Source organism: Streptomyces sp. NBC_01451, from assembly GCF_036227485.1.
Lineage (GTDB): Bacteria > Actinomycetota > Actinomycetes > Streptomycetales > Streptomycetaceae > Streptomyces.
Genome location: NZ_CP109479.1, coordinates 6,587,658 through 6,645,328, shown reverse-complemented (window position 1 = coordinate 6,645,328; position 57,671 = coordinate 6,587,658). Strand labels below are relative to the sequence as shown.

General features: G+C 70.0%; 44 protein-coding genes and 1 pseudogene (2 of these 45 cut by a window edge). 15 read left to right on the top strand and 30 right to left on the bottom strand.

The window, feature by feature from the left end; translation table 11 throughout:
• The 5 genes in view from OG595_RS29185 to OG595_RS29165 are tightly spaced (at most 53 nt apart) and all read left to right on the top strand, a layout consistent with a single transcriptional unit that may run on beyond the window.
• Positions 1-122: the end of an ABC transporter substrate-binding protein gene (locus OG595_RS29185; protein ID WP_329277091.1), read on the top strand. 1,525 nt of this gene lie to the left of the window's left edge; only the last 122 of its 1,647 coding nucleotides appear in the window; the start codon falls outside the window, past its left edge; the stop codon is at positions 120-122.
• A 53-nt stretch (positions 123-175) separates the two neighbouring features.
• Positions 176-1,135: an ABC transporter permease gene (locus OG595_RS29180; RefSeq protein ID WP_329277089.1), complete on the top strand. Its 960-nt coding sequence runs from the start codon at positions 176-178 to the stop codon at positions 1,133-1,135.
• 46 nt (positions 1,136-1,181) lie between these two features.
• Positions 1,182-3,164, top strand: a complete 1,983-nt coding sequence (locus tag OG595_RS29175; RefSeq protein WP_443073367.1) for a dipeptide/oligopeptide/nickel ABC transporter permease/ATP-binding protein — start codon at positions 1,182-1,184, stop codon at positions 3,162-3,164.
• Complete coding sequence (locus tag OG595_RS29170) at positions 3,161-4,297, top strand: ABC transporter ATP-binding protein (protein ID WP_329277087.1); 1,137 nt, start codon at positions 3,161-3,163, stop codon at positions 4,295-4,297. Before OG595_RS29175 ends, OG595_RS29170 begins: the two co-directional genes overlap by 4 nt.
• Entirely contained in the window at positions 4,297-5,232 is a 936-nt protein-coding gene (locus OG595_RS29165) for a dihydrodipicolinate synthase family protein (protein ID WP_329277085.1), read from the top strand. Before OG595_RS29170 ends, OG595_RS29165 begins: the two co-directional genes overlap by 1 nt.
• Positions 5,233-5,614: 382 nt before the next feature.
• Here OG595_RS29165 and OG595_RS29160 read toward each other — a convergent pair whose 3' ends face one another.
• The 8 genes from OG595_RS29160 to leuA all read right to left on the bottom strand — a co-directional run bounded on the left by OG595_RS29160 (position 5,615) and on the right by leuA (position 16,098).
• Positions 5,615-6,406 (bottom strand): Crp/Fnr family transcriptional regulator, encoded by a 792-nt coding sequence (locus OG595_RS29160; RefSeq protein WP_329277083.1) that lies wholly within the window; start codon positions 6,404-6,406, stop codon positions 5,615-5,617.
• Positions 6,407-6,480: 74 nt separating this feature from the next.
• Positions 6,481-6,738, bottom strand: coding sequence for a hypothetical protein (locus OG595_RS29155; RefSeq protein ID WP_329277082.1), 258 nt, complete (start codon positions 6,736-6,738; stop codon positions 6,481-6,483).
• Between the two features lie 866 nt (positions 6,739-7,604).
• Positions 7,605-8,828, bottom strand: a complete 1,224-nt coding sequence (locus tag OG595_RS29150) for a sialidase family protein (protein WP_329277080.1) — start codon at positions 8,826-8,828, stop codon at positions 7,605-7,607.
• Positions 8,829-9,134: 306 nt separating this feature from the next.
• Complete coding sequence (locus OG595_RS29145) at positions 9,135-9,803, bottom strand: response regulator transcription factor (protein ID WP_329277078.1); 669 nt, start codon at positions 9,801-9,803, stop codon at positions 9,135-9,137.
• A complete protein-coding gene (locus OG595_RS29140; RefSeq protein WP_329277076.1) occupies positions 9,800-11,032 on the bottom strand; it encodes a sensor histidine kinase in 1,233 nt (410 codons plus the stop codon). Before OG595_RS29140 ends, OG595_RS29145 begins: the two co-directional genes overlap by 4 nt.
• 119 nt (positions 11,033-11,151) lie before the next feature.
• On the bottom strand, positions 11,152-13,257 hold the full coding sequence (locus tag OG595_RS29135; RefSeq protein ID WP_329277073.1) for an MMPL family transporter: 2,106 nt from the start codon (positions 13,255-13,257) through the stop codon (positions 11,152-11,154).
• Positions 13,258-13,432: 175 nt separating this feature from the next.
• Positions 13,433-14,146 (bottom strand): tellurite resistance TerB family protein, encoded by a 714-nt coding sequence (locus tag OG595_RS29130; RefSeq protein WP_329277071.1) that lies wholly within the window; start codon positions 14,144-14,146, stop codon positions 13,433-13,435.
• A gap of 221 nt (positions 14,147-14,367) precedes the next feature.
• On the bottom strand, positions 14,368-16,098 hold the full coding sequence (gene leuA / locus OG595_RS29125; RefSeq protein WP_329277069.1) for a 2-isopropylmalate synthase: 1,731 nt from the start codon (positions 16,096-16,098) through the stop codon (positions 14,368-14,370).
• 381 nt (positions 16,099-16,479) lie between these two features.
• Here leuA and OG595_RS29120 point away from each other — a divergent pair, with 381 nt between their 5' ends.
• The 4 genes from OG595_RS29120 (at position 16,480) to OG595_RS29105 (ending at position 20,564) form a co-directional block, all read left to right on the top strand.
• Positions 16,480-17,562 (top strand): M4 family metallopeptidase, encoded by a 1,083-nt coding sequence (locus OG595_RS29120; RefSeq protein ID WP_329277067.1) that lies wholly within the window; start codon positions 16,480-16,482, stop codon positions 17,560-17,562.
• A 68-nt stretch (positions 17,563-17,630) separates the two neighbouring features.
• Positions 17,631-17,897 carry a protealysin inhibitor emfourin gene (locus tag OG595_RS29115; protein WP_329277065.1) on the top strand — a complete coding sequence of 89 codons (267 nt, stop codon included), beginning with the start codon at positions 17,631-17,633 and terminating at the stop codon, positions 17,895-17,897.
• 79 nt (positions 17,898-17,976) lie between these two features.
• The gene (locus OG595_RS29110) at positions 17,977-19,311 is read left to right on the top strand and encodes a GH1 family beta-glucosidase (protein ID WP_443073168.1); all 1,335 of its coding nucleotides are present in this window, start codon (positions 17,977-17,979) and stop codon (positions 19,309-19,311) included.
• On the top strand, positions 19,308-20,564 hold the full coding sequence (locus OG595_RS29105) for an MFS transporter (RefSeq protein WP_329277061.1): 1,257 nt from the start codon (positions 19,308-19,310) through the stop codon (positions 20,562-20,564). Before OG595_RS29110 ends, OG595_RS29105 begins: the two co-directional genes overlap by 4 nt.
• An 85-nt stretch (positions 20,565-20,649) precedes the next feature.
• Here the strand turns inward: OG595_RS29105 and OG595_RS29100 are convergent, their stop codons facing one another.
• Entirely contained in the window at positions 20,650-21,504 is an 855-nt protein-coding gene (locus tag OG595_RS29100) for an NAD-dependent epimerase/dehydratase family protein (protein ID WP_329277059.1), read from the bottom strand.
• A 122-nt stretch (positions 21,505-21,626) separates the two neighbouring features.
• On the opposite strand from OG595_RS29100, the gene OG595_RS29095 reads away from it, so the two are divergent.
• The gene (locus OG595_RS29095; RefSeq protein WP_329277057.1) at positions 21,627-22,475 is read left to right on the top strand and encodes a helix-turn-helix transcriptional regulator; all 849 of its coding nucleotides are present in this window, start codon (positions 21,627-21,629) and stop codon (positions 22,473-22,475) included.
• 214 nt (positions 22,476-22,689) lie between these two features.
• On the opposite strand, the gene era is transcribed toward OG595_RS29095, so the two are convergent.
• The gene (era, locus tag OG595_RS29090; RefSeq protein ID WP_329277055.1) at positions 22,690-23,673 is read right to left on the bottom strand and encodes a GTPase Era; all 984 of its coding nucleotides are present in this window, start codon (positions 23,671-23,673) and stop codon (positions 22,690-22,692) included.
• A 272-nt stretch (positions 23,674-23,945) separates the two neighbouring features.
• Between era and OG595_RS29085 the strand changes: the two genes are divergently transcribed.
• Positions 23,946-25,265 (top strand): ammonium transporter, encoded by a 1,320-nt coding sequence (locus OG595_RS29085; RefSeq protein ID WP_329283292.1) that lies wholly within the window; start codon positions 23,946-23,948, stop codon positions 25,263-25,265.
• Positions 25,262-25,600: a P-II family nitrogen regulator gene (locus OG595_RS29080; protein ID WP_327694816.1), complete on the top strand. Its 339-nt coding sequence runs from the start codon at positions 25,262-25,264 to the stop codon at positions 25,598-25,600. The genes OG595_RS29085 and OG595_RS29080 overlap by 4 nt, the downstream gene beginning before the upstream one ends.
• Here OG595_RS29080 and OG595_RS29075 read toward each other — a convergent pair.
• The 12 genes from OG595_RS29075 to OG595_RS29020 form a co-directional block, all read right to left on the bottom strand.
• Positions 25,494-26,552, bottom strand: coding sequence for a WxL protein peptidoglycan domain-containing protein (locus tag OG595_RS29075; protein ID WP_443073167.1), 1,059 nt, complete (start codon positions 26,550-26,552; stop codon positions 25,494-25,496). The two genes, OG595_RS29080 and OG595_RS29075, sit on opposite strands and share 107 nt — an antisense overlap.
• Before the next feature lie 149 nt (positions 26,553-26,701).
• Positions 26,702-28,033, bottom strand: a complete 1,332-nt coding sequence (locus OG595_RS29070) for a beta-xylosidase (RefSeq protein ID WP_329283288.1) — start codon at positions 28,031-28,033, stop codon at positions 26,702-26,704.
• A gap of 248 nt (positions 28,034-28,281) precedes the next feature.
• Positions 28,282-28,776, bottom strand: a complete 495-nt coding sequence (locus tag OG595_RS29065; RefSeq protein WP_329277053.1) for a hypothetical protein — start codon at positions 28,774-28,776, stop codon at positions 28,282-28,284.
• 250 nt (positions 28,777-29,026) lie between these two features.
• A complete protein-coding gene (locus OG595_RS29060; RefSeq protein WP_329277051.1) occupies positions 29,027-29,386 on the bottom strand; it encodes a cytidine deaminase in 360 nt (119 codons plus the stop codon).
• A 267-nt stretch (positions 29,387-29,653) separates the two neighbouring features.
• The gene (locus tag OG595_RS29055; protein ID WP_329277049.1) at positions 29,654-30,013 is read right to left on the bottom strand and encodes an MmcQ/YjbR family DNA-binding protein; all 360 of its coding nucleotides are present in this window, start codon (positions 30,011-30,013) and stop codon (positions 29,654-29,656) included.
• Positions 30,010-31,323, bottom strand: a complete 1,314-nt coding sequence (locus tag OG595_RS29050) for a hemolysin family protein (RefSeq protein WP_329277047.1) — start codon at positions 31,321-31,323, stop codon at positions 30,010-30,012. Before OG595_RS29050 ends, OG595_RS29055 begins: the two co-directional genes overlap by 4 nt.
• Entirely contained in the window at positions 31,320-31,820 is a 501-nt protein-coding gene (gene ybeY / locus OG595_RS29045) for an rRNA maturation RNase YbeY (RefSeq protein ID WP_164320078.1), read from the bottom strand. The genes OG595_RS29050 and ybeY overlap by 4 nt, the downstream gene beginning before the upstream one ends.
• A gap of 13 nt (positions 31,821-31,833) precedes the next feature.
• Positions 31,834-32,901, bottom strand: coding sequence for a PhoH family protein (locus OG595_RS29040; RefSeq protein ID WP_329277043.1), 1,068 nt, complete (start codon positions 32,899-32,901; stop codon positions 31,834-31,836).
• 151 nt (positions 32,902-33,052) lie between these two features.
• Positions 33,053-34,180, bottom strand: a complete 1,128-nt coding sequence (locus OG595_RS29035) for a carbohydrate kinase family protein (RefSeq protein ID WP_329283284.1) — start codon at positions 34,178-34,180, stop codon at positions 33,053-33,055.
• A 140-nt stretch (positions 34,181-34,320) separates the two neighbouring features.
• Complete coding sequence (locus OG595_RS29030; RefSeq protein WP_329283281.1) at positions 34,321-35,316, bottom strand: adenosine deaminase; 996 nt, start codon at positions 35,314-35,316, stop codon at positions 34,321-34,323.
• Positions 35,317-35,369: 53 nt separating this feature from the next.
• Positions 35,370-36,278 carry a ribonuclease Z gene (locus tag OG595_RS29025; protein ID WP_329277041.1) on the bottom strand — a complete coding sequence of 303 codons (909 nt, stop codon included), beginning with the start codon at positions 36,276-36,278 and terminating at the stop codon, positions 35,370-35,372.
• 41 nt (positions 36,279-36,319) lie between these two features.
• Complete coding sequence (locus OG595_RS29020) at positions 36,320-36,664, bottom strand: histidine triad nucleotide-binding protein (RefSeq protein ID WP_329277039.1); 345 nt, start codon at positions 36,662-36,664, stop codon at positions 36,320-36,322.
• 245 nt (positions 36,665-36,909) lie between these two features.
• On the opposite strand from OG595_RS29020, the gene OG595_RS29015 reads away from it, so the two are divergent.
• Positions 36,910-40,539, top strand: coding sequence for a LamG-like jellyroll fold domain-containing protein (locus OG595_RS29015; RefSeq protein WP_329277037.1), 3,630 nt, complete (start codon positions 36,910-36,912; stop codon positions 40,537-40,539).
• Between the two features lie 90 nt (positions 40,540-40,629).
• Positions 40,630-47,463, top strand: coding sequence for a polymorphic toxin-type HINT domain-containing protein (locus OG595_RS29010; RefSeq protein ID WP_329277035.1), 6,834 nt, complete (start codon positions 40,630-40,632; stop codon positions 47,461-47,463).
• Positions 47,464-48,020: 557 nt separating this feature from the next.
• Here OG595_RS29010 and OG595_RS29005 read toward each other — a convergent pair.
• From OG595_RS29005 to hrcA, 8 genes and pseudogenes are all read right to left on the bottom strand, one after another.
• Complete coding sequence (locus tag OG595_RS29005; protein ID WP_329277032.1) at positions 48,021-48,236, bottom strand: hypothetical protein; 216 nt, start codon at positions 48,234-48,236, stop codon at positions 48,021-48,023.
• Positions 48,237-48,311: 75 nt separating this feature from the next.
• Positions 48,312-48,917: pseudogene (locus tag OG595_RS29000) on the bottom strand (transcriptional regulator); the annotation flags it as partial.
• Positions 48,918-49,084: 167 nt separating this feature from the next.
• A complete protein-coding gene (locus tag OG595_RS28995) occupies positions 49,085-52,318 on the bottom strand; it encodes a S41 family peptidase (RefSeq protein WP_329277031.1) in 3,234 nt (1,077 codons plus the stop codon).
• A 92-nt stretch (positions 52,319-52,410) separates the two neighbouring features.
• Positions 52,411-52,995, bottom strand: a complete 585-nt coding sequence (locus tag OG595_RS28990) for a hypothetical protein (protein WP_443073166.1) — start codon at positions 52,993-52,995, stop codon at positions 52,411-52,413.
• Between the two features lie 153 nt (positions 52,996-53,148).
• On the bottom strand, positions 53,149-53,910 hold the full coding sequence (locus OG595_RS28985; RefSeq protein ID WP_329277027.1) for a 16S rRNA (uracil(1498)-N(3))-methyltransferase: 762 nt from the start codon (positions 53,908-53,910) through the stop codon (positions 53,149-53,151).
• Entirely contained in the window at positions 53,907-55,031 is a 1,125-nt protein-coding gene (locus OG595_RS28980) for a nitronate monooxygenase (protein WP_329277025.1), read from the bottom strand. The genes OG595_RS28985 and OG595_RS28980 overlap by 4 nt, the downstream gene beginning before the upstream one ends.
• 99 nt (positions 55,032-55,130) lie before the next feature.
• The gene (gene dnaJ, locus OG595_RS28975) at positions 55,131-56,264 is read right to left on the bottom strand and encodes a molecular chaperone DnaJ (RefSeq protein ID WP_327694837.1); all 1,134 of its coding nucleotides are present in this window, start codon (positions 56,262-56,264) and stop codon (positions 55,131-55,133) included.
• Positions 56,265-57,281 (bottom strand): heat-inducible transcriptional repressor HrcA, encoded by a 1,017-nt coding sequence (hrcA, locus tag OG595_RS28970; RefSeq protein WP_329277023.1) that lies wholly within the window; start codon positions 57,279-57,281, stop codon positions 56,265-56,267.
• Between the two features lie 242 nt (positions 57,282-57,523).
• On the opposite strand from hrcA, the gene OG595_RS28965 reads away from it, so the two are divergent.
• A protein-coding gene (locus tag OG595_RS28965) for an MBL fold metallo-hydrolase (protein ID WP_329277021.1) crosses the window boundary here: on the top strand, positions 57,524-57,671 show its 5' portion. 614 nt of this gene lie beyond the right edge of the window; 148 of the gene's 762 nt are visible here — the first part of the coding sequence; it begins with the start codon at positions 57,524-57,526; the stop codon falls past the right edge of the window.

Sequence of the window (57,671 nt, the reverse complement as noted above, 5' to 3'; positions counted from 1 at the left end):
AGGCCGTGCTCTATCCGGTCGTCCACAACGAGCTGATGACCGCCTGGGACCCGAAGAAGCTCACCGGCATAAGGGCACAGCCGTACCCGGGCATCAACCTCCTCCAGGCCAAGTGGGTGTGACCACCGCGGCTCTGACCACCGCCAGATACCGCTAGCTGTACGGGAGTTCGTACGTGGTCGCCATCGCCCGAATCCTGGCCCGCAGGATCGTCCTGCTCATCCCGCTGATGCTCGGCATCGTGCTGTTCGTGTTCCTCGTCATGCGGTTCTCGGACGTCGACCCGGCCTCCGCGTTCTTCCAGGGCGCCAACCCGACCCCGCAGCAACTGCACGACTTCCGCGAACAGAACGGCCTGCTCGATCCGTTCATCGTCCGCTACTTCCACTTCATCGGCGACCTGCTCCACGGTGACATGGGCATCAGCGCGCTCACCCGCGCGCCGGTGCTCGACCAGGTCACCACGGCTCTGCCGCTGACCCTCCAACTGACCTTCCTGGGCCTGGCCATCGCGGTGGTCCTGTCCCTGCTGGGCGGCGTCACGGCCGCCATCTACCGGGACCGTCTCCCCGACCAGATCATCCGGGTCGTGTCGCTCACGGGAGTCGCGGCCCCGGGCTTCTGGCTGGCGCTGCTGATGATCCAGTACCTGGCCGTCGACCTGGGCTGGTTCCCGACCGGCGGCTACATCAACCCGGCCGACTCCTTCACCGGCTGGCTGAAGACGATGACACTCCCGGCCTTCGCCCTCTCCCTCCCGGTCGCCGCGCAGCTCACGCGCATCGTCCGTACGGCGGTGGTCGAGGAGTTGGACAAGGACTACGTCCGTACGGCGATCGGCAGCGGCCTGCCGCCGAGAGTGGTGGTGGGCCGCAACGTGCTGCGCAACGCGCTCATCAACCCGCTCACGGTCCTTGGCCTGCGCGTCGGTTACCTGCTCGGCGGCGCGGTCGTCATCGAGACGATCTTCTCGCTGCCCGGCATGGGCAAGCTGATGATCGACGCCGTGAAGAACGGCGACCCGGCGGTCGTCCAGGGAGTGGTCCTGACGACGGCGACCGGCTTCGTGGTCGTGAACCTGGTCATCGACATCCTCTATCTCCTGGTCAACCCACGCTTGAGGGACGCGGCCTGATGTTCAAGCTGTTCACGCGAACGAAGGGTGCGGCCTGATGTTCATGATGTTCGAACGGGGGCGCCTGGCCGCCCTCCTCTCCCGCCCGGGCATCCGCCTGCGCGGGTGGCGCCGGCTCCCCGTCATCTCCCGGGTCGCGGTCTGCTTCCTGGCGGTGGTGGTGTTCGTGGCCGTCTTCGCCCCTCTCGTGTCCCCCGACGACCCCCTGGACCAACAGCCCCTGACCGGCGGCACGGGAGCCCCCTCCGCCGAGCACTGGATGGGCCAGGACAGCCTGGGCCGCGACATCATGAGCCGGCTGATCCACGGCGCCCGCTGGTCCCTCGCCATCGGCCTCGGCGCCACCGCGCTCGCCCTGACGGTGGGCGCGCTGATCGGCGCCGTCGCGGCGACCTCGCGCAAGGCGGTCGACGAGACGCTGATGCGCTGCCTGGACGTGGTGATGGCGTTCCCGGGCATCGCGCTGGCCGCCGTGCTCGTCGCGGTCTTCGGCGGCGGCATCACGGTCCTGATCTGCGCGATCGCCTTCCTGTTCACCCCGCCGGTGGCACGGGTGGTGCGGGCGAACGTCCTGGACCAGTACGGCGAGGACTACGTGACGGCGGAACGAGTGATCGGCGCCCGCACGCCGCACATTGTCCTGAAGCACGTGGCGATCAACTGCGCGGCACCCGTGCTGGTGTTCTGCACGGTCCAGGTGGCCGAGGCGATCGTCTTCGAGGCGTCGCTGTCGTTCATCGGCGCGGGCGTACGTCCGCCGGACCCGTCCTGGGGAAGCGTCATCGCGGACGGCAAGAACATGGTCCTGACCGGCGGTTGGTGGGCGACGGTGTTCCCCGGCCTGCTGATGCTGATCACCGTGCTGTCGCTGAACGTCCTCTCGGAGGGCGTCTCGGACGCCTGGGCGGCCCCGGCGGCCCGGGACGTGAAGGTGCGGGAGCAGGAGGACCCCCTGGAGGCCCCCGAGCCGGGAACGGGCAAGGTCCTGGCCCTCCCGGGCCTGACGGAGGCGGCGGCACGCCTGCGCGCGAGGGCACGCCCGGTCCCCACGGGCCAACCGGTGCTGGCGGTCGAGAACCTGACGATCGGTTTCGCCGCGCGCCACTCGGGCGTGGACATCGTCGACGGCATCAGCTTCGAGGTGCACCCGGGCGAAGTCCTGGGCCTGGTGGGCGAGTCGGGCTGCGGCAAGTCGCTGACGGCACTGACGGTGATGGGCCTGGAGCCGAAGGGTGCCCGGGTCACCGGCCAGGTCCGCTTCAACCAGCGGAACCTGCTCACGGAGCCGATGCGCGTGCGCCGCAAGCTGCTGGGCCACGAGATGGCGATGATCTACCAGGACGCCCTGTCGTCCCTGAACCCGGCGATGACGATCCGCTCGCAGCTCAAGCAGGTCGTACGCCGAGGAGGCCACCGCACCCCCGAGGAACTGCTGGGCCTGGTCGGCCTCGACCCCGACCGCACCCTCCGCAGCTATCCGCACGAGCTGTCGGGCGGCCAGCGCCAACGGGTCCTGATCGCGATGGCCCTGTCCCGGGACCCGAAACTGATCGTCGCGGACGAGCCGACGACCGCGCTGGACGTCACGGTCCAGGCCCAGATCATCGAACTGCTCCTGCGCCTGCGCGCGGAACTGGACTTCGCCCTGATCCTGGTCTCGCACGACCTGGCCCTGGTGGCGGACGTGACGGACCGGGTGGTCGTGATGTACGGCGGCCAGATCGTCGAGACGGGAGTCACGGCGGACCTGGTGGGGTCCCCGTCCCACCACTACACCCGGGGCCTGCTGGGCAGCGTGCTGTCCCTGGAGTCGGCGGCGGTCCGCATGACCCAGATCAAGGGGACGGTCCCCTCCCCCGCCGACTTCCCCAAGGGCTGCCGCTTCGCGGACCGTTGCCCGATGTCGACGGAGGTGTGCCGTACGACGGCCCCCGATCTCCTGGGCGTAGCGACCCACTTGGCGGCCTGCCACCATCCGGCGATCGACCTGACGACGCCGGAGCCGACGGGAAGCGAGAGCGTGAAGTGAGCACCAGTACGGCTACGGCCACGGCCACTCCTGTGTCGACCCCGCTGGTGGAACTGTCGGACACGCACGTGGTCCACAAGGCCCGCAGCGGCGGCCTGTTCACCCGCGACCGCGTGTACGCCCTGACAGGCGCCGACTTCACGGTCGCGCCCGGCGAAACGGTGGGCGTGGTGGGCGAGTCGGGCTGCGGCAAGTCGACGCTGGCGAAGGTGCTGGTGGGCGTACAGCCACCGACGTCGGGACACGTGTCGTTCCGCGGCGACGACCTGTGGACGATGAAGGCGGCGGACCGCCGGTCGGCCATCGGCACGGGCACCGGCATGATCTTCCAGGACCCGTCGACGGCCCTGAACCGCCGCCTCACGGTCCGCCAGATCCTCCGCGACCCGCTGGACGTGCACAGACGGGGCACGACGAAGGAACGGGAGGAGAGGGTAAGGGAGTTGATGGGCCTGGTGGGCCTGCCTCGGGCCCTGGCGGACGGCCTCCCGGGCCAGTTGTCGGGCGGCCAACGCCAACGGGTCGCCATCGCGAGGGCGTTGGCGCTGGACCCGGACCTGGTGGTGGCGGACGAGCCGACGAGCGCGCTGGACGTGTCGGTCCGCGCCCAGATCCTGAACCTCCTCCTGGACCTGAAGGAGCGGCTGGGCCTGGCCCTGGTCTTCGTCTCGCACGACATCCAGACGGTACGGCGGATGAGCGACCGGGTGATCACGATGTACCTGGGCCGGATCGTGGAGGAGTCCCCCGCGGACGAGGTGACGGACGGAGCCCGCCACCCCTACACACGGGCACTGTTCTCGGCGACGCCGGGCCTGCTGGACCCGATCGACCCGATCCCGCTGGTCGGCCCGGTCCCCTCAGCAACCCATCCTCCGTCCGGCTGCCCGTTCCGCACGCGCTGCTGGAAGGCGACGGAGGTGTGCGCGGAACGGATGCCGGAGTTCACGGCCGCGTCAATCCCGGGACACCGGTTCCGATGCCACCACCCTGTGGAGGAGGGCCGGACGACGCGTGACCTGGTCGCCCAGGCGGTCGCCGCCGTGCCCGACGTGCAGAAGAGCCCTGTAGCCGACGTCCCCGACCCCACCTCCGTACCGCCGCACGGCCCGAAAGACCCCAGGGAGCCCTGATGACCTTCCCCACCCCGCTGACCGGTGTCGTCCCTCCCGTCTGCACTCCGCTGACACCGGACCGCGAGGTGGACGTACGCTCGCTCGTCAGGCTGGTCGACCACCTGGTGGAGGCGGGCGTGGACGGCCTGTTCGTGCTCGGGTCGTCGTCGGAGGCGGCGTATCTGACGGACGATCAGCGCCGGCTGGTGGTGGAGACGGTGGTCGGCCATGTCGCCGGCGCGCTGCCGGTCCTGGCGGGCGCGATCGACATGACGACCCCCCGGGTACTGGACCACGTACGGTCGGTCTCGGCGGCGGGCGCGGACGCGGTCGTGGTCACGGCCCCCTTCTACACCCGCACCCACCCCTCGGAGATCGCCCGCCACTTCCGCCTCGTGGCAGCGGGCAGCCCGGTCCCTGTCGTCGCGTACGACCTCCCGGCCTCCGTGCACAGCAAGCTGCCCGCGGGCCTGGTCCTGGAACTGGCGGCGGACGGTGTCCTGGCGGGCCTGAAGGATTCGAGCGGCGACCTGGCATCGTTCCGCGCGGTGGTGACGGGGGCGCGGGAACACCCCGGGATCGGCGGGTTCAGCGTCCTCACCGGGAGCGAGCTGCTCGTCGACTCGGCACTGGCGCTGGGGGCGGACGGGGCGGTACCGGGGCTCGCGAACGTCGACCCGGACGGCTACGTACGCCTGAACCGGTTCTGCCGGGCGGGCGACTGGGGACGGGCGCGAGCAGAGCAGGAACGGCTGTGTGTGCTGTTCGGGATGGTGGCGGCGGGAGATCCCGTGCGAATGGGGGGCAGCTCGGCGGGGCTGGGGGCGTTCAAGGCGGCGCTCTATCTGCGGGGCGTGATCGACTGCCCGGTCACCGCCGATCCGCAGATCCCGTTGTCGGAGGACGAGGTGGAGCGGGTGGGGAAGTTCTTGGCGGGGGCGGGGTTGTTGTGACGGGGTGCGGAGGGGCGAAGCCGTCTCGCCCGTTCACCTTTCCCGTTGGACGGTGGCGGGTGAGCTTACTTGCCACCCCGCCGTGGTGCGCCCCAGGCCGTCCGGGACGACGAGTTCGATCTACTCAGAGATAGGCCCTGACGCGTATGCAGGGGTGGGGTGACGAAAGTCACCCCACCCCAAACGAACGCAAAGCAGTCGACAAGTCCCCAAAAGGAAAATAAGCCTCATATTTACCGCACATAAACACGCTTACACCGGCACTTATCTCGATGTCGAGGTAAGTGCTAATCGAATTGACCAGAACGGGAAGACCTCGAACTTGAAAGGGCCCGTTCCCGGAGACGACTTTCCGGAAACGGGCCCTCGACTGGTTTATTGATTATTGAACTTCCGCAGCTCCTGTGACGGTCTGCGAGGGCGTCCTGACCCTTCCGAAAACGGCGAGCCGCCGCTCGTCCGGGAACCTGTACTGACGGTAGCCGGTCGAAACGAGGCCGTTCGCCCGCAGGACCTTGAGCGCGTTCTCGATCGTGGCCCTGCTGACCGAGAGCGCGGCGGCCAGGTCGGTCTGGGAAGGGCCATCCACCATCCGTCCGTACTCCGAGCACGGGACGGCACACCTGTCGAGCAGGTACACGAAGAGGCCGGCGAGCCTGCTCTCCGGTGAGAGCGCGTGACGGTTGTAGACCCGCTCACCGGTGACCAGTTGCTCGGCGAGCACCCTCCCGAGTGCGGTGGCCAGCGAGCCGTTGCCCTCAGCGAGGGCTCGCATCCGTGAGAGCGGAAGCGCCAGGGTAAGGGTGTTGTTGAGGCAGCGCGTGGTGGGCGCCAGGAGGTCCTCGTCGAAGACTTCGGCAACCCCGAGGACGGCCCCGGTGCCATGGATGCGCACCGTCGTGTTCTCGCCGAACGTCGACTCCTCGTACACACAGCCGGAGAGCACTATGTGCACCGCCATGCCGTTCGAGCCGCGCAGTTGCGCGCCACGGATGTTGGAGCGGGTCGACATCAGGGTGACGAAGTCGTGCCTCATGCTGGGGCCGAGAGCTGCGAGGAAGGGATTCAGGTTGATCAGGGCGCTCACCGCGCGGGAGCCGGAGAGTCCATGGCCGACGAGTCCGGTCCCCTCGTCGAAGGTGTAGATGGAGTTGCCGAGCACCATCGACTGCATCCCGCCTTCCATGTGGTTGGCACGGGGACGCGATGGCGTGAGCCGGCTATAGGTCTCGCCCAGACGAGGAGGCATCAGATGCCGCCCGCAGGAGAAGAAGCGGGCGACGGGAGCGGGGAGTTGAGCGGTTCCGCGATCGACCCGGCAGCCTCCGTCCGCGTAGGGGCAACCGTGACCGTCGTGGTGGGCGTCGGCGAGGGCGCGGTGACGGGGTCGGACATCGGGGCGATGATGCGCGGGATGACGCCGAACAGGATCGCCACCGCGCCCAGGACGGCGGCGATGCGCGCCGGGGCGGAGGAGAGGTACTTCACGATGAGAACGACGGTCACGCCAAAAATGGCAACGATCATGACCGTGGCGGTAGGGGAGTCCATACCCAGCCTTCTGACTTTGCGTTCTGTTATTTGGCCGGTCCAGCGATGTAAAGCGGGAGTAAGAGAGTGCCGAAGACCGACTGGTGTGATCGATCAAGTGGACTGGTGGGGTCAACAAAAGACGGCACCGCTCTTGATCGAGCAGGATATAGCACCGCTCGGGCATCACGGAAATGTCACCCTTGAGGTAAGGGCACACAGGAGCTGCGCGGGAGCGGAATCGCCGGCGTCTCATTCCCTAAACTTTTGGCCTTACCGGCGGGTAGGAATCAACACTCCCGAACTTTATGGAATGGATCTACAGGCTGCACCGTTACATTCACTGAAGCTGACGTTGCGCCTTGGTCGGTCCAGCGACGGCTTGTCGGTGCTTCCCCTGGGGTGGTGCCCAGGGGAAGCACCGGCCCAAAAAGCGCCTCTGAACTGCGAGGACGCATAAGAGGACGAAGATCCTCCACCTCTGAGGGGCGGCACCTCGGGTGCCGCCACAGCTCGTTTGAGGGCCTCCTGTATCGCGGCCGGAACCGCTCGACCAGCAGAGGCGCGCCAGGTTACAGGCTGGGGCTGACATTCCAGGTTGGGTGAGCGAGGCCACACGCTTCGGGGCGAACCAGATGGAGCCGGACGGGCACTCCCCGTAATCGACCTGGGCCCTCCGCCATCGTCGAGCCGGAGGTTCGTCGACTCCACCCGGCTGGCGCGGGCGTCACGTACGTACTGCCGGAGTGCGTCCATCAGGTCCACAGCCAGTCGACACGTTGGGTGGTCCCGGCCGGAAGCGCCGGCTGATGCCGGGGGCGTCTCTCGGGCCCACCCGCTTCTCAGCCCACCCCACCCACCAACACCCGCCGGAACTCGATCGACTCGTACGTCCCCTCGGCCCCCGTCTCGTAGAGCACGCCCACCATCCGTCGGTCCACCCGTACCAGGTCGGAGTAGGCCGCCCTCCGGTCCGACAGTGTCAGCGCCTTCGTGAACGTCTCTCCTCCGTCCTCGCTCCGCCAGATGGCCATCGACCGGCGGGCCGTGGGGTCGGAAGGGCCCGAGAACAGCAACGCGTGCGAGCCGCCCTGCAGTTGGAGCACGCTGCCCTGGACGATCGGGACGTCGTTCAGAGTGGGCTGGACGGTGTACGGGCGGTCCAGGGACTCCCCGCCGTCGCTCGAATAGGTGTCCAACCGGTTCCCCGGCATCAGGCCGTTCTGGTCCCTGGACGAGAAGTACAGCCTGCCGTCGGGGAGTTGGGCGGCGCTCGTCTCGTTGGCGTTCTCGATGCCGTCGTACGAGTCGTCGACGAAGCCCAGGTGCCAGGTGCGGCCGGCGTCGTCGCTGTAGATCGCGTGGCCGCCGTAGTACCTGGACTCCTGGCCGGTGTCCGGGGAGCCCGCGGGAGGGGCCGCCGAGTGGTTGGACGGGATCACGATCCGGCCCGTGTGCGGGCCCTGCGACAGGTACACCGCGTGGCCCGGACCCGTCGCGTACCAACGCCAGTTCGGGAGCTTCACCTGGGCCGTGATGTCGCGCGGCGGGGTGAAGCGGCGGCCGTCGTTCGTACCGGTGCTGGTCTGGACGAAGACGCGGCGGCTCTGCTGGGGTGTCGCCTCGCCCCGCATGATCTGGGCCTCGGTCACGGCGCCGGAGTTGTACGACGTCACCAGCACGATGTCGCCCGTCTTCCCGTCCACCACCGGCGCCGGATTGCCCCGTGTGTCACCGCGCCCGGCCGCGACCACCGACAGCGGGCCCCAGGTGCAGCCGCCGTCCATGGAGCGGCGCAGGACCACGTCGATGTTGCCGCTGTCTCCCGCGCTGTTGTGTCTTCCCTCGGCGAAGGCCAGGAGGGTGCCCTTGCGGGTCGTGACGGTCGCGGGGATGCGGTAGGTGTCGTAGCCGCCCTTGCCCGCGATGTACGGGACGGACGAGGTGCAGTACGAGCGGGTGACCGCCTGGGCCTTCGCCGCGGTGAGGCCGGTGCCGATGCCGGTGCCGGTGATCAGGGCAGCGCCGGTGGTCGCGGCGAGCAGGGTACGGCTCAGGGGCGTCATCGCTCTCCCTTGCGGAGTGGAGGAGTGGAGGAGTGGAGTCGGGAAGTGGGGGGGGCGGAGCGCCGGTACGGCGGCGGCCGGGGAGGGTGGCAGTAAGCGGCAGGAGGTGTCAGGAAATGGCAGGAGGCGACAGTAACTCCACTGATGGGTCGTCACCGCACTGGGCGCGTACGGAACATACGTACCCGCACCCCCACCCCTCCGCTTTGCGCCACTCGCCCTCCGCCCTGGACTCACCCTCCGCTTTGCGCCACTCGCCCTCGGCCCCGGACTCACCCTCCCCTTTGCGCCACTCGCCCTCCGCCCTCATCCCGCCCTCGGTGTCACCAACCCCGACTCGTACGCCACGATCACCAGTTGCGCCCGGTCCCGCGCGCCCAGCTTCCCCATGATGCGGCTGACGTGGGTCTTCGCGGTCAGCGGGCTCAGGCCCAGGGTCTCCGCGATCTCCGTGTTGTTGAGGCCCCGCGCGACCAGCCTCAGTACCCCGCGTTCCCGTTCCGACAGGCATTCGGGGCCGGCCGTCGTCGTCGGCGCCTCGGCGTTGCGCAGCAGGCGGGCTATCAGGCGGGCCGTGGGTCCCGGTGAGAGGAGGGCCTCGCCTGCCGCCACCGTGCGGATCGCGTCCAGGAGTTCCGCGGGCCTCGTGTCCTTGACCAGGAAGCCCGACGCGCCCGCGCGCAGCGCCTCCACCACGTGCTCGTCCGTGTCGTACGTCGTCAGGACAAGCACCTTCACGCCCGCCAGGTCCTCGTCGGCGGCGATCAGCCGGGTCGCCTCGATGCCGTCGAGGTCGGGCATGCGGAGGTCCATGACGACCAGGTCGGCGCGGGTGCTGCGGGCCAGTTCGACGGCCTGTCGGCCCGTACCCGCCTGCCCCACCACCTCCATGCCCGGGGCAGACTCGACGAGCATGGCGAACGCCGCCCGTACGAGCGTCTGGTCGTCGGCCAGCAGTACGCGAATGGTGGTCATCCGGCCTCCTCCGCTTTCCGGTTCACCGGCAGCGGAAGTACCGCGCTCACCGTGAATCCCCCGTTGTCCTTCGGTCCGGCGTCCAGTGTGCCGCCCACGCTGCGCGCCCGTTCCCGCATCCCCACCAGCCCGAATCCGAGCGCCTCGGGCGCATCCGCCCCGCCCCCGACCCCGTCGTCCGTCACCTCGACGCGCAGCGCGCCCTCACCCCCGTACAGCAGCACCCGTACCGTCAGATCGTCCCGTCCTCCGTGCCGTACGGCGTTCGTGAGTGCCTCCTGGACGATCCGGTAGGCCGCCGCGCCCACAGCGGGGGGTACGGCGTCGGACCGTACCCGTACCGCCAACTCGACCTCGGCGCCCGCCGCCCGCGCCGTCTCCGCGAGGTCGGGCAGGCCGGCGAGGCCGGGGAGCGGGCCCCGGCCCTCGCCGCCGCCCTGGCCCTCCCTGAGCACCTCCAGCGTCGTACGGAGTTCACCGCGTGCCGTCCGGCAGGTCTCGGCGATGTCGTCCAGGGCCCTGGCCACGGCCGCGCGGTCCAGGCGGTCCGGGTCGGCGGCCAGGACGTGTGCGGCCACCGCGGTCTGGACGCCGACGAGGGTGATGGTGTGGGCCAGCAGGTCGTGCAGGTCACGGGCCACGCGCAGGCGTTCCTCGGCGACGCGGCGGCGGGCCTCCTCCTCGCGGGTGCGTTCGGCCCGTTCGGCACGCTCGACGATGGCCGACACGTACTGGCGGTAGAAGCGGACGTCGATGCCGAAGAAGAGCACCGCGGCGATCCAGCCGGAGATCCGCAGCAGCTCGACGGCCTGGTGCATGCTCACGGTGAGCATCACGCTCAGGGCGATGCCGAGAACCACGGCTCCGGTCACGATCGTGCGCAGGGGGCGGCCGGTGACGGCGACCGTGTACAGCGCGATGTACGCGGCCGGGGTCGGCGCGGTGTGGTTGTAGTCGAGCGCGTGGTACGGCACGACGAGCGCCACCACGGCCACGAGCACCAGCATCGGACGGCGCCGCCGCCACACGATCGGCACGTACGCGCCGAGCAGCAGCGCCCAGCCGAGCACGTCCGGACGGCCGCCCTGGTCGAGTACGTCCGGCCGGGTGCTTCCCCCGTCGGTGAGCAGGGCGAGGGCCGTGGCGATCACGGCGCCGGCCGACGCCAGCAGCGCGTCGTTGCGGAGCGCGTGCGGGGCGCTGCGGGGGTCGCGGGTGATCGCCGCCATGATCCGCTCGCCCCGTCCAACAGGGGCCGCTCTTCCGGTGGTTGGCTGCACAGGGTCATCCTCCGTCAGCGGGCGCCCCGCCGTCAGGGAGGGGCGCCCGCTCGCTCGTACGACGGATGTCATACGGGTTCCGGCTGCCGTTCCCGTCGTACGGCGTCCGGGTCGGGCCTGCGGGACAGCTCGCCCGGCCACCACACCCTGCGGCCCAGCGCCACGCTCGCGCTCGTCACCAGGTACGTCCGGACGAGGAAGGTGTCCAGGAGCACGCCGACCGCGATCACGGAGCCCAGTTCGACGAGTTGTACGAGGCCCATGTTGGTCAGCACCGCGAAGGTCGCGGCGAGGACCAGCCCGGCGGAGGCGATGACCCCGCCCGTCGTCCGCAGCGCCGTGAGAGCCGCCGCCACAGGTTCCGCGCCGCGCAGCGCCTCCTCGCGCATCCGGTGCATGAGGAAGATGCCGTAGTCGACGCCCAGGGCGACCAGGAACACGAAGGACAGCAGTCCGAGCCCGGGGTCGGTGCCCTCGAAACCGAGCAGCGGGCCGAACACCAGTCCGCCGATGCCGAGCGAGGCGCCCCACACGGCGACGACGGCGACCACCAGCATCAGCGGCGCGACGAGCGAGCGCAGCAGCGCGATCAGAATCAGCAGCACGGAGACGAGCACGATCGGTACGACGACCCACACGTCCCGCGCGTTGGTGTCGACGAGGTCGATCTGCTGGGCGCTCGGTCCGCCGACGTACGAGCCCTTCAGGTCCTCCCGCAGTCGCTCGATGGTCGCGGTCTCGGCGGCCGACTGGGGCGCGTCCTTCGCGAAGACGGTGATCTCGGTCCAGCCGTCCCCCGTACGTCCCTTCTGCGCGTCGCTGATTCCGTCGGCGCCCCGGATCGTCGCGAGCGCCGCCTCCGCCTGTCCGGCCGGGGTGATGACGCTGATGGGCTGGGTGCCCCGGTCGGGGTAGGCCCCCGCCAGGGTCCGCATCGCGGCTACGGCCTCCGGCCTGTCGACGAAGGCGTCCTCCTGCTTGACCGGTCCGGCCAGGTTCAGCACGCCCAGGGCGAGCGCGCCGAGCAGGACGGCGCCGCTCGCGAGGACCACCAGGGGCCGGCGTCCGGCGGAGCTGCCCATCGCGGCGAACAGTGACCGCCGGCGCACCTTGGGTGTACTGCCGTACGTGGGGACGAGCGGCCAGAACACGCGGCGGCCCAGCAGCACCAGGACCGCGGGGAGCAGGGTCAGCATGGCGACGAGGGCGCACAGCACGCCCACCGCGCCGAGCGGGCCCATGCTGCGGCTGGAGTTGAGGTCGGCGGCCAGCAGGCACAGCACCCCGGCGGCGACCGTGCCGGAGGAGGCGAGGACGGCGGGTCCGCAGCCGCGCAGGGCGGCGGCCATGGCGTCGTACGGCCGCTCCACGCGCCGCAGTTCCTCGCGGTAGCGGGAGACGAGGAGGAGGGCGTAGTCCGTGCCGGCGCCGAAGACGAGGATCGTCATGATGCCCGAGCTCTGGCCCGAGACCGTGGTGCCGAAGGCCTGGTTGAGGCCGTAGGCGACGCTCATCGACAGGAAGTCGGCGATGCCCGCGACGACGAGCGGGACCAGCCACAGCACCGGGCTGCGGTAGATGAGGATCAGCAGGACGGCGACCACGGCGACGGTGGTGTAGAGCAGCGGTCCGCCGAGCGAGTTGTAGACCTCGGCGGCGTCGGTGGCCAGCGCCCCCGGGCCGCCGACCTCGACGCGCAGCCCGCCCTCGCTGTGGGCGACTTGGCGCACGTCGTGGACGAGGGCGTCCCGCTTCTTCTCGTCGGTGCCGGGCTCGTTGCTGCTCACCGGGTACATGAGGGTGGTGCCGTCGGCGGACGGTACGCCCTGCGGGGCGGCCGTCAGGACGTGCTCGCCGGCGATCCGGTCGACCTGTCCTGCGGCCGTCGCCCTGTCGGCGGCGGTGAGTCCGCCGTCGCGGTGGTAGACGAGGACCAGCTGTGTGGTCTCACCGCCGGGCAACTGGTCCTGGACCCTTGCGACTTGGGTCGAGTCGGCGTTCGCGGGCAGATAGTCGGTGATCCGGTCGTGCTGCACCTCGGAGAGCTTCGCCGCGAACGGCCCCAGGATCGCGAGCACCCCGACCCACAGCCCGAGCACGAGCAGCGGCACGGTCCGCCCGCGCCGTGCGCCCTTCAGTGTCCTTGCGGCCCCCACGGATCCTTCGGCCCCCATGTCGAGGCCCTCCCCTCGTCCGGACTTCTGGATGGATGACGCTCACCAGAATTCCGCCGCACGGGGGCGGATTCGTCGCGCGGGAGGGCGAGTTCGGGGGTACTGCCGGGGGTGGCCCGGGGGCCGTACTACTCCCCCGGGAGTAATCGCGGGCCGGTGACCGGCCGCGGAGGGCCTATGAGTGCGTCCGCGCCGCCGCCAGCAGTCGGGTCACGTCGTCCCCGCAGATGGTCAGCGCCGCGCCGACCGTCGCGAGGACGTCGCGTTCCGCGGGGGTGTACGGGCCGTCGGCCAGGGCGATGCGGGCGGCCTGGAGGAGAATCGATTCGCGGCCGGGGGCGGCGAGGTGGGGGGCCAGGGGGTCGAGGGCCTCGTGGAGCTCTATGGCGAGCCCGGGGCCGCACGGAGGGCCGAAGAGGCGGCCCGTGTCGGCGGCCAGGGCGTCCACCAGGGCCGCGAGCTGGTCCTCCGTGCAGTCTTCGAAGCCGGCCGCGCGGACACCCGTCACCGCCGTCTCCAGGCTGAGGCGGGCCTGGGTGCCGCCGGCGGCGAGGACCGCGAGGGCGACCGTGTGGACCGCGTCGCGGAGCATCGCGGAGAAGCGGGTCGTGGTGGGGTGGTCGAGGACGTCCGTGCCGAAGTGGCTCTGGCAGGCCGCGCATTCGACGACGGGGCCGGTCTCGCCGCGCGGCAGAATCGGTACACCGAGAAAGGTGAAGCGGCGACGGCCCGTCAGGCGCTGGTAGTTGCGGTCTCCGCCGCAACCGGGGCAGAAGAACTCGCCATCACCGACACCGGCCCAGACCGTACGGGAGCCCAGGACGCGTGCTGTCCGGCCTCCGCGCACGACCCGGCCGCCCCGGCCGTCTCGTCGCTGTCCTGGGAGCACGTCGCACCTCCGGTAACTACCCCCAACTGCCTGCAGGGCGCGGGAGGTACCCCCACCGGCAACACCGCCGCGCTGGCGTGATGTTAGCCACATTGTTGATGTGTAGTCAGTACCCAGGACCGGACCTGCCCATGACCGCTCCTTGGTTTGGCCGGTAAACGACGGCCGCCCCGCCCGCCACAGAGGGCGGACGGGGCGTGAAACCAACCGGTCGGGTGAAGTCAGCGACCCGCGCGGTTGACGGCCGAGACGACCGCCTTCAGCGAGGCGCGGGTCGTGTTGGCGTCGATGCCGATGCCCCACAGGACCTTGTCGCCGATGGCGACCTCGATGTAGGAGGCGGCCTGCGCGGAGGCACCCTCGCTCATCGTGTGCTCGGTGTAGTCCAGGAGACGGGCGTCGATGCCCAGACCCTGCAGGGCGTGGAAGAACGCGGAGATCGGGCCGTTGCCCGTGCCGACCAGGGTGGTCTCGACGCCGTCGACCTCGGCCTCGACCGTGAGGGTGTCCACGCCGTCCTTGTCGGTGGTCGACTGGCCGGTCTTGACCTGGATCCGGCCCCAGGGGTTCTCGGGGTTCGGCAGGTACTCGTCCCGGAAGATCGTCCAGATGTCCTTGGGCGTGACCTCGCCGCCCTCGGCGTCCGTCTTCGCCTGGATCAGCTTGGAGAACTCGATCTGCATCCGGCGCGGCAGGTCCAGCTTGTGGTCGTTCTTCAGGACGTACGCGATACCGCCCTTGCCCGACTGCGAGTTGACCCGGATGACGGCCTCGTAGGACCGGCCGACGTCCTTCGGGTCGATCGGCAGGTACGGGACCGCCCACTCGATGTCGTCGACGGTGACGCCCTTCGCGGCGGCGTCGGCCTCCATGGCGTCGAAGCCCTTCTTGATGGCGTCCTGGTGGGAGCCGGAGAAGGACGTGTAGACCAGGTCGCCCACGTACGGGTGGCGCGGGTGGACCTCCATCTGGTTGCAGTACTCCCACGTACGACGGATCTCGTCGATGTCGGAGAAGTCGATCTGCGGGTCGACGCCCTGCGAGAACAGGTTCATGCCCAGGGTGACCAGGTCGACGTTGCCGGTGCGCTCGCCCTGGCCGAACAGACAGCCCTCGACGCGGTCGGCGCCGGCCATCAGGGCCAGTTCGGCGGCGGCGACGGCCGTACCGCGGTCGTTGTGGGGGTGGATGGAGAGGACGACGTGCTCGCGGCGGGTCAGGTTGCGGCCCATCCACTCGAAGCGGTCCGCGTGTGTCGACGGGGTCGAACGCTCCACCGTGGCGGGCAGGTTGAGGATGATCTCGCGGCCCGGGCCGGGCTGCCAGACGTCCATGACCGCCTCGCAGACCTCCAGCGCGAAGTCCAGCTCGGTGTCGGTGAAGATCTCGGGGCTGTACTGGTAGCCGAACTCCGTCTCCGGGCCCAGCAGCTTCTCGGCGTACTCCATGACCAGGCGCGTGCCGTCGACGGCGATCTGCTTGATCTGGTCCTTGGAGCCGCGGAAGACCACCCGGCGGAAGACGGGGGCGGTGGCGTTGTACAGGTGGACCGTGGCGCGCTTGGCGCCCTTCAGGGACTCGACGGTCCGCTCGATCAGGTCCTCGCGGGCCTGGGTCAGTACGGAGATGGTGACGTCGTCCGGGATCGCGCCCGGCTCCTCGACGATCGACCGTACGAAGTCGAAGTCCGTCTGTCCGGAGGCCGGGAAACCGACCTCGATCTCCTTGTAGCCCATCTTCACCAGCAGGTCGAACATCGCGCGCTTGCGGGCCGGTGACATGGGGTCGATCAGGGACTGGTTGCCGTCGCGCAGGTCGGTGGAGAGCCAGCGGGGGGCGACGGTGATCCGGTTTCCGGGCCAGGTGCGGTCGGGGATGTCGACCTGCTCGTACCGGCCGTACTTGTGGATCGGCATGGAGGTGGGCTGCTGGCGATTGGCGCTGTGGGCCATGATGCGTGGGCTCCTCGTGGTGTCCTGAAGGACGGCCGACGGCGCAACGCCAGACTCCGCGGGGAGGGGGTCGGCCTCTACTTACAGGCCCTCGCCGCGGCAGCTAAGGAGGAGCAGCCCGATATGCATGATGCTCCGCACTGTAGCCGAGCCGCGCCGGACGCGCGGGCCTGTATCACTATGCGGGACCCCCAGTATGCGGGAGCACGAGAGCAAAAGGTGTAAAAGGTGCGCCATCCCACTCGGCCGCGACCCGATGCCACTCACTGTCACTCGATGCATACCACTCTGTCACCGAACGATGGGCTCCTTGTCCGGTTATTTCACCAATCATGGTTGCGGGTGGTGACAGCCGCGTGACTCGGTGCAAGGGTGCCGGGCATGACGACATACGGGGGCTCTGAGCCCGTCTTCTGCACGATCGTCCCACCGCACATCCTCAACACGCTCGCCCGTCACGAGGACCCGGCCGTCTCCGGCCCCGCACAGCACACGCTGGTGCTCGACGCCCAGAAACGGGCCGAGCGCCGCGTCACCGCCGAGTTCGGCCTCGCCCTCGCCCCGGCCGCGAAGGCGCCCTCCGACCAGCCGCTGCGCACGATCTACGACGCGGAGCACCGCACCACGCTGCCCGGCACAAAGGTGCGCGCCGAGGGCTCCGAGCCCGGTCAGGACGCCACCGTCAACCGCGCCTACGCCGGCCTCGGCGCCACCTTCGACCTCTACCTCAAGGCCTACCAGCGCCACTCGATCGACGGCGCAGGCCTGCCCCTCGACGCGACCGTCCACTACGACGAGGGCTACAACAACGCCTTCTGGGACGGCAATCAGATGGTGTTCGGCGACGGCGACGGCGAGATCTTCGTCGACTTCACCAGCTCCATCGACGTCATCGGCCACGAACTGACCCACGGCGTCACCCAGCACACCGCGAACCTCACGTACTACGGACAGCCCGGCGCGCTCAACGAGTCGATGTCGGACGTCTTCGGCTCGCTCATCAAGCAGTACTCACTCGGCCAGACCGCCGCCGAGGCCGACTGGCTCATCGGCGCGGGCCTGCTCGCCCCGAGCGTCACCGGCACGGCCCTGCGCTCCATGAAGGAACCGGGCAGCGCGTACGACGACGACGTGCTCGGCAAGGACCCGCAGCCCGCGACCATGGACGGCTATGTCCGCACCGGCCGCGACAACGGCGGCGTCCACATCAACAGCGGCATCCCCAACCACGCCTTCTACCTCGTCGCCACCGCACTCGGCGGCAACGCGTGGGAGCGGGCCGGGCAGATCTGGTACGACGTGCTGACCGGCGGCGAGCTGAAGGAGGACGCGTTCTTCGACGACTTCGCCCAGCTGACCGTCGCCACCGCGACCGCGCGCTACGGGGACGGCGAGGAACTCCAGTCCGTACTGAAGGCGTGGGAGCGGGTCGGAGTGCCCATCACACCCCGGGCCCGCCTGTAGCCGACCGGCCGCACGCCTGCCTCACCGGTCACTCGTACTGGAACTGTTCTCGTACTAGACAGGGACCCATGCTTATTCAGGTGAGACGTACGGGCGGATTCGCGGGCATCGAGCGGTGCGCCGAGGTGGACACCTCGGGACGGCCCGACGCCCCGGCGTGGCACGCCCTCGCCGATCAGGCGGTCGCGGCCGGCGGGGGCACCCCGCCGACCGGGGTACCGGACGGCTTCAGCTACGAGATCACGGTGGACGGGAAGACGGTGTACTGCGCCGATCCCCGGCTGACCGACGAGCAACGGAAGCTGATCTCAAGGGTGTTGAAAGAAGGGGCATAACGGATGTGGCGGGTGTCGACGGGCAGGGTGTGACCGCATCGTCACCCCGGCCCGTTGACACCCGTTACCCCCGGTACCGATGATCCGGCGCATGGCGACCAACCCGATACCCCAGTTCCCGGCCGGCTTCCTGTGGGGCGTGTCCACCTCGGCGCACCAGATCGAGGGCGCGGCGGACCAGCGCGAGCCCTCCGTGTGGGACACCTTCACGGCCGAGCCCGGACACGTGAAGGACGGCTCCACGGCGGCGGTGGCCTGTGACCACTTCCACCGCTACCCCGAGGACGTGGCCCTGCTGGCCGGCCTCGGCGTGGACGCGTACCGCTTCTCGATCTCCTGGCCGCGGGTGAACTCCCCCGGCGGCCTCGACTTCTACGACCGGCTGGTGGACGAGCTGTGCGCGGCGGGCATACGTCCCGTCCCGACCCTCTTCCACTGGGACCTGCCGGTGAACCTGGACTGGCTGGAGCGGGACACCGCGTCCCGGTTCGCCGACTACGTGTCCGTCGTCGCCGCGCGGCTCGGCGACCGCGTGCAGAAGTGGATCACGCTCAACGAGCCCGCCGAACACACCCTGTTCGGGCACGCGTTGGGCGCGCACGCACCCGGGAAGCAGCTGATGTTCGACGCGCTCCCGGCCGCCCACCACCAGCTCCTCGGCCACGGCCTGGCCGTACGGGCGCTGCGCGCCGCCGGTGCCACGGACATCGGGATCGCCAACTCGCACGGGCCGACCTGGCCCGCGTCGCAGGAACAGGAGGACCTGGAGGCTGCCGGGTTCTACGACCTCCTCCTCAACCGGCTGTTCGCCGAACCGATCCTGCTGGGCGAATACCCCGAAGGTCTGGGCGAGTTGATGCCGGGCGACGTGGAGGCCGACCTGAAGGCGATCGGGGAACCGCTCGACTTCTACGGCGTCAACTACTACGCCCCGACGAAGGTGGGCGCGCCGCAGGGCGCCGACATCGAGTTCGGCGGGCTGACGATCCCGGCCGAACTCCCCTTCTCCGTCCAGGAGATCGAGGGGGTCCCGGTGACGGACTTCGGCTGGCCCGTCGTACCCGAGGGCCTCACGGAACTGCTCACCACCTTCCGGGACCGTTACGGGGACCGGCTGCCGCCCGTCGTCATCACCGAGAACGGCTGCTCCTACGAGGGGCTCGACGACCAGGACCGGATCACCTACCTGGACGGTCATGTCCGGGCGCTGCACCGGGCGTTGGAGGCCGGCGTGGATGTACGCGGCTACTTCGTGTGGTCGCTGCTGGACAACTTCGAGTGGGCGGAGGGGTATGCGCGACGGTTCGGGCTGGTCCACGTGGACTTCTCGGACCCCGCCGCGCTGACCCGGACGCCCAAGGCCTCCTACGGCTGGTTCAGGGACCTGCTCCGGGCGCAGAGAGACCGAGGATGACCGACGTGTCCGGCTCGGTGGGTGCGCTCGCCGAGCCGGTGGACCGGGTCGGGCGGGGCTGGACCGCCTCGCTCTCGCTCGCCAACGGGGCGATCTGGGTGGGCTGGTTCGGGCCGCTGCAGATCCTTCTCGCCTCCCAGGCCGAGGACTTCGCGCCCGGCACCGGGATGTCGAAGGAGACCCTGCTGGCCTGGGTGGCGGGCGCGGGCGCCCTGGTGTCGCTGGCGGCGAACCCGTTCTTCGGCGCGCTGTCGGACCGTACGACGTCGCGCTGGGGGCGCCGTACGCCGTGGATCGTGGCCGGGGCGGCGGGCGGTGCGCTGTCGTTGCTGCTGCTGGCGGGGGCCGGTGGGCTGTGGACGATGGTGGCGGGGTGGTGCCTGGTCCAGCTGACCCTGAACGCGGCCTTCGCCGCCGTCACCGCAGCCGTCCCCGACCGTGTTCCCAGGTTTCAACGAGGCTCCGTGGGCGGCTGGTTGGGTGTCGCGCAGATCCTCGGCGTGGTCGGCGGGACGGGCCTGGCGACGGCGGCGGGCGGGGTCGGCGCGGGCTATGCGGCGTGCGCGGCGTTCACACTGCTGGGCGTGCTGCCGTACGTCCTGCGGCACAAGGATCTGCGGCTCGCGGCCGAGGACCGGCCGGTGTGGGCCTGGCGGACCTTCCTGGCCGGGTTCTGGCTGAGCCCGCGCCGGCATCCGGACCTGGGGTGGGCGTGGCTGACCCGCTTCCTGATCAACCTGAGCAACGCGCTGGTGCTGCTGTACCTCCTGTACTACCTGCGGGACCGCCTCGACCTCTCCGACCCCGAGCAGGGCGTCCTGATCCTGACGGCGGTGAACAGCGTGACGCTGCTCGCCACCGTCGTCGTCGGCGGGGTCTGGTCGGACCGGGTGGGCCGCCGCAAACCGTTCGTGCTCTGGTCGGGCGTGCTCATGGCGGTGGCGACGGCGATGCTGGCCGCCTGGCAGACCTGGCCGGGGGCGATCGTCGCGTCTGCGGTCCTCGGTGTCGGCTTCGGCGTCTTCACCTCGGTCGACTTCGCCCTGATGACGGACGTCCTCCCCACGGCGCTGGACCGCGGCAAGGACCTCGGCGTCATCAACGTGGCCAACGCCCTGCCCCAGGTGGCCGCGCCGGCCCTCGCGGCGCCGATCGTGACGTATCTGGGCGGGTACCGGGTGCTCTATCTGGTGTCCGCGGTGATCGGACTGGCGGGGGCGGTGCTCGTGAGGCGGATCAGAGGGGTCGACTGACCGACGGCCGGCTCGACGGACGACTGCACGGCCCGACTTCACGGCGGACCGCGCGGCTGACTTCACGGCCGGCCCGACGGCCGGCTCACAGCGCGCCCGCGTCCTGGGCCGCGTAGACGCTGGGGTACAGCGGGCGGTAGCCGAGTTCCCTCCGGATGCGTTCGGTGGAGGTGATCCCGAACCACGGGTCGGGGTCGGTGTTCTCGTACAGCTCGGCGGGGACCTCCACCCCGTTGAGCTGGTGGAGTTCGACCGCCGTGACAGGGGCGTAGTCGCCGATGTTGTAGATCCGGCCGGCGATGCCCGGTGCGTACAGGACGCGGAGCAGGCCCTGGGCGACGTCCGCGTGGTGTCCCATCTGCAGCCGCTGGGCCGCCGCCCAGTGCGCGGCCCACATCAGCGACTGGGCGAGGTGCGGGTCCCCCTCGCCGTAGACGAAGGGGAGCCGGCCGACCCGGACGTCCATGCCCTCCAGTGCGAGAAGCTCCCGTTCGGCCGCCGCCTTCGACTCGGCGTAGGCGCCCCACATCACACCGCCGGGCCGGGTCTCGTCCTCCTCGACCAGCGGGCGTCCTCGCCCGGCTCCGTACACGATCCCGGTGCTGACCTGCACGAATCGCCCAACACCCGAGGCCAGCGAGGCGCGGCCCAGTTCCACCGCGGCGTCCCGGTTGACGGCCCACGCCTCCTCGTCCGGCACCCCGCGGAAGGAGGCCGCGACGTTCACGACCGCGTCGGCCCCGGCGACCGCCTTGCCGAGCGCCTCCGTGTCGCGCAGGTCCCCGACCACGACCTCGGCGCCCAGCTCGGCGAACCGCTCACCTCGCGCCGCGTCCCGCACGAGGACCCGTACTCGCTCCCCCGGCCGGCACCGCGCCAGCAGCCTCGGTACGAAGCGCCGGCCGACCTGTCCTGTCGTACCCGTCACCAGTGTCAGCATGATCTTCTCCTCCGGTCTGGTGCCACCACTGTCCGGCGGAGCCTTCGGGGGCGGGAGAGACCCGTGGATCAGGGGATCGGCAGACCCTGGATAAGCCGGGCGGGCGGCGACATCCTGAGGAGGTGAACCGAGCCGAACTCGCCGACTTCCTGCGCCATGGGCGTACCCGTCTGGAGCCCTCGGCCGTGGGCCTCGCACCTGGCGCCCGGCGTCGTACGCCCGGTCTGCGCCGCGAGGAGGTGGCAGCACTCGTCGGCATGTCGGTGGACTACTACACGCGCCTGGAGCAGGGCAGGGGCCCGCACCCGTCCCGCCAGATGCTGACCGCCCTGGCCCGGACCCTGCGCCTCACCGACGACGAACGGGACCATCTCTTCCACCTGGCGGGCGAGGAACCGCCCCGGCGGGCGAGCGGGTCCGGGCATGTGCGGCCGGGACTGCTGCTGATCCTCGACCGGCTGCACGACACCCCGGCGCAGGTGGTCACCGACTGCGGTGAGGTCCTGGCGCAGAACGCGATGGCGAGCGCGCTGGCGGGCGACGTGTCGGCGCGTCCGCCCCGGGAGCGGAACCTCGTACGCCGTTTCTTCACGGACCCGGCGGCCCGGGCGCTGTTCCCGCCGGAGGACCTCGCCGAGCACGCGCGCTCCCACGTGGCGAACCTGCGGGCGGTCGCCGCGGCCCGGCCCGACGATCCCGTGCCGGGCGCCCTGGTGGCCGAACTACGGTCGGCGAGCGCGGAGTTCGCCCGCCTGTGGGAGTCCCACGAGGTGGCGGTACGCCGGGCTTCGACGAAACGGTTCGTGCACCCGGTGGTGGGGCTGATGGAACTGGACTGCGAGATCATGCTGGTGTCCGACCACCGCCAGCTGCTGATCGTGCACACGGCCCGGCCGGGGACGGAGTCGTACGAGCGGCTGCGGTTGCTGCGGGTGGTGGGGATACAGGACCTGTCGGCTCACGGGGCGTGAGGTGGGCCGACCGGAGCGGGGTGTCAGTGGTGGGCCGTCGCGGCGGCGAGGTTGGCGCCGAGCCGCCACAGCTCCGCGGTGATCTCGATCTCGGTGAGAGCCATGCGGGGGCCACGGCTGTCGGGCGAGGGCGAGAGCCGGTGCCGGCCGGCATCGAGGGTTCAGGGGCACCCGGCAAGCAGACTGGAACCGGGTGGGTGGGAAGGAGAACTCCTCAGAACCCCAGTTTCCGCAGCTGACGGGGATCCCGCTGCCAGTCCTTCGCGACCTTCACATGGAGGTCCAGGAAGACCGGCGTACCCAGCAGTGCCTCGATCTGCTTGCGGGACTTGATGCCGACGTCCTTCAGGCGCTTGCCCTTCGGGCCGATGATGATGCCCTTCTGGCTGGGCCGCTCGATGTAGACGAACGCGTGGATGTCGAGGAGCGGCTTGTCGGCGGGGCGGTCCTCGCGGGGGATCATCTCCTCGACCACGACCGCGATCGAGTGGGGAAGCTCGTCGCGTACGCCCTCCAGCGCGGCCTCGCGGATCAGCTCCGCGATCATGACCTGCTCGGGCTCGTCCGTGAGGTCGCCCTCCGGGTAGAGCGCCGGGCCCTCGGGCAGCAGCGGGACGAGCAGGTCGGCCAGCAGGTCCACCTGCTGGTCGGCGACCGCCGAGACCGGCACGATCTCGGCCCACTCGAACCCGAGCTCCCGGCCGAGCTGGTCGATCGCGATGAGCTGTTCGGCCAGTGCCCTGCCCTCGACCAGGTCGGTCTTCGTCACGATCGCGATCTTCGGCGTCTTCTTGATCGCCGCCAGTTCCTTCGCGATGAAGCGGTCACCGGGGCCGAGCTTCTCGTTCGCCGGGAGGCAGAAGCCGATGACGTCGACCTCGGCCCACGTCGTGCGCACCACGTCGTTCAGGCGTTCGCCCAGCAGTGTGCGCGGCTTGTGCAGCCCCGGGGTGTCGACCAGGATCAGCTGCGCGTCGGGGCGGTGCACGATGCCCCGTACCGTGTGCCGCGTCGTCTGCGGCTGGTCCGCGGTGATCGCCACCTTCTGGCCGACCAGAGCGTTCGTGAGGGTGGACTTGCCCGCGTTGGGGCGGCCCACGAAGCAGGCGAAGCCGGCGCGGTGCGCGGCCGATCCGTCCGACGGAACGGTCGGCTCGGTCGGCTCGGATGACGGTGTACGAACACTCATGGCGCCCATTGTCCCTGATCCATGGGAACCCATCGCACGCCGAGCCCCGACCGGGGCTCTCCAACCGCCCCGCGGCGGCTCTTCGACAGCCCTTCGACAGCCCTGCGACAAGTCCCGGGGCAGCCCTTCACCGGACCTCCGTGAGCTTCCGGAAACTCCCCCGCAACACGAAACGCGCCGGAAACACCCCCGTACGGAACACGAAACGCATACCGGTGACCCTCTGACGAGCACCCGCCCCCGCAGGAGAGACCGGAGACACCGTGCCCACCGAGACCACCGTGAACCTGGCCGCTGCCCGGATCGACACCGGCGACACCGCCTGGCTGCTCACCGCCACCGCCCTCGTGCTCCTCATGACCCCGGGCCTGGCACTCTTCTACGGCGGCATGGTCCGCACGAAGAGCGTGCTCAACATGCTGATGATGAGTTTCGTGTCGATAGCCCTGGTCACGGTGGTGTGGCTGGCCGCCGGCTACACCCTCGCCTTCGGGGACGACATCGGCGGCGGACTGCTCGGCGGACTGGAGCACGCGGGCATGTCGGGGCTCGGCCCCGACAGCGTCCGGGGCACCGTCCCCACCCTCCTCTTCGCCACCTTCCAGCTCACCTTCGCGATCATCACCGCCGCCCTGGTCAGCGGCGCGGTCGCCGAGCGGGCGAAGTTCGGGGCCTGGCTGGTCTTCGTGCCGGTGTGGGCGCTGCTCGTATACGTTCCCGTCGCCCACTGGGTGTGGGGTCCGGGCGGCTGGATTCTCGAACACCTCGGCGCCCTCGACTTCGCCGGCGGCCTGCCCGTCGAGATCACCTCCGGCGCCTCCGGGCTCGCGCTCTGCCTGGTCCTCGGACCGCGCCTCGGGTTCCGGAAGGAAGCCATGCGGCCCCACAACCTCCCCATGGTCGTGCTGGGCGCCGGTCTGCTCTGGTTCGGCTGGTTCGGGTTCAACGCCGGGTCCGCGCTCGGCGCCAACGGACTGGCCGCCGCCGTCTTCCTGAACACCCTCGCCGCCGGCTGCACCGGCCTTCTCGGCTGGCTCTTCGTCGAGCAGCGCCGTGACGGTCACCCCACGACGCTGGGCGCGGCCTCCGGCGCGGTCGCCGGTCTGGTGGCCATCACGCCCTCCTGCGGGTCCGTCTCGCTCCTCGGCGCGCTGGTCGTGGGGCTCGCCGCCGGTGTCGTCTGCTCGTACGCCGTCGGGTGGAAGTTCCGGTTCGGCTACGACGACTCGCTCGACGTCGTCGGCGTCCACCTGGTCGGCGGAGTGATCGGCACCCTGCTGATCGGGGTCTTCGCCGCCGGGTCGATGACCGGCGGGGCCGAGGGACTGCTGTACGGGGGCGGCCTCGGGCAGCTCGGCAGGCAGGCGGTCGCCGTGGTGGCCGTGGGCGCCTACGCCTTCGCCGTCACGTACGGCATCGGGAAGCTGATCGACCGGATCATGGGGTTCCGGGCGGGCGAGGACGAGGAGCACACCGGTCTCGACCTTACGGTGCACGCCGAGACGGCATACGATCACGGCGTCCTGGGCCACGGGGCCCCGGTGTCGTCCGCCGCACACTCCTCCCACTCCTCCGCGCAGAAGGTCAAGAGCCAGGCATGAAGCTCATCACCGCGATCGTCAAGCCGTACCGCCTCGACGAGGTCAAGACCGCGCTCCAGGAAATCGGCGTGCACGGTCTGACCGTGACCGAGGCCAGCGGCTACGGGCGCCAGCGCGGGCACACCGAGGTGTACCGCGGCGCCGAGTACCAGGTCGACCTCGTCCCCAAGGTCCGTATCGAGGTCGTCGTCGACGACGCGGACGCCGAGACCGCCATCGAGGCGATCGTCAAGGCCGCGCGGACGGGGAAGATCGGGGACGGGAAGGTGTGGGCTCTTCCGGTGGAGACGGTGGTCCGGGTTCGGACGGGCGAGCGCGGTCCCGACGCTCTCTGAACCACCTGACCCCCAGCACCGAGCCCGCAGCGCCGAACACCACGACCACCACGGCCATGAGCCACGGCAACGCGAAGAAGGACACGCTCGCCGACTCACGGGTGTCCTTGGCGTACGCCGTCAACGTGACGTCGCCCCAGTCGAGTTGGGGCGCGTCCTGCCAGGGTTCGGTGAGCCGGACCCGTTGGCCGGGCAACAGCTCGGAGGGGAGCCCGGAGAGGTCGCGGGCGAGCAGCGTACGGCCGAACAGGCCCTGCGCCCGCACCTCCACCCGGGGGTCGAGGGTGACGTTCCCGGTGTTGTGGAGTGTGTAGGAGATCGTGGCGGTGCTGTCGCCGAGGCCGGGGACGAGGGGCTGGTGGTGGCTGATTCTGACCTTCTCGACGGCGATGGCGGAGACGGCGGGCCCGTTCACGCGCAGATAGATCCGCGCCCCGACCGCCCGCTGCACCCCGAGGGCCAGTGAGCCGTCGCCCGCGTCGATCCGTTCGTCGAGGGCGACCAACGCGCCCACATGGTCGCCGGGTTCGGCCCCTTCGGGCACCCGGAGCGTGAAGGGCACGGTGACAGACCTGTGCGGGGGCACGGTGACCCGGGACTTCGCGGGCCGCGCCCAGGCGCCGACGCCGCGCTGCTTCTCCGCGAGGGTGCGTACCGCGAACCCGCCGTCGCGGACGGTGTTGTAGGCGTCGGCCGCGTACAGCCGGAAGGTGAGCGGCTTGCCCGTCTTGTTGGCGACGGTGACCTTGTCCTCGACGGTCGTACCGGGATCGGCGGAGAGGTAGAAGTACGGGCGCTGCGCCACGGCGGAGGCGAGGGGGAAGACCGACCAGCTGCCGTTGTCGGCGGCTCGGGCGGGGGCGGACGCCAGGAGTGACGCACCGAACGCCGCCAGCAGCAGCATGGGGAGCGCGAGAAGGACGTACGGCTTGCGACGCATCGGGAGCGACATGGGTGCGGACCCCCACGGACGAGGTAGGTGGGCGGGCGGGTGCGCGCCCGGCCACCGGATGACGAACGGCCTTTCAGGTACTGGTTGTTCAGGTGCAGGTCGTTCAGGTGCAGGTTGTTCGGATGAGCGGTGTCCGGATGGACGGTTGCTCAGGTGAGGGTGAGGGTGAGCAGGCCGGAGTACGTGCCCGGCGGGGTGAACGCCGGTACGTCCAGCGACAGTCCGGCGTCGACGGTGAACTCACCGCCGGTGACCGTTCCGTCGGGTGTGGAGGCCAGAGTGGCTCCCGTACCGCCCACCACGCCGGGGGAACCGGGCCGGCAGGTGCTGGGACTTCCGGCCTTGGTGGTGCAGGCCGGGGTCCAGCTGAGCTTGCCGGCGTCGATCTTGGCGCCGGGTCCGGTGAAGTCGGTGACCTTGCCTGTCAGGGACCAGCCCGCGGGTCCGCCGCGGAAGTCCTGGACGGTCACCGTCTGCAGCGACCCGGTAGAGGCGCCGCCCTTGCCGAAGTCGACCGCCGAGAGCTGGACGGCGTCCCCGGCCTGGGACATGGACAGCTTGCCCGCCTTGACGGTGGTGGTGAGCTTCTGGCTGTTGTCGGGAATGGGCGTGTTGTCGATGACGACGTAGGCGGCCGGACCCGCGCCCTTGGTGTCGCTCCAGGCGCTGCCCTCGTACGCCACGACCCCGGTCGTCGTCTTGTCGTTGACGGCGAGGGTGCCGCTGAAGGCGCCCTGGGAGTCCGCGGTCACGGTCGCGGTGTCGGCGGTCTGGGTGGCCCCGGACCGGCCGGCGAGTGTGACCGTGGCGCCGGGGGTGAAGTTGGCGCCGTTCACGGTGACGTTGGCCCCGGGTGCTCCGGAGGCCGAACCCAGTGTGATGGCACGGGTGTTGGTCTGGGTCCCGTCCGTCGCCGTGATCGTCTCGGAGACGGGTGCGGGCGGGGTGAGGACCGTGCACGGGGTGTCCAGCTCAAGGATGTAGCTGGTGTGGATGTTGTAGTCGCCGGGCGAGAGGGTGATCGCGCCGGGCGCGGTGACCGTGAAGGTGCCGGTCATCGAGAAGGACGGGAAAGCGCCCTTGCCAGGCACGGGGTCGTTCTTCTTGGGCCCCGCGACGGTGATGTCGCCGGTCTGCGCTCCGCCCAGGGTGACCTTTCCGGTGGGCGTCATGATGTCGGCGGGCAGCGCCAGATCGGTGGGATTGCTCGCGGCCGGCTTGACCACCGTGTACGTCACGGTGACGGTGTCGCCGACCTTGGGAGTGGTGTTGTCCACCGTGATCTGCGCGGTGGTGGTGCCGTCGATCGGCGGAAGGCCCGCGATCGGCGGCGGTACGCAGTGCGTGGCGAAGTCCACGGCGACGGACGCCGTGGTGGCTGCTCCGGCCGGGACGGCCAGCGCACCGCCCGCGGTGACCGCCAGCGCGGTCGCCCCGAGCAGCGCGGCCAGGCGTCGTCGTCTTCGACCGGTCGAACCCATGGATGCCGTGTTGGCCATGGTTGCCCCCTCTGAGGGATGCGGGCGCAGCGGCTCATCTGCGCCGACAGGGGGCCATTGATGTGCAGGTTGTGCGAGAAGTCAATGCAATCTCACGGAATAACCCGGAGTCGGGGAAAGTGAACTGACGGTCCATCAGTTCCCGGTTTCCCAGTCGGAAACGGCCGGCGCCGCCGCGGAGCGAGCGACGCCGGCCGCACTTCGGATCGGTGCGGGGAGGCGGGCCGTCACTAGAAGACGAACGGCCCCGGTGACTGGTTCGCGGTCGGGGTACAGGTCACGGTGATGCCGAAGAGCACCATCTTGAGTGTGCCGCCGCCCGCTTCGAGGGTGTCACCGGAGGCGACGGTGCCGCTCAGCGGTCCGACGGTGACCGTGGCACCGGTGGCCGTGGCCGGGTTCTTCGTACCGGTGAACGCGGTGGTGCCGCCGGTCGCCTTCGCCAGGGTCAGCGTGGAGGCGATCGAGTCGGCGGCCAGAGCGAGTGGGGCGGTGATGTTGGAGCTGACGGTGATCGTTGCCGCGGTGCCGTCCTGTACGACGGTGAGAGTTGTCGAACCGCCACCGAACAGGCCGCAGCCGTAGGTGATGGTCGCGGAGGTGGGGGTGACGGCCGCCGCGGCCGGCGCGAAGGCCAGTCCGGTGACGGCGAGCGAGCCCGCCGCGAGTACCGCACCGATACCGAGCCGCCTGCGCGCAGGCCTGCGTACTGTCGTGCTTGTCATCGATCGGATTCCCTTCCCTGGTACGGGAATTGCCATGTGGGGAATTGCGATGTGGGGGGTACGGCGGCCGGGTGCGGTCAGCCGCGGGGCGGGTGCGGGGCGCCTCGCGGTGGAATCTGACGGTCCGTCGGAAGAGCGGGTTCCATTGATGCGTGGGTTGCTCGCGATTGCAAGAGACGCTCTACGAGTTCTTCCGGGGCGCCCGGAAAGTGGCCGAAGACCGACTGTCGCCCGGGCACCCGGTCTCACCTCACCCGGCGGACACCGTCACCCGCACCACACCGTCCGGTCCGGCCACGTGCACCGGGGTCGCGGGCCCGCCGAGATCCCGTACGGCCGCCAGGTCCACCGCCGGCACGCCCTCCGCACCGGTCACGACCGCCGCCGCCTCCAGCGAATTCGCCCCTGACGCCACGGCCATGGCCACCGCCGTCCGCAGCGCGCTGAGCTTCAGCGAGTCGAGGTCGACCGTGCCCGCGACATACGTACGTCCGGTCTCGTCCCGTACGGCTGCCCCCTCGGGAACGCCGTTGCGGGCCCGGGCGGAGCGGGCGAGGGTGACGATCTTGCGGTCCTCTGGATCGAGGTCGGGCGCGATGCTGTCGGTCATGCCATGAGCATACTTACGCGGTTTGTCCCCTGCTGAGGCCGCCTGAGGCTTCATGACACAAGGAAGTCACACAAGAACAGGTATCAGGTACCGGCGATCAGGGCATGACCCAGGAACCGCGAGCCATGAGGAGGCGTTATGAACCGCCAGACCCGCATCCGCGTCACCCGTCGGCCCAGCGCTCCTTCGCCCCGCGACCTCCCCATCGACCGCAGGACGCCCTCGGGCCGCATCCTGCCGTACTAGGACCGGAGCCGGTCATGCCCGTCAGGGCCGGTCGAGCCGCAACCGCTCCGCGCGCGGCAGACCGGCCACCACCAGGTCGTACGAGTCCTCGATCAGCTCCCGTACGAGCTGATCGGGCAACTCCCCGTCCACCGTCACCGTGTTCCAGTGCCGTTTGTTCATGTGGTACCCGGGGATGATCAGCCCCGGGTGATCGGCGCGCAGCCGGATCGCGTCCTCCGGACCGCACTTCAGGTTGACCCTCAGAGGCAGGTTGTCCGTCCAGGACAGGGCGAACATCTTGCCCAGCACCTTGAAGACCGAGATCCCCGGGCTGAACGGGAAGTCCTCGACAGCGGAGTTGAAGGACAGACAGAAGGCACGCAGTTCCTGCGGAGTCACGCCTCGCTCCCCTGTTTCTCCTCCGTCGGCGCCGCCGCGGGATCGGTCGGCTCGACGAGCACCGTCACGATCTTGTTCCGACGACCGGCCGCGGCCTCCGCGGTGAGCCGCAGTCCGCGCCCGTCGGGCAGTTCGACGACGGCCGAGGCACCGGCGATCGGTACCCGGCCCAGCGCCTTCGCCAGCAGCCCGCCCACCGTCTCCACGTCCTCGTCGTCGTACTCGTCGAGCCCGTACAGCTCGCCGAGGTCCGTGATGTCGAGGCGGGCCGTGACGCGGTGACGCTCGTCGCCGAGCTCCTCCACCGGCGGGAGTTCACGGTCGTACTCGTCGGTGATCTCGCCGACGATCTCCTCCAGGATGTCCTCGATGGTCACGATGCCGGCCGTGCCGCCGTACTCGTCGATGACGACGGCGACGTGGTTGCGGTCGCGCTGCATCTCACGGAGCAGGTCACCGGCGTTCTTCGTGTCGGGTACGAAGGCGGCGGGCCGCATGGCGCTCGACACCAGCTCGCTCTCCGCGTCCCGGCTGATGTGCGTCTTGCGGACCAGGTCCTTCAGGTACACGATCCCGACGACGTCGTCCTCGCTCTCCCCGGTGACCGGAATGCGCGAGAACCCGGAGCGCAGCGCGAGGGTGAGCGCCTGCCGGATCGTCTTGTACCGCTCGATCACGACCAGGTCCGTACGCGGGACCATGACCTCCCGGACGAGGGTGTCGCCCAGCTCGAAGACGGAGTGCACCATGCGGCGCTCGTCGTCCTCGATCAGGGACTCCTTCTCGGCCAGGTCCACCAGCGCGCGCAGCTCCGCCTCGGAGGCGAACGGGCCGCGCCGGAAGCCCTTTCCGGGCGTGAGGGCGTTGCCGATGAGGATGAGGAGATAGGGGATCGGTCCCATCACCCGGGCGAGCGGCAGCAGGACGTACGCGGCTGCCGTGGCCGTGTTGAGGGGGTGCTGACGCCCGATGGTCCTCGGCGAGACACCGACGGCGACGTACGAGACGAGCACCATCACGCCGATGGCGACGGCGAGGGCCTGCCAGGTCCGGTCGAACTCCTTGAGGCAGGCGTAGGTGACGAGCGCGGCGGCGGCCATCTCGCAGGCCACCCGCACCAGCAGCGCCACGTTGAGATAGCGGGTCGGGTCGGCGGCGATCTGCGCCAGCTTGGCGCTGCCCCGCCGGCCGCTGCGTACGGCTTCCTCGGCACGGAAGCTGGAGACACGCGCGAGGCCCGCCTCCGCGCAGGCGGCGAGCCAGGCGACGACGACCAGCGCTATGGCACCGGTGACGAGCTGGGGGTTCATGAGGAGACCGTCGGGGCGGGCGACGGACCGGTCATGCCCCGCTCGCCGCGCCAGCCGTCGACGATGGCGGCCTGGAGGCCGAACATCTCGGCCTTCTCGTCCGGCTCCTCGTGGTCGTAGCCGAGGAGGTGCAGCACGCCGTGGACGGTGAGGAGCTGGAGCTCCTCGTCCATGGAGTGCTGTGTCTCGGCCTCCTTGCCCTGCTTCTCGGCGACTTCGGGACAGAGCACGATGTCGCCGAGAAGCCCCTGCGGCGGCTCGTCGTCGTCCTTCGACGGCGGGCGCAGCTCGTCCATCGGAAAGGACATGACGTCGGTCGGACCGGGCAGGTCCATCCACTGGATGTGCAGCTGCTCCATGGCGTCGGCGTCCACGGCGATCACCGAGAGCTCGGAGAGCGGGTGGATGCGCATCCGCGCGAGCGCGTAGCGGGCGATGTCGAGGATCGCCTGCTCGTCGACCTCGGTTCCGGACTCGTTGTTGACGTCGATCGACATGGTGCTGGTCTGTCTACTTCCGCTTGTTACGGCTGTCCCGGACACCCTTGTGGGTGCCGTTCTCCGTACCGTTCTCGTTGTCGTACTTCTCGTACGCGTCGACGATACGGCCGACCAGCTTGTGCCGGACGACATCGTGGGAGGTGAGCCGCGAGAAGTGGACGTCGTCGAGGCCTTCGAGGATGTCCTGCACCTGCCGCAGACCCGACTTCGTCCCGGAGGGGAGGTCGACCTGCGTCACGTCACCCGTGACCACGATCTTCGACTCGAAGCCGAGCCGGGTGAGGAACATCTTCATCTGCTCGGCGCTGGTGTTCTGGGCCTCGTCCAGGATGATGAAGGCGTCGTTGAGCGTACGGCCACGCATATAGGCCAGCGGCGCGACCTCGATCGTCCCGGCCGCCATCAGGCGCGGGATCGAGTCCGGGTCGAGCATGTCGTGCAGCGCGTCGTACAGCGGGCGCAGGTAGGGGTCGATCTTGTCGTACAGCGTGCCCGGGAGGAATCCGAGGCGCTCGCCCGCCTCGACCGCCGGGCGGGTCAGGATGATGCGGCTGACCTGCTTGGCCTGAAGTGCCTGCACGGCCTTCGCCATGGCGAGGTACGTCTTGCCGGTACCGGCCGGGCCGATGCCGAAGACGATGGTGTGCTTGTCGATGGCGTCGACGTAGCGCTTCTGGTTGAGGGTCTTGGGGCGGATGGTGCGGCCCCGCGAGGACAGGATGTTCTGCGTGAGGACCTCGGCCGGGGTCTCCTGGCCGTCGCCCTCCCCGTTCCCGCTCGCTCTGAGCATGGCGATCGAGCGTTCCACTGCGTCCTCCGTCATCGGCTGTCCGGTGCGGAGCACCAGCATCATCTCGTCGAACAGCCGCTGGACGAGGGCGACATCGGCCGCTTCGCCAGTGGCGTTGACTTCATTGCCCCGGACATGGATGTCGACCGCCGGGAAGGCCGTTTCGATCACGCGCAGGAGGGAGTCGCCTGAACCCAGCAGGGACACCATGGGGTGGGCGGCCGGGACGGTGAACTGCGCTCGCGCCTGCCCCCGCGCAGGGGGCTGAGCTGTGGGTGTCTGAGTCATGGGCCGGCTCGTAGGCCTGCACGACCTCCTCAATGAGGCTCGCTTACCACGTGGGTAGCCTTCCGCACCCAGCCTACGACGGTGCACTGACAACGCCGTAGGGCTTTTCGCTCACGGTCCGGTGTACCCGGTCACGGTCCGGCGTCCGCGCTCAGGCCGATCTGCGGAAACCGATCGTCGGGACGGCCCGCCGCAGCGGCCACGGGCGGGGTCTGGCGCTTCTGGGCACCAGGTCCGCGAGGAACGCGTACCGGCGCAGGGCGGCGGGGTCCTGGCGCTCGTGGGACTGGATCTCCCGCCACCAGGCCCCCACCTCGGACCAGCCGGGGGCGGAGAGGGAGCCGCCGAAGTCCTGGACGGAGAGGGCGGCGGTGAGGCCGGCGAAGGCGAGGCGGTCGGCGAGCGGCCACTCGGCGAGGGTGCCGGTGACGAAGCCCGCGACGAAGACATCGCCGGCGCCCGTGGGGTCGAGTGCCTCGACGGCGATGGCGGGCACCTCGGCCGTCTCCCCGGTCCGCCCGTCCACCGCGTACGCGCCCTCGGCACCGAGGGTGACGACGGCGAGCGGTACGTGGTCGGTGAGGGCGCGGGCGGCTTTGCGGGGGCAATCGGTGCGGGTGTAGCGCATCGCCTCCTCCGCGTTGGGCAGGAAGGCCTCGCAGTGCTCCAGGTCGGCGAGACCGGCGAGGTCCCAGCGGCCGGTGTCGTCCCAGCCGACGTCGCCGAAGATCCGGGCACCCTTACGGGCGGCCTGGGCGATCCAGGGGGCGCGGACACCGGGGGTGAGGGAGGCGACGGCGGCGCGGGCGTGCGGCGGGCAGTCGGGGGCGGGCTCCTCCGGGGGCGGCTCGTGGCCGTGGGAGACCATCGTGCGCTCACCTTCGTACGCCATCGAGACGGTGACCGGGGAGTGCCAGCCGGGGACCATGCGTGACGTGGAGAGGTCGATGTGCTCGCCCTGTTCGAGGGCGTCCCAGCAGTACTCCCCGTAGTGGTCGTCGCCGAAGGCGGCGGCGAGGGAGGTCCGCAGGCCGAGCCGGGCGAGCGCGGTGGCCATGTTGGCGACCCCGCCGGGGCTGGACCCCATCCCGCGCGCCCAGGACTCGGTGCCGCGCACGGGGGCGGAGTCGAGCCCGGTGAAGATGATGTCGAGGAAGACGGTGCCCGTCAGGTAGACATCCCACGGCGGTTCGCCGGGCGTGCGCAGGGCTGCCAGGGGGTCGACCTGGACCTGGGGGTAGGACGGTCCCTCTCCGGTGGACGCGGTGGACGCGATCACGGTGCGCTCCCTGACGATGGTGCGGATCAGGCCAGTCTGCACCACACCACTGACAGCAGCCCGCCTCTCCCGTCCCGAAGCCGGCGCGCGCCGTCCGGGGGATCCTGAGGGGAACCTGGTGGGGCCCTGGTGGGGAGCGCTCAGCCCCCGAACTCGTACGCCTCCACCTCGGCGAGATACCGCGCCCGGCGCTCCTCGTCATGTTCCAGGAACGAGGCGAGGAAGGAGTTCCGTGCCAGTTCGCGCAGTCGCTCCTCGCCCAGGCCAAGGGCTTCCCGTACCGCCCCGAAGTTGTCTCCGGCGTAACCGCCGAAGTAGGCGGGGTCGTCGGAGTTGACCGTGCACAGCAGGCCCGCGTCGAGCATCGCGGGCAGCGGATGCCCGGCCAGGACGTCAACGGCCCGCAGCCGCACGTTGGACAGCGGACACAGCGTCAGCGGCACCCTCTCCCGCACGAGCCGCGCGACCAGCTCCGGGTCCTCCATGCAGCGCAGCCCGTGGTCGATCCGCTCGGCGCCGAGGACGTCGAGGGCCTCGGTGATGTACTCGGGCGGCCCCTCCTCCCCCGCGTGCGCCACGCGCCGCAGCCCCAGCCCGGCGGCGGCCTCGTACACCTCGCGGAACTTCGCCGGCGGATGCCCGACCTCGGCGGAGTCGAGCCCGACACCGGTGATCCGGTCGAGGTAGGGCTCGGCCGCCTCCAGCGTCTCCATCGCCGACTCGGCGGACTCGTCGCGCAGGAAGCACATGATCAGCTGAGTGGAGATGCCGTGCGCCGCCTCGCTCTCCCCCAGCGCCCGCCACAACCCGTCGACGACCGTCCCCATGCTCACGCCCCGGGCGAGGTGGGCCTGCGGATCGAAGAAGATCTCCGCGTGCCGTACGCCCTGGGCGGCGGCCCGCGCGAGATAGGCGTTCGCGAGGTCCGCGAAGTCCTGTTCGGTGCGCAGGACGGCCATGAGCCCGTAGTACAGGTTCAGAAAGGACTGGAGGTCCTCGAAGAGATACGCCTTCCGCAGCTCGTCGGTGTCGGCGTACGGCAGCACGACGCCGTTGCGCGCGGCGAGCGCGAAGGCAAGCTCGGGTTCGAGGGTGCCTTCGATGTGAAGGTGCAGTTCGGCTTTGGGGAGGGACATCAGGGACATCGGAGAATCGTACGGCTGGTTCAACGCCGTACCGCCCTACCGCCTCACCGCCGTTTCGGAACCGGCACCCTCAGCAGGTCGTGGGCGACGGTCAGCTCCCCCTCGTACCCCGCCGCCCGCGCCTGCCGCTCGAACTCGGCGGGCTCGGAGTAGCGCTGGCTGAAGTGGGTGAGGACGAGGTGCCGCACACCGGCCTCCCGGGCGACGGCTCCCGCCTGCCCGGCGGTCAAGTGCCCGTGATCGACGGCGAGTCGCAGATCCTCGTCGAGGAAGGTCGACTCGATGACGAGCATGTCGCACCCCTCGGCGAGCGCGTGCACCCCCTCGCACAGCCGGGTGTCCATCACGAACGCGAACCGCTGTCCGCGCCGCAGTTCACTGACGTCGTCGAGGGTGACGGCCCCGAGGGACCCCTCCCGCTGGAGGCGTCCGACGTCCGGCCCCCTGATCCCCTGCTCGGCGAGCCGTTCCGGCAGCATGCGGCGCCCGTCGGGCTCGACGAGGAGATAGCCGTACGACTCGACGGGGTGGGAGAGCTTGCGGGCTTCGAGCCGGTATCCGGCCGTGGTCACCAGCACTCCCCCCTCCCCCGCCACCGGCGCCTGGCCGATCTGGACGGTCTCGCGGTAGGCGGTGGCGTACCGCAGCCGGTCGAAGAACTTCTGCCCGGAGCGCGGGTAGTGCGCGGTCACCTCGTGCGGGACGCGGTCGAGGTTGATGCGCTGGATCACTCCGGCGAGCCCGAGCGAGTGGTCCCCGTGGAAGTGCGTGACGCAGATCCGGTTGAGGTCGTGGGCGGCGACCCCGGCCCGCAGCATCTGGCGCTGCGTGCCCTCGCCGGGATCGAAGAGGAGCCCCTCGCCGTCCCAGAGGAGCAGGTAGCCGTTGTGGTTGCGGTGCCGGGTGGGTACCTGGCTGGCGGTGCCGAGGACCACCAGTTCACGTGCGGACAAAGGAAGTTACCGACCTTGATTCGTTGTGCCGGCCGGCCCGGCTACCCGGGCGGCCACTGGAGGCCGCGCCCGCCGAGGATGTGCGCGTGGGCGTGGAAGACGGTCTGGCCGGCGCCGCTGCCCGTGTTGAAGACGACGCGGTAGCTGTCCAGCTTCTCCTCACCGGCGATCTCCCCGGCCTCGCGCAGCACATCGGCGGCGATGCCGGGTTCGGCGGCGGCGAGGGAGGCCGCGTCGGGGTGGTGGACCTTGGGAATCACCAGGATGTGCGTCGGCGCCTGGGGGTTGATGTCCCGGAAGGCGAGGGTCGTGTCGGTCTCCCGGACGATCGTCGCCGGGATCTGCCCCTCGACGATCCTGCAGAACAGACAGCTCTCGTCCGCCATGCGTGTGCCTCCTCACGCTCGCCGATCATTACGTGGGCATGCTATCGACCCCCGGCAGCCACGACTGGGCGCTCGGCATCCGGCACGGTCGGCACGGCCGGCTGTGAGTGAACTGTGAGATGTGTCTCATGGATCACTCTTGGTCAGAAAAGGGCTACTGGTTAGTCTCCCTTCGTTCAAAAGGTAATCAAAAAAAATAAAAATCACGGGGGGAAAGAGTGCGACCAATCAGTCGCAGTCGAGCCGTGCGCGGGGCGTTGACCAGCGCCTGCGCGGCGCTCGTCCTCGCCGGTGGCCTACAGGCCATACCGGTGCGGGCGGCGGACACGGACACAGGGAGTTCCGGCCGTACGGCCGACGACGGGGCACGGGGCAAGGACTTCTGGGAGGACGACGAGTTGCCGGCCGCCACGGCCGAGCAGCGGGCCTCCGAGCGGGCGGTCGCGTCCGGCAGGCCCGTCGAGATCGACGAGCTGACGTCGTCGACGAGCAGGGTCGTGGCCAATCCTGACGGCACCTTCACCGCCGAGGCGGCGACCTCGCCCGAACGCGTCCTCAAGGACGGCGAGTGGACGGACGTCGACACCAGGCTCGTCACCCGCCCGGACGGCAGCCTCGCGCCGCGCGCCGCCGAGGACATCCGCTTCTCCGGCGGTGGCGGCACCGAGGTGCCACTGGCCCGGCTGGTGACGGCGGGCAAGGAGTACGCGGTGTCGTCCCCGTGGACGCTGCCGAAGCCGGAGATCGACGGCTCGTCGGCGGTCTACCGCTCGGTGCTGCCCGACGTGGACCTCGCCGTGCAGGCCCACCCGGACGGGTTCACCTACCACTTGGTTGTTCACAGCCGGGAGGCCGCCGCCGAGCCCGCCCTGGAGAAGGTGAGTTTCCCGGTCGAGTCCAAGGGGCTGTCCGTGCGCGCGGGCGACTCGGGCGCGGCCTCGTTCGTGGACGCTTCGGGGCACGCCGTGGTCTCCAGCGGCTCCGCGCTGATGTGGGACGCGGGGACGGACGCGAGCGCCGACGCCCCCGCGGACACGGCCAAGAAGGCCGCGTTCAGCGCGGCCTCCGCAGCCTCCAGCGCCGTCCCGTCCGCCGCCGTCCCGACCACGGACGCCGCAGCCGTCGCCGACACCCTCAGCGCCGACGCCACGTCCCGTACCGCCGTCATGGACACGACGGTCACCGACGACACCCTCTCGATCGTCCCGGACCAGGACTTCCTCGCGAACGAGGCCACCTCGTACCCCGTGGTCCTCGACCCGCCCGCGGTCAAGGCGACCCTGACGGGCTGGACCGCGCTGTGGTCCAACTCGCCCGGCACCAGCTTCTGGAAGACCAAGCACGCGCTGGGCGTGGGCTACGACGCGTACGTGGACAACAAGAAGTCCCGCTCGCTCTTCCAGTTCGACACCCGCAGGGTGGCCGGCAAGAAGATCCTGAACGCGACGTTCACGCCGTACGCGATCTGGTCGGCGAACTGTGTGAAGCAGGACGTCAACCTGTACCGCACGAGTCAGATCTCCTCGGGCACCACGTGGAACTCGCAGAGCACGTCGCTGAAGTGGTACGCGAAGGTGGACACGGTCTCGGCCGCGAAGGGGCACTCCTCCGACTGCCCGGACGGGGACATCGAGTTCGACGCCACGGCGGCCGTCGCGCACACCGCGAAGGCGAAGGACACCCTGACCACGCTCGGTCTGCGGGCCGACGAGGGCGACCCGATCGCGTGGAAGCAGTTCATGTCCCCGCTGGATCCGGACGCCACCTCAACGCGCAAGCCCCGCCTGTCGATCACGTATGTGACGCCGCCGGACAGCAAGCCGTCGTCGGTGAAGATGTCCGACCCGAAGGTCTCCTGCTCGGCCTCCTCCGCACCGGCGCAGATCCGGGACGCCACGCCCCGGCTGACCGCGACGCCGACGTCGAGCGACGCGTCGAACGCCTCGCTGCGCCCCAACTTCGAGCTGTACAAGGGAGCCGCCACCACGGCGACCTCGCTGAAGCCGTCGACATGGACGGACAGCGGTACGGCCGGTACGGCGCAGACGGCGACGCTCGACGAGACGGTCACGTACAAGTTCCGGGCCCGTACCGAGTACAAGTACACGTGGAAGGGCGACACGTCCTCCCTGTTCGGGCCGTGGTCGGGCTACTGCTACTTCAAGGTCGACTCCAAGGGTCCGCCGGTGCCCAAGGTCTCCTCGGCCGTCTACAAGGAGTGCGCGGGCACCAGCTGCGACGCCGCCGACCCGGAGCTGGGCAGTGTCGGGATGACCGCCGGCTTCAAGGTCGAGGGCGGCGCGGGTGACGTACGCCGCTACGACTGGTGGCTCAACGGCGTGAAGCTCGGCAGCAGGACGTTCACCGCCAACACGCCGACGTACGAGGTCGAGGCCGCGCCCGACAAGCGGCTGACCAACACCCTGCGGGTGCAGACGTACGACGGCGCAGGCAACGCGAGTCCCCACGCCGACTACCTGTTCCGGGTGGCCAAGGGCTCCGACCCGGTGGCGAGCTGGAAGCTCGACGACGGCAGCGGTACGACCGCCGCGGACTCCTCCGGCGGGAACCGGCCGCTGGCCCTCACCTCGACGGCCTGGACGGACAACGCGCGCCTGGGCGGCGGTGTGAGCACCAACGGCACGAGCGGCGCGGGCGTCACCACGTCCTCCGTGCTGGACACCACCAACAGCTTCGCTGTCGGTGGCTGGGTGCGGCTGACCGGGAAGGACCACGTCTCCACCCTGGCCTCGCAGAGCGGCACCCGGATGGGCGCCTTCCAGCTGTACTACTCGCAGTCCTACGACCGGTGGATCTTCAACCGGTACTCGACCGACGCCGACGACACCACGATCGTCCGCGCGGTCTCCAAGAAGCCGCCCGTGGTGGGCGCGTGGACGCACCTGATGGGCGTGTACGACCACAACAGGAAGCAGATCCGGCTGTACGTCAACGGGCAGCTCCAGGCGGCCACGGAGTTCACCACGCCGTGGGCGGCGAAGGGCACCTTCGAGGTCGGCCGGATGAAGGGGCTGGGCATCTACTCCTCCTGGTTCGAGGGCGACCTCGACCAGGTCCAGGTGTGGAACCGGGTGGTCTTCGAGAACGAGCTGTGGGCGATCGCCAACGCCGAGAGCCCGGCCACCGGGCAGACCGAGTCCGCGCTGATCGCCCACTGGGTGTTCGACGAGGCCTCCGGCACCAGCACGGCGGACGTCACCGGCCGGGGCAACACCATGAGCCTCCGGGAGGGCGCGACCCTCACCCCCACCGACAACCCCGCGCACGGCACCGTCCTCACCCTCGACGCCGCGCTGACGGGCCGTGGTGTCGCGTCGGTCGAGCTGGACCAGTCCGGCAGTTACACGGTCGCGGGCTGGGTCGACATCGGCAGCGGCGAACTCGACGACACGGCCAGGGCGTACTCGCCGACGGTGATCGCCCACCCGGGCGCCAAGCGGAACTCCTTCCGTCTCTGGTACCGGCAGGAGGCGGGCCAGTCCGTCGGCGACTGGAACTTCGGCCGGTACGAGACGGACGTCCTCGACGGACCCGCCGCCACGGTGACGTCCGACGAGGTCAACACGCCGAGCGGGTGGGTGCACGTCGCCGGCGTCTTCGACTCGGTGAACCGGTCGATCAAGCTCTACGTCTCCGGCCAGCGGCAGGGCGACGAGGACGGCGTCCTCAGCGAGGAGGGCTTCCAGTCGACCGGGACGATGCTGGCCGGCATGGCGCGCCGCCACGACAACGGTGAGTGGGGCAACTACCTGCCGGGGCGGCTCGACGACCTCCGCGTCTACACGGGCGTGCTGTCCGAGGCGGAGATCACCCGGCTCGCGACGGTGGACGAGCCACCGGTGCCGATCGAATAGCCGTCGCTCAGCGCCCACTTCCCCCACCCGGTGTGCCGGGCCGCCGGCCCGGCACACCTCCACACACCTCTCATCCGGGAGAACCTCCACGTGTTGTCCAGGAACAGCTCACTGCTGCCCAAAAGCTGGGCATGGAGCAGAGCGAGCCGGCGCCGGCTGGCGTCCGTCGCCCTGCCCTTGTCCACGGCGGTCGTCGCCACCCTGCTGAGCGCCGCCCCGGCGCTGGCGGCCGACGAGGACCGCGACCACACCAGCCTGCCGAAGGCCAGGTACGGCAAGGCCGAGCCCTTCGACCCGAAGGTCACCGAGGTCCACGACCCGACCGTGGCCGCCGCGCGCGAGACGCTCGCCAAGGCCCGTGCGAAGGTGACATGGCCGGACGCGTCGGCCGTACGGGTCCGGCCGTCGAAGGCGGTCACCCGGGCGACGAAGAGCACGGTGAACGCGCCGAAGGTACGCGTCCTCGACCGCAAGGCCACCGGCCAACTCGGCATCGACGGGCTGGTGTTCGCCGTCTCCGGCGGCGACGGCGGCAAGGCGGCCACCACCGTCGACTACAGCTCCTTCGCCGACGCCTACAGCGGCAACTGGTCCTCCCGCCTGCGGCTCGTCAGCCTCCCCGCGTGCGCGCTGACGACGCCCGAGAAGGCGGAGTGCCGCAGGACCACACCGGTCGCGTCGGAGAACGACGGCGAGGCCGGGACGGTCACCGCGCAGGTGACCGTCCCCAAGGCGAACACGGCCGGCAGGGCAACCAAGGCCGCGCCCGCCGCGATGGTCATGGCCCTGTCCGCCGCAGCCGGCTCCGACCAGGGCACCTACGAGGCCACCCCGCTGGCGGCCTCCTCCACGTGGTCGGCCGGCGGTTCCAACGGTGACTTCACCTGGAACTACCCGTTGGAGACCCCGCCGACCCCGGCGGGCCCGGCCCCCAACCTGTCCATCGGCTACTCCGCGCAGAGCGTGGACGGCCGCACCTCCTCCACCAGCGCGCAGCCGTCCTGGATCGGCGAGGGCTTCGACCTGTCGACCTCGTACGTCGAGCGGGCGTACGGCAGTTGCGAGGACGACGGCCAGGACAAGAAGTACGACCAGTGCTGGAAGGAGGACAACGCCTCCCTCGTTCTCAACGGCAAGTCCACGCCCCTGGTGAACGAGGGCGGCAAGTGGCGGCCCAAGAGCGACGACGGCGAGCGGGTCGTCCACGACACCGGCGCCGTCAACGGCGACGACGGTGACACCGGGGAGAACGGCGACAAGGGCGAGTTCTGGACGGTCACCTCGACCGACGGCACCCAGTACGTGTTCGGCAAGAACCGTCTGCCCGGCTGGAGTTCGGGCAAGGACGAGACCAACTCGGTGTGGACGCTCCCGGTGTTCGGCGACGACTCCGGCGAGCCCGGGTACTCCTCCGGCGACTCCTTCGCCGGCCGCGCCAAGACGCAGGCCTGGCGGTGGAACCTCGACTACGTCGTGGACCCGCACGGCAACGTCATGACGTACTGGTACGACAAGGAGCTCAACCACTACGCCAAGAACGGCACCACCGGCAACGGCACCGAGTACGTCCGGAGCGGCTGGCTCAAGCGCATCGACTACGGCCAGCGCACCGACACGATCTTCTCCACCACCCAACCGGCCGCGGCCCGCGTGAAGTTCACCGTCGGCGAGCGCTGCCTGCCGGTCTCCGGCGGAGAGACCTGCGGCTCGCTGACCTCCGCCAACCGCAACGCCTGGCCGGACGTCCCGTTCGACCAGATCTGCGCCGCCGACAAGCCCTGCACCGACCAGCCCAGCCCGGCGTTCTTCACCCGCAAGCGCCTGACCGACGTCACCACCCAGGTGTACGACGGCTCCGGCAGCGCCGAGACCGACTACCGCGCCGTCAACGCCTGGCACCTCGGGCAGACCTTCCCCGACCCGGGCGACGGCTCCGACGCCGGCCTGTGGCTGGACTCCATCAAGCGCACCGGCAAGGCGGGCACCGACGCCTCCCTGCCCGCGGTGACGTTCAGCGGCATCCAGCTGCACAACCGTGTCGACCGCACCGGTGACGACGTCGCCCCCTTCATCAAGTGGCGCGTCCGCTCGGTCCTCTCGGAGACCGGCTCCAAGCTCACCGTCAACTACTCCAAGGAGGACTGCGTCGCCGGCACGGACGTCCCGTCCGCGCTCGACACCAACACCCGCCGCTGCTACCCGGTCAAGTGGATCCCGCCGTCCAACCCGACGCCGGGCACGGACCCCAAGCCGCGCACCGACTTCTTCCACAAGTACGTCGTCACCCAGGTCACCGAGTCCGACCCGTACGGCGGTGCCCCGCTGAAGCAGACGGACTACAGCTACAGCAGCGGCGGTGCGTGGGCGTACGACGACGAGTCGCCCATCACCCAGGCCAAGTACCGCACCTGGGGCATCTGGCGCGGCTACCAGAAGGTCACCACGACCACCGGTGAACCCTCGGGCACCCGTTCCAAGTCCGTGTCCCTCTACTACCGGGGCATGGACGGCGACAAGCAGTCCGGCGCCACCACCCGCAAGGAGACGGTCACCGACTCCACGGGCAAGGCGGTGACGGACTCCGAGCAGTTCACGGGCCAGTTGCGTGAGCAGATCACGTACAACGGGGTCGACGGCGCCGAGACCAGCGGGTCCATCAACACCCCCTGGTCACGTACGACCGCAACGGCCAAGCACTCCTACGGCACGGTCAACGCGTACATGGTCCGTACCGCCTCCTCGGTCACCCGCACCCCGGTGACCGGCGGCGACACGCTGACCTCCACCAAGTCGACGACGTACGACCCGACGAGCGGTCTCGCGCTGAAGGAGGAGACGGACGCGGCGGGTGAGAAGGACTGCGTCGTCACCGAGTACGCCGTCAACGAGTCGGCCTGGATCCGGTCGCTGCCCAAGCGGGCGGAGAAGGTTTCCACCGGGTGCGACGCGACGCCGAAGCGGACGAACGATCCGAAGACCACCGACGTGATCTCGGATGTGCGGGTCTCGTACGACGACCAGGCCTACGGCAAGGCACCCACGAAGGGCGACGCGACCCGGCAGGAGCGGGTCACCGGCTACAACGCCGACGGCACCGCCGTGCTCCAGACCGTCACCACCGCCAAGTACGACGCCCTGGGCCGCCTCACCGACAGCTGGGACACCAAGGGCACCCGGACCAACCACGCCGTGTACACCCCGGCGGCGGGCGGTCCGCTGACCAAACTGACCGAGACCAACGCCCTCGACCACTCCACCACCACCGAGTTCGCCCCCGACTGGGGTGTGCGGACCTCCACCGTCGACCCGAACGGCAACCGCACGGACCTGGCGTACGACAGCTTCGGCCGCCTCACCGACGTATGGCTCGCCGACCGTGACCGCGGTGCGAACCAGACGCCGTCGCACAAGTTCGAGTACCGGGTCCAGAACACCGACGCGTCCTGGGTCGCCACCAAGTCGCTGAACAACGACGGCACCACGTACCGCACCGAGTACGCCATCTACGACGCGCTGCTGCGGCTGCGCCAGACCCAGACGCCCGCCGCGTCCGGCACGGGCCGGGTAGTCACCGAGACCAAGTACGACACGCGCGGCCTCGCCGTGTCGTCGTCGGCGGACTACATCGACACCACCGCCCCCTCCGGCAAGCTCGCCGACCTGCTGACGGCGGCCCCGGCCGGCACGGAGACCGTGTACGACGGTGCCGGGCGGCCGGTGATCGAGAAGGTGCTGACCAACGAGAAGGAGTTCTCCCGCACCACGCACACCTACAACGGCGACACGACCACCGTCGAACCGCCCGCCGGTGCCCCGGCCGTGCGGGAGAAGGTCGACGCTCGCGGCCGGCTGACCGAGAAGCTGGAGTACGACGGCAACAAGGCGACCGGCTCCTTCAGCCGCCTCACCTACGGCTACGACCACGCCGACCGGCTGACCTCCGTCAAGGACGACGACGGCAACTCCTGGTCGTACGGCTTCGACTTCCTGGGCCGCCAGGACAGCGTCTCCGACCCCGACGCGGGCGCCGGTTCGTCCGAGTACAACGACCTCGACCAGCAGGTGGCGACCACCGACGCCCGGCAGAAGACCGTCGGCTTCACCTACGACCTGCTCGGCCGGACCACCGGCAAGCTCGACGGCAAGGTGCCGGTGGTGAACGGCGCTCCCGCGCCGGAGGACGCCAAGTACCTCGCGCGCTGGACGTACGACTCGATCGCGAAGGGCCGGCTCACCTCCGCCATCCGCTACGTGGGCGGCAAGAGCGGCAGCGCGTACGCGCTCACCAACGCCAAGTACGACAAGAACTACCGGGTCCTGAACGAGCAGTACACGATCAGCAAGACCGAAGGCGCCCTGTCCGGCACCAACGGCACCTGGACCATCACCAACGCCTACAACCTCGACGGCACTCCGCAGAAGCGCACCATCCCCGCGATGGGCGGCCTCGGCCAGGAGGTCCTGTCGTACGGCTACACCGAGCAGCGCATGCCGGACACCCTGCAGGGCCTCACCGGCATAGTCCAGAACACGGACTATCTACCGGCCGGCGAGAAGATCCGCACCACGCTGGGCGTCTCGTCCTCGGCGGACTGGACGGAGATCAACCGGTCGTACGAGACCGGCACCAAGCGGCTGGCCCGCCAGAACGTGGTCTCCGAGACCCACACCGGCACCGACGCGGACGCATACTACCGCTACGACCTCGCCGGCAACCCGCTCGAGATCGAGGACAGGGCCACCAGCCCGACGGACCGTCAGTGCTTCACCTACGACGGCCACCGCCGCCTGAAGTCCGCCTGGACGACCACAGCGGACTGCGCGACCGCGCCCGCCACGGCCAACGTGGGCGGTCCCGGCAAGTACTGGCAGTCGTTCTCCTACGACAGCGCGGGCAACCGCAAGACGTCCACTGACCACCTGTCCGGGGCCACCACCTCGTACGTCTACAAGACGGCCGACCAGCCCCGCCCGCACGCCCTGGCCTCCACCGAGACCAAGAAGGACGGCGCGGTCACCGCCACCACCGGCTACACCTACGACAAGGCGGGCAACACCGACCTCAGGACAGTCGGCGGCAAGACCCAGAACCTCGACTTCAACACCGAGGGCAGCCTGGAGAAGGTCACCGAGGCGGACAAGTCGACCACCGAGTACCTGAACGACGCCGACGGCAACCGTCTGATCCGCCGCGACGCCACCGGCACCACCCTCTACCTCGGCGAGACCGAACTGCGGCTCGACAAGGCGAGCGGCAATGTGTCGGCGACCCGCTACTACGTCCACGGCGGCGAGACCGTCGCGGTGCGCAACGTGGCCGGCCTGACCTGGATGGCAGGCGACCACAACGGCACTGCCAGCGTTCAGATCGAAGCGGCGACCCAGCGGGTCACCCGGCGCCAGATGAAGCCGTTCGGCGAGGACCGGGGCACGGGCGCCACCGCATGGGTCGGCGAACGGGGCTTCGTAGGCGGCACGCAGGACCCAACAGGCCTCACCCACCTGGGAGCACGCGAGTACGACCCGTCCACCGGACGGTTCGTCAGCGTCGACCCGCTGGCGGACCTCACGGACCCGCAGCAGATCAACGGGTACGCCTACAGCAACAACAACCCGGTCACCTTCGCGGACCCGGACGGCAAGTTCTTCTTCGCCCTCATCGCGCTCGTCGTCGCGATCGTCAGACTCGTCGTCGCGTACTACAACTACGTCTCCAACAAGTCCTCCAGCTCCGGCAGTTCCGGCGGCATGTCCACCATGGGCACCGGCAGCTACGGGAGCGGATCCTCCAGTACGGGGACCGACTGCTCGGCCACGTACCCGGCGTACAAACCGGGCTGCAACACCAACGTGGAGCCCGAGGACCCACGTGCGGAGGGCTCCTTCAAGGACGCCGCGGCGGGCTTCGGCCACAACCTGCTCGCGGGCTGGGGCGCCATGGCCGAACTCACCCCGGCTTGCTGGTTCCAGGACTGCAGCCAGCCCATCGACGCCTACGACGACTTCGTGGAGGGCCAGGGCGTCGACGAGGACTCCCAGGCCTACGACACCGGCGACGACGTGGCCGAGGTGGCGGGCTGGATCAACCTTCCCGGTCTGCTCAAGTCGGTGGCCAAGAAGCTGGTGAAGAACACCAGCAAGAAGGAGGCGAAGGATGTAGACGTACCGGGTCCCTCCTGCAAAAAGTGCTTCCTCGCGGGCACAGACGTCGAGATGGCCGACGGCTCGACCAAGGACATCGAGGACGTCGAGGTCGGCGACGAGGTTCTGGCGACCGACCCGAAGACGGGGGAGACCGGCGCCCGCAAGGTCACACGCCTCATCATCACCGACGGCGACAAGCACTTCAACGAGCTGTCCATCGCGACCAAGGACGGCATCGAGAAGCTGACCGCGACCTATGAACACCCGTTCTGGTCACCGTCGGAGAACGACTGGGTCGAGGCGGGCGACCTCACACCGGGCATGACCCTGCGCACGGACGAGGGCGACACTGTCGTCGTCACCGGAAACCGCGCGTACGACGACCACGTCCGCACGTACAACCTCACGGTCGACGACCTGCACACGTTCTATGTGCTGGCGGGAGATGTACCGGTCCTGGTGCACAACAGTACGCCCTGCATTTCCACCAAACTGAGCCAAAAGCAGTATCGACACGTCGAGGGACGCCCAGAATTCGGCGGCGGTTCATATCTCAAATCCTTCAATGACGGGGAACAAGTTCTCGACGCCTACCACGCCGGCCGAACAACAGTCCTTGGCACAACCAAGGAGGGGCACACCGTGATCCGATACGATGGCGTCACTGGATACAACAACAACCCGGGAGCCGGCTATGTTGACCAGCCGACGAATGTATTCATGATCAAGGGAACCGCAAAACCCAGCATCGTCCCGACCAATCCGAACTGGACTCCATGAATTGAATGCCCTGGACCGCGAAAATTACTTCGTCATTCAAGCCATGCAGGCCACCCTCGGATTGATCACTGAAAATGTTTACGCAATCGCAGTTCAGGTAGACACTGAACGGATTACTCTACATTTCGCAGTGTCGAACATTTCCTCCGACTTCGAAGAAGATGTCGACGATATCAAGTCCGAGCTGGACGCATTCCTTGAGGGTCGATTTCACATTGACGTGGAGGTCTATGTCGGACTGCCTGATGGGGCCTGGCCCGGACGTTCGTGGAGATTGATCTATCTGAGACATTCACGCATGTCCGGAAACTAGAATCCACATCGGTTCGATCCAAAAGAAGTTACCGACACTTGAGGTGTTCCTCACTGCCCGCCAGTTTTTTGGCGGGCAGTGAGGAACACCGGACAAGAATTTTGGTGCCCTATACGATCCGGTGTCGACGGTACTCAGGTTGAACTCGTAGTCCGTAGGTGACGGCGTCCAGGTCTCCCACTCCGGCGAGCCAGGGTGCGCACGCTGCCTGCGACCGAACTCCTTGGCGTCGGCTGTCAGCGGTTCAAAGCTGACACGCCGCCTCACACAGTCGGCCACGCGCCGCCTTCAGCAAGCCCTCCGACCACTCCGCACGCGTGACTCCCTCGGGCGGCCCCATCGACTCGCCGCGACCGGCACCCAGCGCGCGGGCGATCTCCTTCACCTCACGCTGCGGAATGGCACCGTCCTTCGCCCGCGTGATCAGCTGCCGCAGGTACTCGCCATGCGCCGACGTCATGCTCTACTCATCCTCTGGGGCCAACTACTCGAAATGGTCCAGCATTTCCCTGGCACCCGGTTTGGGGCAAGCCAATTACTTGGCGGACTGCAGGGACGCGGAAGTGACCAGCCGTGCTCGTTCGTGGAGTTCCCGCGCCACCGGGTTGCCCAGGTGCGGGCGGACCGGCTTGAACATGTTCCGCATGCGCTCATCCGCGCGCCCGGACTGGACGAACGGATAGTCGTCCAGCGCAAGATTCCACGTGGCGCAGGCGGCTTCCAGGTGGCCGACAGACAGTTGGCGCTCGGCGAGAATTCCACGGTGATGGACGCGCGTGCGCCGGTAAACGTCGTAGCGCAATCCGTCGGCCTGCTCCAGCGCCTCCACGGCACCCGCCCTGTCGCCCAACTCGTACCGCACCTGACTCGTGTGGTAGTTCAGGGCGGCGGGGTCGTACGAAGCGAAGATCTTCGCTCTGGACTCCGCCTTGTCCATGGCGACTTCGGCCTCCCAGAGGTACCTGAGAGCCTTACCGCGTTCCCCGGTCCGGGCGGCAGCGTGTGCCTGCTGGCCGGCAAGGAACGCACGCATTCGAGGACCGGCGTTCGGAGCGGCAGCAGCAGCGGCGTCGGCCAGGCGCATCGCCTCCTGTCCGTGCCCAAGGTCCACGGCCTGGACGCTCATACCCCTCAGGCCCGTCCAGATGTCGCCCAGCCATGGGCCCCGTCGTGGGCCACGCGTAACCCGCAGCGGGCGCCTCAACGTCTCCTGCGGCACTCGCCCTGATCCACTACCCAGGACGAGTCACGCCCCCAACTGATCCATGTACAGGACCAGTTGGGGGCACCTCACGCAACACCGAGTTCCTACAACTCCGGCAACCCAGGCGGAGCCTTCGCCGGCCGCTCCTCCAGCGACTCCAGTGCCAGCCGGATCGCCTCGTCCAGCTGGACGTCCCGCCCGGCCGCGTAGTCCTGCGGGGTCTGCACGACCTCCACGTCGGGATCGACCCCGTGGTTCTCGACGCCCCAGCCGTAACCCTCAAGCCAGAAGGCGTACTTGGGCTGGGTGACGAGCGTCCCGTCGACGAGCCGGTAGCGGCTGTCGATGCCGATCACGCCGCCCCACGTCCGCGTACCGACCACGGGGCCGATCCCCAGCGCCTTGATCGCCGCGTTGACGATGTCCCCGTCCGACCCCGAGAACTCGTTGGCGACGGCGACGACGGGCCCGCGAGGCGCGTCCTCCGGATAGCTGTACGGCCGTAGCCCGCGCGGCAGGTCCCAGCCGACGATCCGCCGCGCCAGCTTCTCGACGACCAGCTGGGACGTGTGCCCGCCCCGGTTCTCGCGGACGTCGACGACCAGCCCTTCCTTGGCGACCTCGATCCGCAGGTCGCGGTGGATCTGGGCCCAGCCGGGCGCCTGCATGTCGGGCACGTGCAGATAGCCGAGCCGGCCGCCGGACTTCTCGGCGACGTACGCCCGCCGGTCGTTGACCCACGCGTGGTAGCGGAGCGGTTCCTCGTCCGCGAGGGGTACGACGACCACGTGCCGCGGATCGCCGCCGCCGGACGGCGAGATGGTCAGCTCGATGGGCTTGCCCGCCGTACCGACGAGCAGCGGGCCGGGCCCGGCGACCGGGTCGACGGGCTGTCCGGCGACCGCGACGATCGCGTCGCCCGGGCGCACCGCGACGCCGGGTGCGGCGAGCGGGGAGACGCCGTCGGGGTCGGAGGTCTCGGCGGGCAGGACGCGGTCGACGCGCCACAGGGGCGTGCCCTGGGGGCCGTCCGCGTGCCGGGAGATGTCGGCGCCGAGAAGGCCCTGCCGCTCACCGTGGCCGTGTCCGCCGCGCGGGGTGACGTAGGCGTGCGAGGTGCCCAGCTCGCCCTGGACCTCCCAGAGAAGGTCGACGAGGTCGTCGTGGGTGGCGACGCGGTCGAGGATCGGCCGGTAGCGGTCGAGGACGCCGTTCCAGTCGGTGCCGCCCATGTCCGCACGCCAGAAGTTGTCGCGCATGATGCGACCGTTCTCGTCGTACATCTGCCGCCATTCGACGACCGGGTCGACGCTCTGCCGGACCCGCGACAGGTCGACGGTGATGTTCGAGTCGCTCTCGTCGTCGTTCGAGGCACGCCGGTCGCTGGGTACGACCTTCAGCTTGCCGTCGGTCCACAGCAGGACGCGTTTGCCGTCGCCGCTGACGGCGAAGTGGTCGGCGTCCCCGGCGAGGTGTTCGATGCGCCGCTGGGCGAGGTCGTACCGCTCCAGCTCGGTCTTGGGGTCGGGGTCGTCCGGGGTGGCCCGGGAGGAGCCGAGCACTCCGCGCACCGGGTGGCGCAGCCACAGGACGCCGTCCTTGGCGGCCCGCAGGTTGGAGTAGCGGGCCGCCTCGACCGGGAACGGCACGATGCGGTCGGCGAGCCCGTCGAGGTCGATACGGGTGGCCGGGGCGCCCTCGCTGTCGGGGGTCTCGTCCTTGTCCGGCGCCTCGAAGGGCCGCCCGTGCCGCTGCGGCCCGAAGGGCGAGGGCGTGGTCGCGGCGAGCGGGATGAGGTGCGGACGCGAACCGCCGACAAAGGCGAGGTCGAACACGTGCTCGTCGTAGACGGGGTCGAAGGACCGCGCCGAGAGGAAGACGAGATGCTTGCCGTCAGCGGTGAACGCGGGCGAGTAGTCCCGGAACCGGAGCGGAGTCGCCTCGGTCACCGACAGATCGGTGGTGTTGGCGAGCTTGAGCTGACGCAGCGGACGCGGCCCCGGGTGGGACCAGGCGAGCCAGGCCGAGTCCGGCGAGAAGACGAGCCCGGACACGTCACCGTCGTCGCTGCGGTCGACCTCGCGCACCTCCCCGGACTCCCGCTCGACGAGCAGGACGCGCCCGTCGTGGGAGGCGACGGCGGCCCGGCTGCCGTCGGGCGCCATGGCGAGGCCGAGGACCCGCCCGAGCTGTCCGGCGGCGAGCCGGCGCGGAGTGGTCCCCGTTGCGACACCGGTCGCCGGGGCGAACTCCAGCGCGTCGTCACCCTCCGCGTCCGTCACCCACACGGCCCACTCCTCGCCGTCCACGCGGAAGGCGCGGGGCAGCCGGGCCCGTACCCCGTGCCCGGAGGCGAGCACCCGGGCCGGGCCGGACCGGTGGGTGACCCAGTGCACGGACCCGCGCACCCCGATGGCGCTGCCGCGTCCGGTGTGGTCGGGCGCTCCGGACCCGAACCACCGGGAGGCGCTGACGGGATGGGGCTGGAGGTCGACACGCTGCCCGCCGAGCCGGATGTCGAGCCGACGCGGCTCGGCCCCCTCCAGGTCGTCCAGCAACCACAGTTCACCGGCGGAGGAGTAGACGACACGGCTGCCGTCGCTCGCGGCGTGCCGGGCGTAGAACCCGTCGATCGGGGTGTGGCGTCGCAGGTCGGACCCGTCGGCCAGGGACGAGTACAGCGCCCCGACCCCTTCGTGATCGGAGAGGAAGGCGATGCGCTCCCCGACCCACACCGGGTATTCGAGGTTCCCGTCGAGGTCGGCGTGCAGGCGTACGAACTCGCCGGCGCCCTCTCCGTCGCGGACGTCCCTGTCGATCCACAACTTCCCTGCCGTACCGCCCCGGTACCGCTTCCACCAGGCCGCCTCGCGCCCCATGGGGGCGGAGAGGAGAACGGTCGCCGGACCGTGTGCGACATCGCCGACCGGCCCGTACGGCAGGACGGTCGCCGGGCCGCCGTCGAGGGGTACGGCCCGGGCCCAGGAACGGCGCAGGCTGGCCTGCCCCTGGGTGCTGATGGCGAGGACCTGCCCGTCGGGGGTCCAGCCGCGCACCTGGGTCTTCGAACTGCCCCAGTAGGTGAGCCGGTTGGTGGATCCGCCGTCGATCGGGGCGACATGCACCTCGGGGGCGCCGTCACGGGTGGAGGTCCAGGCGAGGTGGGTGCCGTCCGGGGAGATACGGGGATGGTTCACCGGTACGTTGTCGGCGCTGACGCGCCAGGCCCGGCCGCCGTCGAGCGGGGCGACCCAGACGTCGTCCTCGGCGGTGAAGGCGACCAGGTCGCCGTGCAGATGCGGAAACCGGAGATACGCAGGCGAAGAGGGCTGAGTCACCTGATCACCCTAGGCAACGAGTCCGCCCCCGGACAGGGGTTTGGATCACTTCGTGCACAACCGGCCAGGACCCCGGCGCCTTGCCCACCCGCTCATTTGCCTTCGACGGGCCAGCAGTTCGGGTCCTTCTGGCACCAGATGGTCTTCGTCACGGTCACGGTCGGGGCGGGCTGTCCGTTGTCCGGCGGCTGCCAGGTGACGGGCGGGGTGCGGGTCGGGGTGCTGGGCGCGTCGCAGTTGCCGAGTCCGCTGACGCGGAGCCACTGCCTGCCGTCGATCCTGACGGTGAGGTTCCCGCGTACGCACCTGCCGTTGACGGCGCGCGTCACCTTGCCGGTGACGGTGATGTCCTTGCCGTCCGTGGTCTTGCCCCGGCAGTCGACGTCGGCATAGGTGCTCTCGCTCGGCGAGGGCGAACTCCCGGACGTGGAAGCCTTGTTGCCGTTGTTGACCGAGGCCGTGCAGGTGAGCCACTGGACGCCGACGTTCCGCCGCTCCAGCTCCTTCGTCATCGTCTGGTCGGTGGTGTAGGCGACGGTGGCCGAACCGAGCCCACCGGGATCACACGCGACGGCACCACCCACGACGGCCACCACGAGTCCGGCCACCACGACCGCCCTGCGGCGCCCGCGCGGCCGAAGCCGAATCCGAAGCCGAATCCGCCCCAAAGCCACCATGGAAGGGCAGCCTGCCACCGTCCCGCCCAACACGGAAGGGCGTATACGGACATGCGCGCAAGCAACTTCGCGAAGGATCGCCGGAGGACGAACTGCCGTACGAGGCAAGGCGGCCAGGCCGTCAGCCGGTCAGGCTGTCGGGCTGTCGGGCTGTCAGGACCAGCGGCCGGTGCGGCCGAGCAGCAGGGCCGTCGCGGCGGTGCCGGCGGTGGAGGTACGCAGCACACTGGCCCCGAGCCGGTACGCCTTCGCCCCCACCCCCTCGAAGAGGGCCAACTCCTCGGGGGAGACGCCTCCTTCGGGTCCGACGACCAGCACGATCTCACCGGCGGAGGGGAGTTGGGCGGTCGCGAGCGCGGCACTGCCGTAGTCGCGGTCCTCGTGCAGTACGGCGGCGAAGTCGGCCTCGGCGAGCAGCGCGGCGACCTGCTTGCTCGACGCGGCGTCCGCGACCTCCGGGAAGCGCACCCGGCGGGACTGCTTGCCCGCTTCCCGGGCGGTGGCCCGCCACTTGGCGAGCGCCTTCAGCCCACGGTCCCCCCGCCACTGTGTCACGCACCGTGCGGCGGCCCAGGGCACGATGGCGTCGACGCCGGTCTCGGTCATCGTCTCGACGGCCAACTCGCCCCGGTCACCCTTGGGGAGGGCCTGGACGACGGTGATACGTGGGGATTCCGCGGCTTCCTCGACGACCGGCCCGAGTCGCAGAACCAGTTGGTCCTTGCCCTCGGCGGCGACGACCTCGCCCTCCGCCCAGCGCCCGGCCCCGTCGGTGAGGACGACGGTCTCACCGGCCCGCATCCGCTTCACGGAGACGGCGTGGCGCCCTTCGGCCCCGTCAAGGACGTACTGCCCGCCGCCGGCGGCGGCAAGGTGCGGGGGGAAACTCTCGACGACGAAGACAGGGGCGGTCACGAACGCTCGCCCCCGCCCGCCAACGCGGCCCGCGCGGCCTCGATCTCGTCCACGAGCACAGCCACCAGCTCCCCGGCCGGAAGCTCCCGGGCCATCCGGTGCCCCTGTCCCGCCCACAGGGCCATGCCCTGCGCGTCGCCGGACGCGGCGGCCTTCTTGCGGAGCGGCGAGGTGAGGTGGTGGACCTCGGGGTATGCGGCGGGGGCGTACGGGCCGTGCTCGCGCAGGAAACGGTTCACCAGCCCCCGGGCGGGCCGGCCGGAGAACGCGCGCGTCAGCTCCGTACGGGCGAAGAGGGGGTTGGTCAGTGCCTGCTTGTGCAGGGTGTGGGCGCCGGATTCCGGGGTGGTGAGGAAGGCCGTACCGAGCTGGGCGGCGCTCGCGCCCGCGGCGAGGACGGCGGCGATCTGGCTGCCGCGCATGAGCCCGCCGGCGGCGACGAGGGGAAGGTCGACGGTCTCGCGGACCTGCGCGATGAGAGAGAGCAGCCCGATGGCCGAGCCGTCCGCCTCGGGGTTGTCCCGATGGGTGCCCTGATGACCGCCGGCCTCGACGCCCTGCACGATCACCCCGTCGGCCCCGGCCCGCTGCACGGCGAGGGCCTCCTCGGCGGTGGTCGCGGTGACCAGGGTGAGGGTGCCGGCACGGCGGAGGGAGTCCAGTACGTCGCTGCCGGGCACCCCGAAGTGGAAGGATACGACCGGCACCGGGTTGTCGAGGAGGACGGCGAGCTTGGCGTCGTAGCCGTCGTCGCGTCCGCTGTCCGGGTCGCCCAGCTCGGTGTCGTACCAGGTGGCCTCACCGGCGAGCTGGTGGGCGTAGAGCTCGACGGCGGCGGCATGAGGGGGCGCGGTGTCAGCCGCTCCGGTGGAGCCGGTGCTCGCACCGGGATACTCGGGCTGCGGCATGAACAGGTTCACGCCGAACGGCCGCCCGGTGAGCCCGCGCAACTGCTTGATCTCCTGATACATCCCGTCCGCGGTCTTGTACCCGGCGGCGAGGAACCCGAGCCCGCCCGCTTCGGCGACGGCACTGGCGAGCCGCGGGACGGAGACGCCGCCCGCCATGGGGGCCTGCACGATCGGGTGAGGGAAGAGATCGGTCAGCGGGGAGGACGACATGACGGCATGTTGTCACGTCCCCACCACAAGTCCGAATCAGGCCCCTGCGGCGCGAAAGGGGGCTGGGGGCGCGCTCCCGGAGAGCCCGCCCCCACCACCTCAGCGTCCGTTGAACGCGTCCTTCAGCCGCGAGAACAGCCCCTGCTGCCCAGGCTGGAACTGCCCCATGGGCCGCTCCTCGCCCCGCAGCTTCGCCAGCTCACGCAGCAACCGCTCCTGCTCGGGATCAAGCTTCGACGGAGTCATGACCTCGACATGCACCAGGAGGTCACCACGCCCGCCGCCCCGAAGATGCGTGACTCCCCGTCCGTGCAGGGGAATCGACTGCCCGGACTGCGTGCCCGGACGGATGTCGACCTCCTCCAGCCCGTCGAGCGTCTCCAGCGGCACCTTCGTGCCCAGTGACGCCGCCGTCATCGGAAGGGTCACCGTGCAGTGCAGGTCGTCCCCGCGCCGCTGGAACTGCGCGTGCGGCAGCTCGTGGATCTCGACGTAGAGGTCACCGGCGGGACCACCACCGGGCCCCACCTCGCCCTCACCGGCGAGCTGGATCCTCGTACCGTTGTCGACCCCCGCGGGGATCTTCACGGTGAGCGTCCGGCGCGACCGCACCCGCCCGTCGCCCGCGCACTCGGGGCACGGTGTCGGAACGACGGTCCCGAACCCCTGGCACTGCGGGCAGGGACGGGACGTCATGACCTGCCCGAGGAAGGACCGCGTCACCTGGGACACCTCGCCCCGCCCGCGACACATGTCGCAGGTCTGGGCCGAGGTTCCCGGCGCCGCGCCCTCACCACTGCACGTGCCGCACACCACGGCCGTGTCGACCTGGATGTCCTTGGTCGTCCCGAAGGCGGCTTCGTCGAGTTCGATGTCGAGCCGGATCATCGCGTCCTGGCCGCGTCGCGTACGCGACCTCGGCCCGCGCTGGGACGCCGTTCCGAAGAACGCGTCCATGATGTCCGAGAAGTTCCCGAAGCCACCGGCGCCGAAGCCGCCCGCGCCGCCGCCCGCCTGCGAGAGGGGGTCGCCGCCGAGGTCGTAGACCTGCTTCTTCTGCGGGTCCGACAACACCTCGTACGCGGCGTTGATCTCCTTGAACCGCTCCTGCGTCTTCGGATCGGGGTTGACGTCCGGGTGCAGCTCGCGGGCGAGCCTCCTGAACGCCTTCTTGATCTCGTCCTGGGACGCGTCGCGGCGCACGCCGAGTACGGCGTAGTAGTCCGTGGCCACTTACGACTCCGCCAGGATCTGTCCGACGTACCGTGCCACTGCGCGTACCGCTCCCATCGTTCCCGGGTAGTCCATGCGGGTCGGTCCGACCACGCCGAGCTTGGCGACTGCCTCGCCGCCCGAACCGTAGCCGACCGACACGACGGACGTGGAGTTGAGTCCCTCGTATTTGTTCTCGTGACCGATTCGTACGGTCATGCTCGAATCCCCGGCCTCACCAAGGAGTTTGAGAAGTACGACCTGTTCCTCCAGGGCTTCCAGGACCGGCCTGATAGTGAGGGGAAAGTCATGTCCGAAGCGGGTCAGATTGGCGGTTCCGCCGATCATCAGCCGCTCCTCGGCCTCCTCGACGAGCGTCTCCAGCAGGGTGGAGAGCACCGTCGCGACCGTGCCCCGGTCCTCCGCGTCGAAGGCCTCCGGGAGGTCCTGCACGAGCTGCGGCACGTCCGCGAAGCGGCGGCCCGCGACCCGGCTGTTGAGCCGCGCGCGTAGATCCGCCAGAGAGGTCTCCCCGAAGGGCGCCGGACAGTCGATCATCCGCTGCTCCACGCGGCCCGTGTCCGTGATCAGCACGAGCATCACGCGCGCGGGAGCGAGCGAGAGCAGCTCGACGTGCCGCACGGTGGACCGGGTGAGCGACGGATACTGCACGACGGCGACCTGCCGCGTGAGCTGGGCGAGCAGCCGGACCGTCCGTCCGACCACATCGTCGAGATCGACGGCGCCGTCCAGGAAGTTCTGGATGGCACGCCGCTCGGGCGCCGTCATCGGCTTGACACCGGCGAGCCGGTCGACGAAGAGCCGGTAGCCCTTTTCGGTCGGGATGCGCCCGGCGCTGGTGTGGGGCTGGGCGATGAAGCCCTCGTCCTCCAGCGCCGCCATGTCGTTGCGGACGGTCGCCGGCGAGACCCCGAGGTTGTGCCGCTCGGTGAGCGCCTTGGACCCGACCGGCTCCTCGGTGCCGACATAGTCCTGGACGATCGCGCGCAGCACTTCGAGCCTGCGTTCACTGAGCATCGCGCACACCTCCAGCTGCTGTCGTCCCCTGTTGCGCCTACCCGGTACCCGGTCTCCCGCCCGGACCGTCATCGGCTCTTCGGCTCTCCATTGGTCTTCCCTGGCACTCTTCGTGTGCGAGTGCCAGAGTTCCCCGGCCCAGTGTACGGCTGTCGGGTACGCCCCCGGCAAGGGCGGCCCGCGCCGGCCTGCCGACGTGTACCGACCTGTCCTGCGATGTCGTGTCCGGCTAGCGTCGCTGCATGAAGGTGACTTGGGAAGAGCCGAGGTGGGACGACCTGGGCTGGGAGCGCCTGGCGGCCGGGGTGGGCCGGTGCCGGCTGCCGGTCTGGGACTGCACGGTGGGGCTGGTGACCGGGCCGCGCGGCGCCCTGCTGATCGACGCGGGAT

Bases quoted from the DNA above. Each gene is read 5' to 3' on its own strand.
- OG595_RS29060 (WP_329277051.1), bottom strand. From the start codon at position 29,386: ATGACCGACAGCATCGCGCCCGACCTCGATCCAGAGGACCGCAAGATC.
- OG595_RS29040 (WP_329277043.1), bottom strand. From the start codon at position 32,901: ATGACTCAGACACCCACAGCTCAGCCCCCTGCGCGGGGGCAGGCGCGA.
- OG595_RS29135 (WP_329277073.1), bottom strand. From the start codon at position 13,257: ATGGGGGCCGAAGGATCCGTGGGGGCCGCAAGGACACTGAAGGGCGCA.
- OG595_RS29100 (WP_329277059.1), bottom strand. From the start codon at position 21,504: ATGCTGACACTGGTGACGGGTACGACAGGACAGGTCGGCCGGCGCTTC.
- OG595_RS29020 (WP_329277039.1), bottom strand. From the start codon at position 36,664: ATGGCGGACGAGAGCTGTCTGTTCTGCAGGATCGTCGAGGGGCAGATC.
- OG595_RS29065 (WP_329277053.1), bottom strand. From the start codon at position 28,776: ATGACAAGCACGACAGTACGCAGGCCTGCGCGCAGGCGGCTCGGTATC.
- OG595_RS29050 (WP_329277047.1), bottom strand. From the start codon at position 31,323: ATGAACCCCCAGCTCGTCACCGGTGCCATAGCGCTGGTCGTCGTCGCC.
- OG595_RS29115 (WP_329277065.1), top strand. From the start codon at position 17,631: ATGCTTATTCAGGTGAGACGTACGGGCGGATTCGCGGGCATCGAGCGG.
- OG595_RS29120 (WP_329277067.1), top strand. From the start codon at position 16,480: ATGACGACATACGGGGGCTCTGAGCCCGTCTTCTGCACGATCGTCCCA.
- OG595_RS29165 (WP_329277085.1), top strand. From the start codon at position 4,297: ATGACCTTCCCCACCCCGCTGACCGGTGTCGTCCCTCCCGTCTGCACT.
- OG595_RS28990 (WP_443073166.1), bottom strand. From the start codon at position 52,995: ATGGTGGCTTTGGGGCGGATTCGGCTTCGGATTCGGCTTCGGCCGCGC.
- OG595_RS29030 (WP_329283281.1), bottom strand. From the start codon at position 35,316: ATGTCCCTCCCCAAAGCCGAACTGCACCTTCACATCGAAGGCACCCTC.
- ybeY (WP_164320078.1), bottom strand. From the start codon at position 31,820: ATGTCGATCGACGTCAACAACGAGTCCGGAACCGAGGTCGACGAGCAG.
- leuA (WP_329277069.1), bottom strand. From the start codon at position 16,098: ATGGCCCACAGCGCCAATCGCCAGCAGCCCACCTCCATGCCGATCCAC.
- OG595_RS29005 (WP_329277032.1), bottom strand. From the start codon at position 48,236: ATGACGTCGGCGCATGGCGAGTACCTGCGGCAGCTGATCACGCGGGCG.
- era (WP_329277055.1), bottom strand. From the start codon at position 23,673: ATGGGCGCCATGAGTGTTCGTACACCGTCATCCGAGCCGACCGAGCCG.
- OG595_RS29140 (WP_329277076.1), bottom strand. From the start codon at position 11,032: ATGGCGGCGATCACCCGCGACCCCCGCAGCGCCCCGCACGCGCTCCGC.
- OG595_RS28980 (WP_329277025.1), bottom strand. From the start codon at position 55,031: ATGTCGTCCTCCCCGCTGACCGATCTCTTCCCTCACCCGATCGTGCAG.
- OG595_RS29070 (WP_329283288.1), bottom strand. From the start codon at position 28,033: ATGGGTTCGACCGGTCGAAGACGACGACGCCTGGCCGCGCTGCTCGGG.
- OG595_RS29175 (WP_443073367.1), top strand. From the start codon at position 1,182: ATGTTCGAACGGGGGCGCCTGGCCGCCCTCCTCTCCCGCCCGGGCATC.
- hrcA (WP_329277023.1), bottom strand. From the start codon at position 57,281: ATGCTCAGTGAACGCAGGCTCGAAGTGCTGCGCGCGATCGTCCAGGAC.
- OG595_RS29105 (WP_329277061.1), top strand. From the start codon at position 19,308: ATGACCGACGTGTCCGGCTCGGTGGGTGCGCTCGCCGAGCCGGTGGAC.
- OG595_RS29075 (WP_443073167.1), bottom strand. From the start codon at position 26,552: ATGTCGCTCCCGATGCGTCGCAAGCCGTACGTCCTTCTCGCGCTCCCC.
- OG595_RS29150 (WP_329277080.1), bottom strand. From the start codon at position 8,828: ATGACGCCCCTGAGCCGTACCCTGCTCGCCGCGACCACCGGCGCTGCC.
- OG595_RS29145 (WP_329277078.1), bottom strand. From the start codon at position 9,803: ATGACCACCATTCGCGTACTGCTGGCCGACGACCAGACGCTCGTACGG.
- OG595_RS29110 (WP_443073168.1), top strand. From the start codon at position 17,977: ATGATCCGGCGCATGGCGACCAACCCGATACCCCAGTTCCCGGCCGGC.
- OG595_RS29080 (WP_327694816.1), top strand. From the start codon at position 25,262: ATGAAGCTCATCACCGCGATCGTCAAGCCGTACCGCCTCGACGAGGTC.
- OG595_RS29160 (WP_329277083.1), bottom strand. From the start codon at position 6,406: ATGCAGTCGATGGTGCTCGGCAACTCCATCTACACCTTCGACGAGGGG.